This window comes from Streptomyces rugosispiralis (genome assembly GCF_024505145.1).
Taxonomy (GTDB): Bacteria; Actinomycetota; Actinomycetes; order Streptomycetales; family Streptomycetaceae; genus Streptomyces; species Streptomyces rugosispiralis.
The window spans coordinates 57672-113304 of the sequence record NZ_JANIAA010000033.1; the positions used below are offsets into that span (position 1 = coordinate 57672).

A 55633-nucleotide genomic window follows, 5' to 3' on the forward strand; every position below is an offset into this window, starting at 1 on the left:
GGTGAGGTACTTGCCGGCCGGGGTGTCGGCCTTGATCGCACCGGCCGGGGAGATGTGGTCGGTGGTGACCGAGTCGCCCAGCTTGGCCAGCACCCGGGCGCCGGCGATGTCCTCGACCGGGGCCGGGTCCATCGTCAGGCCCTCGAAGTACGGGGGCTTGCGGACGTAGGTGGACTCCGCGTCCCACTCGAAGGTGTTGCCGTTCGGCACGGGCAGCGCCTGCCACTGTGCGTCACCGGCGAAGACGTCCTGGTAGGACTTGTTGAACATGTCCTCGCCGATGGCGTTGGCCACGACGTCGTTGACCTCGGCCTCGGTCGGCCAGATGTCCGCGAGGAAGACCGGCTTGCCCTCCTGGTCGGTGCCCAGCGCGTCCGTGGTGATGTTCACCTTCATCGAACCGGCGATGGCGTACGCGACGACCAGCGGCGGGGACGCCAGGTAGTTCATCTTGACGTCGGGGTTGATCCGGCCCTCGAAGTTCCGGTTGCCGGAGAGCACCGAGGTGACGGCGAGGTCGGCCTCGTTGACGGCCTTGGAGACCTCCTCCGGCAGCGGGCCGGAGTTGCCGATGCAGGTGGTGCAGCCGTAGCCGACGAGGTTGAAGCCGACCTTGTCGAGGTAGGGGGTCAGGCCCGCCTTGTCGAAGTAGTCGGTGACGACCTTCGAGCCCGGGGCCAGGGTGGTCTTGACCCACGGCTTGCGGGTCAGGCCCTTCTCGACCGCCTTCTTGGCCACCAGGGCGGCGGCGACCATGACGTACGGGTTCGAGGTGTTGGTGCAGGAGGTGATCGCGGCGACGGTGACGGCGCCGTGGTCGATCTCGTACGTCGAACCGTCGGGGGCGGTGACCAGGGTCGGCTTGCTCGGCACGCCGTTGGAGACGGCCGGGGCGTCGGAGGCCGGGAAGGACTCCTTGCCCGCCTCGTCCTCCTCCGCCTCCGCGACGTAGTTACGGACGTCCTGCGCGAACTGCTGCGCCGCCTCGGCGAGCACGATGCGGTCCTGCGGGCGCTTCGGGCCGGCGATCGACGGGACGACCGTGGAGAGGTCCAGCTCCAGCTTCTCGGAGAAGTCCGGCTCGGCGGCCGGGTCCAGCCAGAGGCCCTGCTCCTTGGCGTACGCCTCGACCAGCGCGAGCTGCTGCTCGCTGCGGCCGGTGAGCTTCAGGTAGTTGATCGTCTCGTCGTCGATCGGGAAGATCGCGGCGGTGGAGCCGAACTCCGGCGACATGTTGCCGATGGTGGCGCGGTTGGCGAGGCTCGTGGCCGCCACACCCTCGCCGTAGAACTCGACGAACTTGCCGACGACACCGTGCTTGCGCAGCATCTCGGTGATGGTCAGCACGAGGTCGGTGGCGGTGGTGCCGGGCTTCAGCTCACCCGTCAGCTTGAAGCCGACGACACGCGGGATCAGCATGGAGACCGGCTGGCCCAGCATCGCGGCCTCGGCCTCGATGCCGCCGACGCCCCAGCCCAGCACACCGAGGCCGTTGACCATGGTGGTGTGCGAGTCGGTGCCGACCAGGGTGTCCGGGTACGCCTGGCCGCCGCGGACCATGACGGTGCGGGCCAGGTGCTCGATGTTCACCTGGTGGACGATGCCGGTGCCGGGCGGGACGACCTTGAACTCGTCGAACGCGGTCTGGCCCCAGCGCAGGAACTGGTAGCGCTCCTTGTTGCGGCCGTACTCCAGCTCCACGTTCTGGGCGAAGGCGTCGTTGGTGCCGAACTTGTCGGCGATCACGGAGTGGTCGATGACCAGCTCGGCCGGGGCCAGCGGGTTGATCTTCGCCGGGTCGCCGCCGAGCTCCTTGACGGCCTCACGCATGGTGGCGAGGTCGACCACGCAGGGCACACCCGTGAAGTCCTGCATGATCACGCGGGCCGGCGTGAACTGGATCTCCTGGCTGGGCTGGGCCTGCGAGTCCCAGCCGCCCAGCGCGCGGATGTGGTCGGCGGTGATGTTCGCGCCGTCCTCGGTGCGGAGCAGGTTCTCCAGCAGCACCTTGAGGCTGTAAGGGAGCCGGGCCGACCCCTCGACCTTGTCCAGCCTGAAGATCTCGTACGATTCGTCGCCCACCTGCAGGGTGCTGCGGGCGTCGAAGCTGTTCGCCGACACGACAGTCTCCTTCATGCATGATTTCGCGCGTACCACCGCAATGCTGCCGTCACATGCCCGCGCCGATCCGCTAAGGTATGGCTAAGTTAGGTAAGCCTTACCGACGCGGGGCGGCAGTGCGCCTTCCAGCAGATATCTCGATGTCGAGATAACTCTAGTACATCGCCCTCGCGCGGTCATGCCCTGCCCGGGTGCGGACGCGGTCGGAGCATCGAGGTTCACCCACGTTCACTCGTGTTCACCGGTAAGGGTGATCGCCGACTGAGCCGCCCCCGCCACCGCGATACTGCTGCCATGGACCCGCACCTGCTCCGCACGTTCGTCTCCGTGGCCCGCTGCGGATCCTTCTCCGACGCCGCCCATGAGCTGGGCTTCACCCCCTCGGCGGTCTCCGAGCACATCGCGTCCCTGGAAGCGGATCTGCGGACGTCGCTGCTGACCCGGCGGCCGGTCATGCTCACCAGCGCGGGCGCCCGGCTGCTGGAACACGCCGGTCCGCTGCTGCTCCGTCTGGACGCGGCGCGGGCCGACGTCGAGCGGCTGTCGGGGTCGGGCGCCGCCCGGCTGGTGGTGGGGGCTTCCTCGCTGGCGATGACCCCGAGAATCGCCACGGCCCTGGACCGGGTGCGGCAGGCGCATCCGGCCGCCAAAGCCGCCCTGCGGATCCTCGGCCGCCGGGAGATCCCGGCCGCGGTGGCGTCCGGGATCCTGGACCTGGGGCTGGTCGACGGCCCGGCCACCCCCGCCGACGCCCTGCCGCTGCCGGAGGTGGGCCCGCTCACCGCGGTCACGGTCGCGGAGGCCCCGCTGGTGGTGGCCCTGCCCACCGGCCATCCGCTGGCCCGCCGCCTCGGCCTGCGGCTGGCCGACCTCGCCGACGCGGAATGGCTGGACGCCCCGGACGCCGCCATGCCGCTGGAGCAGCTGCGCGCGGTCGGCCGGACCGACGGCTTCCGCACCTCGCTGACGTACGAGGGCACCGACGTCCGCGGCCTCCTCGCCCTCACCGCCGCCGGCCACGGCCTCGCCCTGCTCCCCCACGCCGCCACCAAGGGCACCCCCGGCATCGTCACCGCCCCCCTGATCGCCCCCCGCCTCCTCCACCGCACCGAACTCCTCCACGGCCCCGCGGTGGACGGCCCGGCGCGGACGCTGGCGGCGGTGGTGACGGGGGATCGTCACCGGTACGGGTGAACCCGGGGCCGGATCCCCGCACACCGCGTATCGGTCGCGATAGACCTCGCGTTCCGACACCCGGTGGCGGACCGATGAGCACACGACCACCCGCGTACCCGGCCGACGATCCCGAGACCGCCCTCAAGTACGCGGTCCAGCGCATCCGGGGGTTCGACCGCGTACAGGTCATCGAGGGGTTCATCGAACCGCTGTCGCCGGCTTGGGACCACGAGAGCACGATCGCGAAGGTCCGGGAGCGCATCGCGCCCAAGGTGAACGCCCTGGGCCGCATGGCGGGATCAGGCGACCTGGACCTCCCCGGCACCCCCAACTGGTTTGTGCCGGATCTCGCCGTCGTCCCCCGGGAGCTGGCCAAAGGCGCCGGGGCCCTGCTCCCCGACCAGACTCTCCTGGTCGTCGAGGTGACCTCCGACTCCAGCGGAGACACCGACCGGGTCGTCAAGCGGCGCCGCTACGCCGAGTACGGCGCCCCGCTGTACCTCCTGGTCGACCGGCAGCAGCGCGCCCGCACGCTCTACTCCGCGCCAGGAAACCTCGGCTACACCAAGGTGGACGGCCCCCACCCCTTCGGCACCCCGCTCCCGCTCCCGGAGCCGTTCGACCTGGAGCTGGACACCTCCGAGTTCTGATGGGCGTCAGCCGCCCGCGAGGCGGGTTCTGACCAGGGTCAGGACCTCCTCGTCGGAGAGGCCCAGGGCGCGGGCCTGGTCCACCAGGCCCTGGACGCCCTCCAGGAGCCGGGCGCGGGCCGTGGGCTGGTCGCCGGTGACGACCGCACCGCGGCCTCGGCGGAGTTCGATCAGGCCCTCCTCGCGGAGCCGTTGGTAACCGCGCAGGACCGTGTGGACGTTGACGCCGAGGGATTCGCCGAGCGCGCGGGCGGCGGGGAGGCGTTCGCCGGGGCGCACGGTGCCGTCGGCGATCGCGCCGCGCACGGAGGCCGCGAGCTGGTCGGCCAGCGGGACCGCGGAGCCGGGGTCTACGCGGAAGAGCATCTCAGCCGCGCTCCCCCGCCGCCGGGCGGTCGCGCTCGATCAGGGTGTTGAGCAGGGCGGCGGCGGTGGCGGCGTCGTCCACCGTCACCGCGAACTCCCGGCCCGTGGCGAGCGTCAGGAACAGCGCGTCGCCGGAGCGGAACACCAGCGCGCTGCCGCCGCCGCGGATCCGGTAGCCCCAGCCACCGAGGCTCAGCGCGGCGGCCTCGCGGCTGGTGGCGTGTTCGATCCGGTCCAGCGGTATCCGCATCCGGGGCCGCGGGGCGAACCATGAGGCGACGACGATGCCCCGGCGGTCGACGGTCACCCGGCAGCGGGCCAGTGCCGCGCAGATCAGCCCGACGAAGATCAGCGGCGCCCCCGTCCCCGAGCCCACGGCGACCAGCACGGCGCCCGGCAGCGTGGCCACCGCCCCCACGGTGAGCAGTACGGGCGATCCGACGGTCCGCGTCCAGGTGGCCATCTCACCCTCGGCCAGCGGGAGCCGGGGCGCGGCGGTCCGCTCGCCGGGTCCGGCCGCGGACTCCGCGTCCCGGCTCGCGAGCAGCCAGCCCAGCGCGCCCATCACGGCCGCGGCCGCGAGGGCGATGCCCAGTTGCCACAGGGGCTGGGAGGCCCGGGAGGCGCGGGCGGCGTCGGCGTTGGCGAGGAGCAGGGACGCGAAGGCGTAGCCCAGCAGGCCGGACATGCCGTAGCCGAGGGCGACCGCGAACCGCTGGGCGCGGAGGCCCTTGGTCAGGCGGAGGGTGGGTACGAGGATGAGGAGGCCGGAGCCGAGAAGGACGGCGGTGACCACCGAGAGGAACGCACCCGTACCGGTGAATCCGTCGGCCCTCCCGTCCGCGCCGAAATGCGTGGCGAGCGGATCCGGCAGCCGGTCGCGCAGCCCGGCGAAGGTCGCCACCACCACGGCCCACGCCAGCACAAAGGGCAGAGCGACGACGAGCGCACGCCGTCGGACAGGACGCATATCGACCCCCTCACTTCACCAATGCTTCCCCACTTGTTTGCATACTAATAGAACAATACCGAGTGGAGGAACATCACTCCTTCAGCCTCCCCCGTCGCGTGCGCATCTCATATGTGAGATAGCCTCTTCCCTATGACTGACGACTACCTCTCACGTATCGGCAAGCTCATCCGTGACGCCCGTCAACACCGGGGCTGGACCCAGTCCCAGCTCGCGGAGGCACTCGGCACCAGCCAGAGTGCGGTCAACCGCATTGAGCGGGGAAACCAGAACATCAGCCTTGAGATGATCGCCAGGATCGGCGAGGCCCTGGACAGCGAGATCGTCTCCCTCGGCTACGCGGGCCCGATGCACCTCCGGGTGGTCGGCGGCCGCCGTCTTTCCGGGGCCATCGACGTCAAGACGAGCAAGAACGCGTGTGTGGCGCTGCTGTGCGCCACGCTCCTCAACGCGGGCCGTACGACCCTGCGGAGGGTCGCCAGGATCGAGGAGGTCTACCGCATCCTCGAGGTCCTGGGCAGCATCGGCGTCCGCACCCGCTGGATCAACGACGGCGCCGATCTGGAGATCGTGCCGCCCGCCGAACTGGACCTCGAGGCCATGGACACCGAGGCCGCGCGCCGGACGCGCAGCGTCATCATGTTCCTCGGGCCGCTGCTGCACCGGATGGACCGCTTCCGGATTCCCTACGCGGGCGGTTGCGACCTCGGCACCCGCACCGTGCAGCCGCATATGACCGCCCTGCGCCACTTCGGCCTCGAAGTGACCGCCACCGACGGGATGTACCACTCCCACGTCGACCGCTCGGTCGCCCCCACCCGCGCCATCGTGCTGACCGAACGCGGCGACACCGTCACCGAGAACGCGCTGCTGGCGGCCGCCCGGCACGACGGCGTCACGGTGATCCGCAACGCCTCGTCCAACTACATGGTCCAGGACCTCTGCTTCTTCCTGGAGGAGTTGGGCGTCAAGGTCGAGGGCGTGGGCACCACGACGCTGACCGTCCACGGCGTGGCCCACATCGACCGCGATGTCGACTACTCCCCCTCCGAGGACCCGGTCGAGGCGATGAGCCTGCTGGCCGCCGCCGTCATCACCGAGTCGGAGCTGACGATCCGCCGGGTGCCGGTGGAGTTCCTGGAGATCGAGCTGGCCGTCCTGGAGGAGATGGGGCTGGACCACGAGCGCGGCCATGAGTACCCGGCGGACAACGGCCGCACCCGGCTGGTCGACCTCACCGTCCGCCCGTCCAAGCTGCAGGCCCCCATCGACAAGATCCACCCGATGCCGTTCCCCGGCGTCAACATCGACAACGTCCCCTTCTTCGCGGCGATCGCGGCCGTCGCCCAGGGCTCGACGCTGATCCACGACTGGGTCTACGACAACCGCGCGATCTACCTCACCGAACTCAACCGCCTCGGCGCCCACGTCAAACTCCTCGACCCGCACCGCGTCCTGGTCGAGGGCCCCACCCGCTGGCGCTCCGCCGAGATGATGTGCCCGCCCGCCCTGCGCCCCGCCGTGGTCGTCCTGCTGGCGATGATGGCCGCGCCGGGCACCTCCGTACTGCGTAACGTGTACGTCATCAACCGCGGTTACGAGGACCTCGCGGAGCGGCTGAACTCCATCGGCGCCCAGATCGAGACTTTCCGCGACATCTGATGAGCCGATACGGAGTTGACGGCATGACGGGCAGCCAGGTGCTGCGGGCGCACGACCGGTCGGTGTCGCGCTGGAAGAACGGCGGTGGTCTGACCCGGGAGGTCGCCGCCGACGCCTCCGGCGCGGGTATGGAGGACTTCGTCTGGCGGGTGAGTCTCGCCGACATCGCCCGGAGCGGACCGTTCTCCTCCTTCGCCGGCGTGGACAGGATCATCACCGTCGTGGACGGGGCGGGGATGGAATTGATCGTCGACGGTGTCCCGCACACCGTCGCCGACGCGTACGAGCCCTTTTCCTTTCGGGGTGACGCGGTCACCGACTGCCGGCTGCTCGCGGGTCCCACTGTCGATCTCAACGTGATGACGCGGCGCACCCGCGCGACGGCGCACGTCCGCATGGCGCGTGAGGGGTTCTCCGTCGTCCCGCGGACCGGGGTCCTGGTCCTCGTGATCGCCTTGACGGGCACGGTGGGCGTCAAGGAGTCCGGCGTCACCCTCGACCGGTTCGACGCCGTCCTGTTCTCGGACCACGACGCCGGCACCCTGCGCGTCGACGGGGTGGCGGCGGTCGTCACCGTCACCACCGCCTCCGGCTCGCCCGGGACGTGACCCGGGGCGTCAGCTCTTGCGCAGGTCGGGGGCGGGAACCCCGATGAGCAGGCCGCGCAGGGCGTTCCAGGCCGCACGCAGGGCGCGGGTGACCGCCGGCGGGTCGCTGCCCATGATCCGCGCCCATGCCCCGCAGTCGTCGGGCAGCACGCTCACACCGAAGGCCGGGCCGGTGGTCAGCAGGGCCTCGTGCAACGTGTCGGCGACCTGCGCCGCGGGGGCGAGAGGGGTGACCGCGTAGAGCGTGGCCATCAGGTCGTACCCGCCGAACACCGCCGGGCCGGTCACCGAGCCCGGCTCGCGCGGATCCAGGCGGACGGTGTCGACCACCACCGGCTCGCCGTCGGGACGCGTGATCTCCAGGTCGCTGTACAGCAGCCGGTAGGCGTGCCGTTCACCCCGGGCCAGTCGGCCGGCCGCGATGGTCTCGCCCAGCACCACGGTGGCCGTGGGGTCGGCGGTCACACGGGTCTGCTGGTAGAAGCGCGCGTCCCGGTACGGGATCAGCGGGTCGGGCAGGTACTCGACGTAGGCGTGCGCGGCGGCGGTGAGATGGACGACCTGGGTGGCGTGGTCGAACTCCATCCGGTGCAGCTTGGTGGCGGCCTGCGTCGTCAGGTGTACGGCGGTCCCGGGGCCGCACTCGATGTCGACGCGGTTGCGGTCGGCCTGGACGATGCCGCCGCCGGTGGACATCAGATAGGTCACCGGCATGTCCGGCCGCCGCGGGTCCACGTACAACGGCCGCATGATCTGCAGCGGGGACTTCTGGTAGCGGTCGACGAGTTCGCTGCGGTCGCCGACCCGCGCGTAGCGCAGTTCGAGCAGGCCGACCTTGCCGGGGCGCCCGGCGGCCAGGGTGTCCGGAGTGCCGGTCAGGTCGAGCATCCGGGCCGGTACCCGCCGGGGTTCGTAGTGTGCGGGGTCCAGCCGCGCGGGCGCCTCGGTCATGCGGAGGCCGCCTCCTGGCCGACCCGCCGGGCGGCTTCCTGGGACAGCAGGAAGTCGGCGATGACGTCCAGGCCCTCTCCGGTCAGGGAGTTGGTGAGCACCACTGGCCGGCCCTGCCGGACGTGCTCGGCGTCCGACTCCATCCGGGCCAGGTCGCACCGTACGTACTGGGCGATGTCGATCTTGTTGATGACGAGCAACTCGCACTCGGTGATGCCCGGCCCCCGCTTGCGGGGCATCTTGTCGCCCTCGGCGGTGTCCAGCACGAACAGGAAGAGGTCGACGAGTGCCGGGCTGAAGGTGAGCGTCAAGTTGTCGCCGCCGCTCTCGAAGAGCAGCGTGTCCACCTCGGGGAAGCGCTCCAGGATCTCATCGGCCGCGGCCTGGTTCATCGTCGGATCGTCCCGGACCGCGGTGTGCGGACAGGCTCCGGTCTCGACACCGACGATGCGGTCCGCGTCGAGGATCCCGTCCAGGGTGCGCCGCACGTGGGCGGCGTCCTCGGAGGTGTAGATGTCGTTGGTGATCACGGCGGGAGTCCGGCCGCGCCCGATCAGCACCGGGACGAGCGCCTCGATCAGCGCGGTCTTGCCGGAGCCGACCGGCCCGGCGATGCCGACGCGCAGCACGCCGTCCTTCGGGCGCCGCATGAACTCGTCGTGGTCGTGGTCGTGGTGGTGGTGGTCGTGGTCGTGGTGGCGGGAGCCTCGGACCTGAGTGGGGTCGTGCATGGTGATCCTTGTCCGGAGTGGGGATGGGGTGCGCCCCGAAGGGGCGCGGGGCTGTGTCGATGTGCGGCTCCGCCGCGGCTGTGTCGATATGCGGCTCCGCCGCGTGGGCGACCAGCCACCGGTCAGCCGCAGACGATCGACGGCACCTCGCGGCACTTCCCGCGGAGCGCTCAGCTCGCGAACAGCCGTGCCTCGGCACGCTCGTGACGGCCGGCCATGATGTCGGCCACGGGGACGCATCCGCCGAGGTCGGCCAGTTCCCGGTGCAGCGCCGCCGCCACGGTCTCCTCGATCACGGGGGCGGCGCCGTGCAGCACGACCTGGGCCCGGCGGTGGTCGGTGAGCCGCAGTCGCAGGGCGGCCCCCACGAAGCTGGCCGCGAAGGCGAACAGCTCACAGGTGACCGCCTGGCGCGTGGTGAGGCCGTTCGCCGCGTGGACCACGCCGGCCACGACCGGCTGGCAGCCACGCACCGCACCGTCCCGGTGCAGCGTGCGGTACCGCTCGATCTGCGGCGTCCCGTAGACCTCGCCGGCCAGGTCGAGCAGTTGCCGTCCGGTGCGGACGGCGGCCTGCCGGGCCTCCCGGCCCAGCTTGGTCGCGTACAGCCGCCGTTCCACGGCCACCACCCCGGCCCAGTCGTCCGCCGTCACCGCGCGGTGGGTGAGGGCGAGGGCGGTCGCGTCGGCCGGCCCCGCGCTGTGCCGGAGCAGGTCGTGGAGGAGGAGCGGCAGGCCGCGCGGGGTGACCGCACGGGCCTGCTGGAAACCCTCCAGTCCGTGGGAGAGGGTGTAGTAGCCGCTGGGGAAGGCCGAGTCGGTGAGTTGGAGCCCGGTCAGCAGCGCCGGGATCGGCATCGGTTCGTTCACGCCGGGTTTCCGTTGTGTCAGACGATGTAGAAGAGCTGGTTGAGCGGGAGGCGCTCGGCCGGCTCGATGGTGGCGGGCTCGCCGTCGACGGTGACCTTGTAGGTCTCCGGATCCACCTCGATGCGCGGCAGCGCGTCATTGCGGACCATGTGTTGCTTGCCGATGGTCCGGCAGTGCCGCACCGGCTCGATCCGCCGCCCCAGTCCCAGCTCGCCGGGGACGCCGGCGGCGATGGCCGCCTGGGACATGAAGGTGACCGAGGTGCGCTGCTTGGCGCGGCCGTAAGAGCCGAACATCGGCCGGTAGTAGACCGGCTGAGGGGTCGGCAGGGAGGCGTTGGGGTCACCCATCAGGGCCCAGTTCACCATGCCGCCCTTGATGATCAGCTTGGGCTTGGCGGCGAAGGAGTTGATCGGCCAGAGCACGATGTCGGCGAGCTTGCCGGGCTCCAGCGAGCCGATCACGTCGGCGGCGCCCACCGCGATCGCCGGGTTGATGGTGAGCTTCGCCAGGTAGCGCAGCACGCGTGCGTTGTCGTTGCGGGAGCTGTCCTCGGCCAGCGCACCGCGCATCGCCTTGCAGTGGTGCGCCGTCTGGAAGGCACGGGCGAAGGACTCGCCGACCCGGCCCATGGCCTGGGAGTCGGAGGAGAAGATGCTGATCACGCCGAGGTCGTGCAGCACTGTCTCGGCCGCGATGGTCTCGGCGCGCACCCGGCTGTCGGCGAACGACACGTCCTCGGGGATGTCGCGGGACAGATGGTGACAGACCATCACCATGTCCAGCAGCTCGTCCACCGAGTTGATGGTGTACGGCAGGGTGGGGTTGGTGGAGGACGGCAGGACGTTGGGCTCGCCGGAGACCCGCATGATGTCGGGGGCGTGACCGCCGCCCGCACCCTCGGTGTGGAAGGTGTGGATGGTCCGGCCGTCGATCGCGGACAGGGTGTCCTCGAAGAAGCCGCCCTCGTTGAGGGTGTCGGTGTGGATGGCGAGCTGCACGTCGTGCTCGTCGGCGACCCGCAGCGCGTTGTCGATGACGGCGGGGGTGGCGCCCCAGTCCTCGTGCACCTTCAGACCGGCCACGCCCGCCTCGACCTGCTCGCGCAAGCCCTCGGGCAGGCTGCCGTTGCCCTTGCCGAGCAGACCCACGTTGACCGGCAGATCCTCGACCGCCTCCAGCATCCGGTGGATGTTCCAGGGGCCGGGGGTGCAGGTGGTGCCGTTGCTGCCGTCGGTGGGACCGGTGCCGCCACCGAAGAAGGTGGTGATGCCGTTGGACAGGCCCTCCTGGGCCTGCTGCGGTGAGATGAAGTGGATATGGCTGTCGATGCCGCCGGGGGTGGCGATCAGGTGCTCTCCGGAGATCACCTCGGTGCCCGGACCGATGACCAGCTTGGGGTCCACGCCGTTCTGCGCGTGGGGGTTGCCGGCCTTGCCGACCCCGACGATGAGGCCGTCGCGGACACCGATGTCGCCCTTGACGACGCCCAGGACCGGATCGAGGACCACCACGTTGGTGATCACCAGGTCCAGAGCGCCCTCGCGACTCAGCGCCGCGGGGTCCTGGGCCATGCCGTCGCGGATGGCCTTGCCGCCGCCGTAGACGGCCTCTTCCCCGTAGGAACCGGCGTTGTGGTCGTACTCGACCTCGACCACCAGATTGGTGTCGGCGAGGTGGAACCGGTCACCCACGGTGGGGCCGAACAGGTCGGTGTACTGCTTGCGCGGGATGATCGCCATCAGTGATCGGCCCCCTCGTTCTCGGTGTCGGCGAATCCCAGCTGTGCGGCGCGGCGCAGCGCGGCGCGCCTGGTGTCGTCGGCGTTGAGTCCGCCGTCGACGAGTCCGGAGAAGCCGACGAGCCGCCGGGTTCCGCCGAAGGCGACCAGTTCGACCTCGCGGGTGTCGCCGGGTTCGAAGCGCACGGCGGTGCCCGACGGGATGTCCAGGCGCATGCCGTACGCGGCCTCGCGGTCGAACCGCAGCGCGCGGTTGACCTCGAAGAAGTGGTAGTGGGACCCGATCTGGACGGCGCGGTCACCGGTGTTGGCGACAGTGAGTCCGACCTTGGGCCTGCCGGAGTTGATCTCCACGGGGTCGTCCCCGTAGAGGTAGTGGGCTCCACCCGACATGGTTCTCTCCTCGTTTCAGGCGGCGTGTCAGACGGCGTTTCAGGCGGTGTTTCCGGCGGTGTTTCCGGTCGTGCTTCCGGCGGTGTTTCCGGGGCCGATGGGGTCGTGGCAGGTGACCAGCTTCGTCCCGTCCACGAACGCCGTCTCGACCTGGAGGACGGTGAGCATCTCGCGCACCCCGGGCATGACGTCGTCGGTCGTGACGACCTTGCGGCCCAGCTCCATGCACTCGGCCACGGTGTGGCCGTCGCGGGCGGCTTCCAGGACGGCCTCGGTGATCAGGGCGGCGGCCTCGGTGTAGTTGAGCTTGGTGCCCCGGGCCCTGCGGCGCCGGGCCAGGTCGGCCACCACATAGACATGGAGCTTGTCGATTTCACGCGGTGCGAGGTTCATGGCGTCACTTCGCTTTCTCGAACGAGAGGCCCGGCCGGTCCAGGGCTGGAACGGCGGCGAGGAAAAGCCAGGTCGTCACAACGAACGGCCAGGTGAAGGGAGATCCGCCGGAAGGCTGGGCGAATGCCTGCCAGGCGGCCGTGAAGGGGACCGAGGCCACGGCGGCGAGCGCGGTGTATCCCGCGGTCCACGGAGTGCGGGTCAGGAAGGTGGCGGCCAGTGCGATGGCGACGAGCACCGCGTTGTAGCCGTAGAGCCCCTCGCTGATCCGTTCGGCGGGCAGGCCCATGGCGCAAGCCGTGAGGATCGCGGCGAGGCTGCCGCAGGCGGCGGCGACGGCGGCGCCCCAGGACGCGACGAGCAGTCCGACGAGCAGGATGAGGCCCGCGTACCACTTGTCGAGGAAGAAGACCTGCCCGAAGTTGTCGCAGAACGCATGGCCGAGTTCCGAGGCCGACAAGGTGGTTGCCCCGTCGCCGGGGAGCGGTGGTGCGGCGGCGGCAGGCGCGGTCGGCAGGGCCGGCGCCAGCACCCCGGCGACCAGGCAGAACGGGGCCGTCAGCGCGGGCAGACCGATGCGGCCCAGCAGGTGGCCGACCGCCGCGCCCAGCACCGCGCAGACCGCCGCGGCGAGGACGGCGAGCAGTGCGGTCCGCCAGGACGCGCCGAGCCGGACGACGATGGCGATGCTGGTCAGGCAACCGCAGTAGCCCTCAAGGCCGTTGGCCAGACCGTCCCGGTCGGCGCCCAGCACGAACGCGGCCACGGTGGACGCCGCCACGCCGAGCAGACCGTACACGCCGATCCGCCAACCGCCCGCGAACAGCGCGACGGTGAACAATAAGCCGGTCCACGGGCTCGCGCTGAGTGCCACCTGTGCGACGCCCCGCAGCTGCATCCGTCCCACATCGGCCGGAGCCCAGCTCCTCGGCCGCGCCGCCTGCCCTGTTGTAGGCATGCCTTCCCCCTGACGGGAATACGTGGAATTCGCCAACACCCCTTGAACCGAAAGGGGGTGGCGCTTGATCAACAACTTTTCGGAGCCTACGCCCGGAATTGCGAAAAAGGTCGACAACAATTCGTGACCGACCGGATACGCAATGGAATAGTCGCTGATGGCGCGGGTATGCATGCGACCTCGGTTATCCAAGTCTTGACTTTCATTGGGGAGCCCTTGGAACTACCGGGGTGAAAATTCGACCAAGTGGAATCGGCAAAGTCCCCCCGTACTCACCGCTGTTCCGAGCGGCCGTTCCGAGCGGCCGTTCCGAGCGGCTGTTCCGAGCGGGCGTTCCGAGCGGCTGCTCCGAGCGGGCGCGAATCCCGCAGAACGGCCGTTTCGCGGGCGCGCCCGAGTCGACTGGTAGCGGCATCCGAAAGCGACGCACTCCGACTCGGCGCGCGGCCGACCGCGCCCCCGCTCGCCAGTGCGCACCGCGAACGGCACCGTCTCGTCCCGCACCGGCACCCGCGGCCCGTCCACCTCGGCGCGGCGGAGGGCTGTTTAAATAAATTAGGAATAATTCTTGACAGGGTTTCGGCCGCGGGCCACAGTCTTCGCCGTGACGCCGACGACGCCCTGTCCGAGGGCGGCCGCGTCATGTCTCCTTCCTGCTTCCCAACCCCCGGGAGAGGCACGTGACTTCACCCCCCGCCCGCGGAGACCCCACCACCGCACCCTCGCCCGTGGCGCCGTCGCGACCGCGATCGCCGTGGTGCCGGCGACGGCCGCGGGCCCCACGGCCACGGCCGCAGGGGGCGCCCGACTACTACGAGGAGGTGCGCGATGTCGTCCACCTCGGCGAGGCCCGGCTCCTGGGCAGCCCGCTGGACGCCACCTGCGGGGTGCAGTACGACGGTCCCGACGGACGCACCGTCGTCGCCGCGCTCGGCACCGGCCGCCTGGACGGCGCCCCGCTCGTCCCGGGACGTCCGGCCCGGCTCCGGCTGCGCGGCCTCGACCCGGCCGGCCCGCTACCGGGACGCCGCGTCGGCGACCACCTACAGCGGCGCCCATCTGCTGCACTACGGGCTGCCGTTCGCCTGGAGCGCCGAGTACGACGCGGAACTGGTGGTCCTGACCCGGCGGTAGCACCCCGCCCCCGCCCGAAGTCCAGCGAAGGAGCCCGACCCCCGATGGAACAGCCCCGCCGCCACGGTGACCGCTTCACCGACCGCACGGCCGTGGTCACCGGAGCCGCCTCCGGCATCGGCGCCGCCACCGCCGAACGCCTCGCCCAGGAGGGCGCCGCCGTCGTGCTCGCCGACATCGCCGAGGAGCGCGGCACGGCGGTCGCCGAGCGGATCGCCGAGGACGGCGGCCGCGCCCGCTTCGTGGCCGCCGACGTCTCCGCGGAGGAGGGCTGGCGGCGGATCGCGGCCGCCGCCCGCGCCTTCGGCCCCGTCGACGTGCTCGTCAGCAATGCCTACACCGTCGATGTCACCCCCGCCCACGAGATGTCCCTGGAGTCCTGGCAGCGGCAGCTCGCCGTCAACCTCACCGGCGCCTTCCTCGGCTTCCGGGCCGTCCTGGACGATCTGCGCGCCCGCCGCGGAGCCGTCGTCCTGACCTCGTCCGTCCACGCCCACAAGGGCATCCCCGGCCATCCGGCCTACGCGGCCTCCAAGGGGGCGCTGCTGTCCCTGTGCGGGCAGCTCGCCGTCGAGTACGGGCCCGAGGTGCGGGTCAACGCGGTCCGGCCCGGCCCGATCCTGACGGCGGCCTGGGACCGGGTCTCCCCCGAGGACCGGGCGCGCAGCGTCGCCGAGACCGCGGCCGGGCGGTTCGGCACCCCCGAGGAGGTGGCCGCGGCCATCGCCTTCCTCGGCTCCCACGAGTCCTCGTACATCACCGGTGCGAGTCTTCTCGTGGACGGCGGCTGGAGCGTCGTCAAGTCCTCCGCATGACCACCGCGATCAGCTCGCACCAGAAAGGCAGTACGACATGACGCCCTACGCCCGCCGCGGCGTGCACGGCCAGACCGTGGAGGCCCTCGCCCGCCGCGTCCTGAGCGGCGACCTCCCCGAGGGATCCACCCTGGACCTGGTCGCCCTGCAGAGCGAACTGGATGTCAGCCTCACCGCCCTGCGCGAGTCGCTGAAGGTGCTGGCCGCCAAGGGGATGGTCGACGCCCGTCAGAAGCGCGGCACCTTCGTGCGGAGCCGTTCGGACTGGAACCTGCTCGACGCCGACGTCCTGCGCTGGCAGTTCGAGAGCGACCGCACCACCGACGCGGACAGCGCGCTGCTGCGCAACCTCGCCGAGGTGCGCGGCATCATCGAACCGGCGGCGGTACGGCTGGCCGCCGAGCGGCGCACCGACGCCGACCTCGCCGCCCTGGACGCCGCCGTGGACGCGATGGGACAGGGCGGCTCCGACGCCGCCCACGCGGTGGAGGCCGACCTCGCCTTCCACCGCGCGCTGCTCGCCGCCACCCACAACGAACTCCTCGAACGCATGGAGATGGTGATCGAGTCGGGCCTCGCCCACCGCGATCGCATCGTGCACAGCTCCCCGCACAGCGAGGATCCGGTCCCCGCCCACCGCGCCGTCCTGGACGCCGTACGCGCCCGGGACCCGCGGGCCGCCGAGGCCGCCATGCGGGCCCTGCTCGACCAGGCCGGCCGCGACCTGGACCGGATCGGCGGCTCCCCCGGCACGGGCGGCTCCTCCGGCACCGGCGGCTCCCCCGGCACCGGCGAATCCCACGACATCAGCGGCTCCCCCGACGACATGGAAAGGCCCACCGGTCAGTGAAGATCACCCGTATCGAGACCTTCCTCGTGCCACCGCGCTGGCTGTTCTGCCGCGTCGAGACCGACGACGGCGTGGTCGGCTGGGGCGAGCCCGTGGTCGAGGGGCGCGCCGAGGTGGTGCGCGCGGCCGTCGACGTCCTCGCCGGCTATCTGATCGGCCAGGATCCGCTGCGCATCCAGGACCACTGGCAGGTGCTCACCAAGGGCGGCTTCTACCGCGGCGGACCCGTCCTGTCCAGCGCCGTCGCCGGTCTCGACCAGGCCCTGTGGGACATCGCGGGCAAGACCTACGGCGCCCCCGTGCACGCCCTGCTTGGCGGCCCGGTGCGCGATCGCGTCCGGGTGTACGCCTGGGTCGGCGGCGACGAGCCGACGGAGCTGTCCGAGCAGATAGCCGCGCAGGTCGAGGCGGGCTTCACGGCGGTGAAGATGAACGGCGCGGGGGCGACCTCCCCGATTCCCACCGCGGCCGAGACCGCCGCGGTCGTGGACCGCGTGGCCGCCGCCCGCGAGGCGCTCGGCCCGGACCGCGACGTGGCCGTCGACTTCCACGGCCGCTTCACCGCCGCCGGGGCCCGCCGCGTCCTGCCCGAACTGGCCGCCCTCCACCCGCTGTTCGTGGAGGAGCCCGTCGTCCCCGAGCACGGCCATCTGCTCCCCGGCCTGGTCGCCGCGAGCCCGGTGCCCCTGGCCACCGGTGAACGGCTGTACGGGCGTACGGAGTTCCTGCCGGTCCTCGCCGCGGGCATCGCCGTCGCACAGCCCGACCTGTCCCACGCGGGCGGTATCTCCGAGGTCCACCGCATCGCCTCGCTCGCCGAGACCTACGGCGCCCAACTCGCCCCGCACTGCCCGCTCGGCCCCATCGCGCTGGCGGCCAGCCTCCAGGTCGCGTTCGCGACGCCGAACTTCCTGATCCAGGAGCAGAGCCGGGGCATCCACTACAACAAGGACGCCGATCTGCTGTCCTACCTCGTCGACCCGGAGCCGTTCCGCTTCGTGGCCGGTCATGCGCCGCGCGGCGACGCGCCGGGCCTCGGCGTCACCATCGACGAGGCGGCCGTGCGCGCGGCCGACCGCACCGGGCACGCCTGGCGCAATCCGGTCTGGCGGCACCCCGACGGCTCCTTCGCGGAGTGGTGACGGCGTGCTGGAGATCGTCACCGACCCCGCGCACGGCGGCCGCTGGACCTCGCTCCGCGCGGACGGACACGAATGGCTGTGGCGCCGCCCGGCCCCCGAGCGGGAGCGGGTGTCGCCCGGGGACGCCTTCGTGGACGCGGGCGGCCTGGAGGAGTGCGTACCCACCGTCAAGCCTCGCTGAAGCCGTCATGCGCCGCGCGCCGAGCCTCCCGCCGGACGACCGGCGCCACCCATTTGCCTCGTATGGCGTGAATGCGCCTTTCGGTCCCTAGGTCCTGTCAAGAGTGGCCCACAGCCCCTTCCGGAACTATCGTCCGCTTCATACCGTCAAGGGCTGCGGTACTCCGCTGCACGCCGACCGACTGGACGCCCTCCGTGCCCGATCCCTCCCACGCCGCCACCTGGCGCTTCGCCCTCCCGCACACGACGGCCGCCGTACCGCTGGCGCGTGCGCTGATCCGGAACACCCTGGCCGATATCGGGGCGCCCGTGGACGGTGACACGGCGGAGCTGCTGACGGCCGAGCTGGTGGCGAACGCGGTGCGGCACACGAGCGGCGACGAGCCGATAGAGCTGGTGGTGGAGCTGGTGCCGACCGGGGGCTGGCAGGTCGAGGTGCACGACCAGGACCCGAATCCGCCCGGCGGGCTGGACTCGCTGGGGCGCCCCGAGGAGCCCAAAAGACCCGACGGCCTCGCCGAGGGCGGACGCGGTCTGCTGCTGATCCGGACCCTCAGCGCCGACGCGGGCTACCGGCCGACCCCCTACGGCAAGGCCGTCTGGTTCGTCCTCCCGCCCACGGAGGGCTGAGGGCCGCCCGCCGAAAGGGCTACCGGGCGCCGAGCGTCGCGACCAGCACCGCCTTGATCGTGTGCATCCGGTTCTCCGCCTCGTCGAAGACGACGGAGTGCTCGGACTCGAAGACCTCGTCGGTGACCTCGAGCTCGGTCAGCCCGTGCCGCTCGTGGATCTCCCGGCCGACGTCGGTGCCCAGGTCGTGGAAGGCCGGCAGGCAGTGCAGGAACCTCACGGCGTCGTTGCCCGTGGCGCGCAGCACGTCCATCGTCACCGCGTACGGCCCGAGCAGCGCTATCCGCTCGTCCCAGACCTCCTTGGGCTCACCCATGGACACCCATACGTCGGTGGCGACGAAGTCCGCGCCGCGCACACCCTCCTCGACGCTCTCGGTGAGCGAGATCCGGGCGCCGGAGGTGGTGGCGAGCTGCCGGGCCAGCTCCACGATGGTGTTGTCGGGCCACAGCAGGCTGGGCGCGACGATCCGGACGTCCATGCCCAGCAGGGCGCCGGTGACGAGGTAGGAGTTGCCCATGTTGTACCGGGCGTCGCCGAGGTAGGCGTAGGCGACCTGATCCAGCGGCTTGTCGCTGTGCTCGGTCATGGTCAGCACATCGGCGAGCATCTGGGTGGGGTGCCACTCGTCGGTGAGGCCGTTGTAGACGGGCACCCCGGCGTGCGCGGCGAGCTCCTCCACGACGCCCTGGCCGTGGCCCCGGTACTCGATCGCGTCGTACATCCGGCCGAGCACCCGCGCGGTGTCGCGCACCGACTCCTTGTGACCGATCTGGGAGCCGACCGGATCGAGGTAGGTCGTCGAGGCGCCCTGGTCGGCGGCCGCGACCTCGAAGGCGCAGCGGGTACGGGTGGAGGTCTTCTCGAAGATCAGGGCGATGTTCCGGCCCCGCAGCCGTCGCTCCTCTGTCCCCGCGCGCTTGGCCGCCTTCAGCTCGGCGGCCAGATCGATCAGGCGGCGGAACTCGTCGGCGGTGAAGTCCAGCTCCTTGAGGAAGTGGCGGCCGGTGAGGTCAATCGCCATAAGGGTGGCTCCTAGGTCACGGCGAACACGTGGCGGATCAGCGGCTACGGCGGGGTGCCGCGGCCCGGAACCATGGAAGCATATACGACGCTCTGCATATATGCGGAGACGGGTGGGTGAATCCTGGCCTTACGGCTCGATGGCGAATCTCGGCCCTACGGTTCGAGGGCGAATCCTGGCCTTACGGCTCGATGGCGAATCTCGGCCTACGGTTCGAGGGCGAAACTCCGGCCCTTACGGCTCCACCGGGTCCCGCTCGACCGGGCAGCTCATGCACCGCGGCCCGCCCCGGCCCCGGCCCAGCTCACTGCCCGGGATGTCGATGACCTCGATCCCGCGCTTGCGCAGAAAGGTGTTGGTCGTCGCGTTCCGCTCGTAGGCGACCACCACACCCGGCTCGACCGCGAGCACATTGCAGCCGTCGTCCCACTGCTCGCGCTCGGCCGCGTGGACGTCCTGGGTGGCGGTGAGCACGCGGATGGAGTCCAGGCCGAGGGCCGCGGCTATCGCGCGGTGCATATGCTCCGGCGGATGGTCGGTGACCTTGAGGTCCTCGCTGCCCGCGCCCGGCTCGATGGTGTACGAGCGGAGCATGCCCAGCCCCGCGTACTGGGTGAAGGTGTCCCCGTCCACCATGGTCATCACGGTGTCCAGGTGCATGAAGGCCCGCCCCTTGGGCATGTCGAGCGCCACGATCGTCCGGGCCGAACCGGCCTCGAAGAGCCGGTGGGCGATCATCTCCACCGCCTGCGGAGTGGTCCGCTCGCTCATCCCGATCAGCACCGCGCCCTTGCCGAGCACCAGCACATCGCCGCCCTCGATGGTGGAGGGGTACGCGGCCTGGCCCTCCGACCAGACGTGGAAGTCCTCCTTCGCGAAGAGCGGGTGATGGCGGTAGACGGCCTCGTAGTGCACCGTCTCGTGCCAGCGGGCGGGCCAGCGCATCGCGTTGATCGACACCCCGTCGTACACCCACGCGGAGGCGTCCCGGGTGAAGAGGTGGTTCGGCAGCGGATTGACCAGGAAGTCATCGGGTTCCATGGCGTGGAAGCGGACGGAGACCGGCTCCGGGTACCGCTCCAGGTACTCCCGCTTGGTCATGCCGCCGATCAGCGCCCCGGTCAGCTCCGGAGCGGTCAGCTCGTCGAAGGCGGCGCGCAGATGGTCGGTGGCCAGCGGCCCGTACTCCTTCTCGTCGAAGACCCGGTCCAGCACCAGCGCCCGCGCGTCCGGCAGGGTCAGGCTCTCGGTGAGCAGGTCCCCGAAGAGATGCACCTCGACCCCGCGGTCCCGCAGCACGTCGGCGAAGCCGTCGTGCTCCTGGCGGGCGCGGCGCACCCAGAGGACGTCGTCGAAGAGCAGGGCGTCCTTGTTGGTGGGGGTGAGCCGCTTGAGCTCCAGGTCGGGGCGGTGCAGTATGACGCGGCGCAGCCGCCCGGCCTCGGAGTCGACATGGAATCCCATGCCCCCATCTTCGCCGCTCGGCGCCCATTGTGAATGCTCCGGTCCCCGTTGATGCCCGTGTCGGTCCCGGCGGGGGCGGGGCCCGGGTCCGGGTCCGCGCCCCGAAGAGGCGCGGGGCCGTGCCGATCTGCGGCTCCGCCGCGGCTGTGTCGATATGCGGCTCCGCCGCGTGGGCGACCAGCCACGACGCAGCCGCAGATGAACGACGGCACCTCGCGGCCTTCCCGCCGAGCGCTCAGCCGGCCGCGATCACCACGATCAGCACCAGCGCCACCGCGATGAACCCCAGCAGGGCGGAGACCCACAGCTGGCCGGGCTTCAGATCGATACGGCTGCCGTCCTCGGCGCCGCCGCGCCACCGGCGCCGCCGGGCCGCGCGCCGGGCGGCGCGGGCCGCCGCCTCCTGGTGCTCCCGGGACTCCTCGGCCACGCCGCCGAACAGCGCCTTCCAGCCCTTCTCGCCGAACCCCGTGCTCTGCCGGGTGCCGACGATCCGGCGCACCACCTCGCGGCCCGCGCCGTCCCCGGCCGTCCACAGGCCGGGCAGGACGCAGGCCATCAGCTCCGGCACCGCGCCGCGCCGCGCGTACGGGCGGACCAGCCCCTCGTACAGCATCAGCGCGTTGCGCACCCGCAGCCTGCGGTCGGGGTCCGGGGCCGGTCCGCCCGCGCCGCCCGCGCCGCCCGGGGCGTGGTGCGGCGGGTCGAGATAGAGCTGGGCGAGCAGCACCTTCTCGCAGACCGCGTCCGCCAGCTCCGGGCCGCGCTCGGGCGCGCGGCGCACCAGCTCGACCACGACGCGGGTGGCCCGTTCGGCGGGCAGCCCCTCGTCGAGCGCGCTCAGCAGCAGGCCGTCGTCGGCCTCCCGCAGCGCCGCGGACAGGGCCTCCCCGCCCTGGCGCAGCGCCTCGCGCAACATCCGCGCTCCGGTGACCGAGATCCGGCGCGCCCCCGCGCTCGCCGGGCTCTCGTGGGCGTGAGCGTGGCCGTGGCCGTGTGTGGTCTCGTGGGTGATCTCCGTGCCCGTCTGGTCCGCTGTCTCTTTCACCATCGACGTTCTCCTCACAGTGCCTCCAGCACCTCCCGTATTCGCGTGGCCGCCCCGGCGTCGAGCGGTTCGTCGCCGTCCTGTGCCAGCCGGGGCAGGAAGTCGCACAACACGGCCAGCTGCCGCTCGTCCCCCGCCGCCCGCCGGATCCAGCCGACCAGCGCGTCCTCTGCCGCCCCCGCCGATCTGGCCCAGGTCAGCGCGGCCCGCAGCAGCTCGGCCAGCCGTGGCCCGCACTCCGGATGGGCCGCGAGCAGCGCCGTGGCCAGCGGCCAGGCGGCGTACGGCTCCAGCTCCGGCACCTCGCCAAGACCCCACAGATGCGAGGTGCGGGTGGTGACCGCGCGCAACGTCGCGAGCAGCGCCAGGTCGCGGCGGGCCCGCCGGGTGTCGCGCAGCCAGTGGGTGAGCGCGGTCAGTACGGTCCCGGGCTCGGCCCCGGCCAGCAGCCGCACCACGCTGTAGGAGGTGGTGCGGCCGTCGTCGGCGCGGGCGAGCCGGCCGAGTTCCTCCAGGGACGCCGCGACGGAGCCCGCCGCCAGGCCGTAGCCGTGGGCGAGCGCGGCGGTCTCGCGCTCCCGTTCGTCGTCGCCGCGCACCCAGTCGTGCAGCAGCCCGTGCACGGCGGGGCGCACCTCGTGGGCGCGGGACGCCTCGGCGAGCGCGGTGGCCGCGGCCATCCGCTGCACCGGGCTGTCGGTGCGGGCCAGCGGCAGCGCCAGCTCGACCAGGCCGTAGAGGTAGTCGCGGGCGCACAGCACGCCCGCCGCGACCGCCGCGCGCACCCACACCTGGGGGCGCGGGTCGTCGCACAGCCCGCGCAGCCAACGGGCCATCGGACCGCGGAGGTTGTGGTGGGCGTCCCAGGCCTCGTGGAGCACGGCGGGCGACAGCCGCCGCCCCTCGAACCACACCGCGCGCACGGGCACCGAGGCGTCCCCGAGGTCCTCCACCCCCTCGCCGTGGACCGCGCGTGCCGTGGCGAGGCAGGCCCCGGGGCGGGCGGAGAACAGCGGGCGGCCGGGCGCGTACTGCGGATCGAGCGTGACGGCCAGTTCCCAGGCCAGCAGCTCGGCGGCCTCCGTCATGACGCTGTGCGCCGAACCGTCGAAGACGGCGAGCGCGATCCGCAGCGCGGCGGCGCGCAGCGCGGGCAGCGCGGCGGGCAGGGTGCCGGGGTGCCCGGCCTCGATGAACCACTCCCGGGCCTGGTGGGGGGCGAACGACCGGCAGTGCTCCAGCAGCCGCTCGTCGGACAGCCGGCCCTCGGCGTGCGCGGCCAGTTGCCCGGCCAGCCGGGCGGCCTCGCCGGGCCGTGGCTCGTCCAGGCCGAGCGCCTCGGCCAGCTCGGGGCGGCGGGCGGTGGCCCGCGCCGTCTCCAGCAGTCCGGCGGGGCGGTCGGCGAGCAGTTCGGTGAGGTGGCGGTCGAGGACGTCGGCGGCGGCCGGGGGCCGGTACGCCACGGCGTGACGGCGGCCGCGCAGCAACCGGTCGGCGGCCGGGCCGCCCGCGACCAGCACCACGCAGAACGCCTCGTGCTCGGCGAAGTGGGCGCGCAGCCGGGCCAGCAGCGGCTCGGCCGTGGATTCGGCCTGGTCGGCGGGGAGTTCGAGGAGATAGCCGTGGCCGCGCTCGGTCTTCTCCACGCCGGACGCCCCGTCCGGGCCGGCGTATCCCAGCCGGGAGACCCCGCCGCCGGTGATTTCGGCCAATTCGGCGAGGAGGGCGAGCCCGGTCCAGGCGCGGCCGGTGCCGGGTTCGCCGCACAGCGCCAGCAGGTGGGTGCGGCGCAGGTGGTCGCGCATCGCGGCATGCCCGGGGACGGCAAGGTGGAGCCGGCGCAGCCGGGCCAGCTCCTCGCGCGGCACCGGGCCTTCGGCCAGGGGGTACGGCGCCGGATCGGCGCACATCCGGGCGGGCCCGTAGGCGATGTGCAGATGGGCGCGGGCCTCGCGGGCCGTACGGGCGCCGCCCGGCTGGCCCGCCCCGTCCAGCGGACCGCCCTGGGGGATGTCCAGCCGTCGTCCCCACGACGGTGCCGGGGCGCTCACGTCTTCCGGTGCGCCGAGGTCTTCCGGTGCGCTCATCGCCCGCCGTCCTTCATGCCGTGGCCCCCGTCTCGCGATGTGGTGGTGAGGGGGTGCCGGTGAATGCCGGAAGCGGGCGGCGGGGCTCGTCCCCCGGCCCACCCCGCCGCCCTTCTCCGGTGCGGGGCGCTCATGCCCTGCCCGGCAGGCCGTCACCGGACAGCGGCCGGGCCGTGCGCACCCCCGTCGCTCACGGTCCCGCGCCCTGTGCCAACTCCAGGGTCGCCGGGGAACGGCGGGACGGCTGTAGCCGTTTACACAGTCGCGTCAAAACGCCGGGGAGTGCGCGCCCGCGCTCAGACTCAGTCGCGAGGGCGCGCCGGGATCTGCTCCCCCGTCGCGCGGCCCTCGGCCAGCAGCCGCAGCAGTCCGATGTCCATCACCTCGAAGCGGCGCGAGGCGGTCCGGACCACGCCCTGGCCGCGCAGCAGCCGCAACGCCTTGGCGACCGCCTCCCGGGTCGAGCCCACCGCGGCCGCGATGTCGTGCTGGGGCATCTGGAGATCGATGGTGATGGTGCCGTCGGCGCCGGAGTGGCCGGTGCGCTCGGCGAGTTCCACGAGCCGGGCCGCCAGCCGCTGCAGCACCTTCTCGGAGGCGAGTGACCGCCGCTCCCCGTCGGAGCTGCGCAGCCGGGAGCTGAACTGACGCATGATCAGTACGGTCGCGACGGGACGCGCGGCCAGGTACGCCCGGAACCGGTCGCCGGAGACCACCACCGCCTCCATCCGGCCGAGCGCGGTGACGGTGGCGCTGCGCGAGCCGTGGTCCACCGCGGCCTGGTCGCCGACCACCTCGCCCGCGCCGCGCAGCGCCAGGATCAGCCGCACCCCGCGCTCGGTCTCCACCGAGACGGTGGCCCAGCCGGAGGTGATCGCCACGACGAAGGTCGTACGGTCGTGCTCGCGCAGCACGACCTCGCCGGGGGCGTAGGCGCGGGGGGTGCCGAGGGCGAGCAGCGCGCGGCGGTCCTCGGCGGGGAGCGCGTGCAGGAAGGGCCGTCCGTCCTCGAAGAGACTCATCCGCCCTCCCCGCTCAGCTCGTCGTCGTCATTGCCTGCGGAGAACCCAGGGACCGCTCAGCACGCTAGGCAGGTGGCACGGGCACGTCAATGGCGCCGCAGCGGGTCCGTGCCGGATCCACGGCCCTCGCCGGGGTCGGTACGCGTCTCCCCGGGATCGGTACGAACGGGTGTGCGCAGCGCGGCGCCCGCGACGGCCGCGAGCGCGGCCGTCACCGCCGTGCAGACCCACCCGGCGCGCAGCGCGTCAGGACCCGGCCGCGCGGCGCCGCCGGTGATCACGACCAGCGCCGCGACGCCCAGGGCCGAGCCGCCCTGCCGGGACATCATCAGCACCCCGGAGCCGAGGGAGAGCTGACGGGCCGGAAGCAGTCCGGCGGCCGCGAACATCACCGGCTGGTAGAGCCCCGCGCCGAGCCCGGTGAGCACCAGGCCGGGCATGAACTCCACGGCGTAGCGCCCACCGCCGCCGCCCGCGAGGAGCAGCCACCACGCCGGTCCCGCGGCGAAGCACAGCCCGCCCACGATCGCCGTGGTCCGCTCCCCCAGCGCCCGTACGATCCGCCCCGACAGCATCGACACCACCAGGACGGTGAGCGGCCAGGGCGTGACGGCGAGGCCCGCATCGGCCGGGGACCAGCCCCACACCCCGGTGAACAGCAGGGTCGCGGCGAGGAGTGCGGAGGAGTAGGCGAGGAAGTAGCTCAGCAGCCCGAGCGCGGCGGCGGTGAAGGCACGGGTACGGAACAGCGCGGGGTCCACCACCGGGTCCGGGTGGCGGCGCACGTGCGCCACCGCCAGCGCGCCCAGGACCAGGCCCGCGGCGAGGAAGCCGAGGGTGGCCGGGGCGCCGTAGCCCCAGTCGGCGGCCTCGACGCAGGCGGTGGTGAGGGCCCCGGTGCCGAGGAGGACCAGCAGCGTGCCCAGCGGATCGAGGCGGCGGCGCGCACCGCGGACGGGGGCGGTGCGCGGCAGCAGCCGCAGCCCGGCCGCCCAGGCCAGCAGCACCACGGGCGGATTGATGAGGAAGATCCAGCGCCAGTCGGAGGCGGCCAGCAGACCGCCCGCCACCGGCCCCGAACTCGCCGCGACCGCGCTCACCGCCGTCCAGACGCCGACCGCCGTGGCCCGTTCGCGCGGCGGGAAGGCGGGCAGGGCGAGCGAGAGGGAGGTGGGCACCAGGACGGCGGCCGCCACGCCCTGCACCACGCGCGCCGCGATCAGCGTGCCGAGGCCGGGGGCGGCCCCGCAGGCGAGGGAGGCGAGCCCGAACAGCGCGATGCCGGTCAGGAACGAGCGCCGCCCGCCGATCGCGTCCGCCAGCCGCCCGGCCGGGACCAGCAGCGCCGCGAGCACGATGGTGTAGGCGTTGAGCACCCAGGACAGCTCGGCGGTGGAGGCCGAGCGGAAGTCCGCGCCGATCGCGGGGAAGGCGATATTGACCGCGATCATGTCGAGCACGGCCAGGAACTGGGCCGCCGACGCGACGGCGAGGATCAGCCAGCGGCGGCCGCCGGGGGCCGCGTCGGGGGCGGGCGTACCAGGAGTGAGCGCGGGCACACCGCTCCCCTGGGCCTTCGAGGAAGGGGTCGTCATGCCTGTCCAGCATCGGCCCGGGGGCACGGCGGAACGAGTGGCAGGAGTGACAGCATGCGCTACATTTCTGCCATGCGGTCCATCGCCCTCGCCGTCACCCCGGGCATGCCGATCTTCGATCTGGCGGTGCCCTGCCATGTCTTCGGATCCGATCGCCCAGGACTCCCCGACCCCTGGTACGAGCTGCGGGTCTGTGCGATCGGGCCGGGCGGTGAGGGGGCCGGTGCGCCGGTCGCCGCCCGCTCGTGGTTCGCCGCCCACACCCCGTACGGCACCGAGGAGCTGATCGCGGCGGACACGGTGATCGTCCCGGCCTCGGCCGATGTGCGCGGCGATCCGCCCCAGGAGCTGATCGACGCGCTGCGCGCGGCCCATGGGCGCGGGGCCCGCATCGTGTCGCTGTGCTCGGGCGCGTTCACCCTGGCCGCGACCGGACTGCTCGACGGCCGTACGGCGGCCACCCACTGGATGTACGCGGCGCTGTTCGCCGAGCGCTATCCGGCCGTACGGCTCGATCCGTCCGTGCTCTACGTCGACCACGGCGATGTGCTGACGGGGGCCGGGTCCACGGCCTGCATCGACGTCTGTCTGCACCTGGTGCGCGAGGACTACGGCACCGAGGCGGCGAACACCCTGGCCCGGCAGCTCGTCGCGCCCGCCCACCGGCCGGGCGGCCAGGCCCAGTACATCGAGGCGCCGCTGCCGGAGCGCACCGACGACTCGCTCGCCCCGCTGCTGCACTGGGCCGCCGAGCGGCTGCACGAACCGCTGACCGTGGCCGACCTGGCCCGCCGCGCCCACACCAGCCCGCGCACCCTGGTCCGCCGCTTCCACGCCGCCACCGGCACGACGCCGCTGCGCTGGCTCCAGGGCCAGCGGATCGCCCGCGCCCGGGAACTGCTGGAGGGCGGCGACCTGCCGGTGGACCGGATCGCGGAGCTGTGCGGACTGGGCACGGCGGCCAACCTGCGCCGCCACTTCACCCGAGCGGTCGGGGTGCCCCCACACGACTACCGCCGCGCGTTCCGCGCCCGGGAAGCGGGGACGGCCTCGGCCGTCTGAGCCCGGGGGTCGGCGGATCGTTACGCCTGCGGCGGGCTGCTTTCCCCTACCCGCCCCTTCCCGCAGCATCGATATGCGGCTCCGCCGCGTGGCAGGGGCTCCGCCCCTGGCCCCCGGACGCCCTTCGGGCGTGTCCTCAATCTCCCCCAGCTACCGCTGGGAGGTGCCCCCTGACGGGCTGAAATCAGCCCCTCCGGCGTTTGAGGAGCGGGGTCCGGGGCGGAGCCCCAGTTACGGGAAGGGGCGGGGAGGGGAGCAGCCCGCCGCAGGCGCCAAGACCCGCCGAACGCCCCCGGACCGTCGCCCCTACAGCCGTGGGTCCACCGGCTCCGACTCCAGCGCGAGCACCGCGAAGACCGCCTCGTGGACGCGCCACAGGGGCTCGCCCTCCGCCAGCCGGTCGAGCGCCTCCAGACCGAGCGCGTACTCGCGCAGGGCGAGGGAGCGCTTATGGCCCAGGTGGCGCTCGCGCAGCCGGGCCAGGTTCTCCGGGCGGGTGTACTCCGGGCCGTAGATGATGCGCAGATACTCGCGGCCCCGGCACTTCACGCCCGGCTGGACCAGCCGCCCGTCGCCCTTGCGGACGAAGCCCTGGAGCGGCTTGACCACCATGCCCTCACCGCCCTCGGCCGTCAGGTCCAGCCACCAGCGGACCCCCTCCGCGACCGACGCCTCGTCCTCGGTGTCGACGATCAGCCGGCGGGTGGGGGCCAGCAGCCGGGCGCCGTCGGCGGCCGGCTTCTCCGCCTCGATCATCCGGTCGATCAGGGCGAGCTGCTGATCGTGCGGCAGCGCGGTGGCGAGGTTGCGGCCCTGGACGGCCAGGATCTGGAACGGCGCCATCCGGATGCCGTCCAGCCCGTCGACCGGCCAGCAGTAGCGCCGGTAGGCATCGGTGAACGCGGCCGCGTCCGAGGCCCGGTCACGCTGCTTGCCGAGCAGCGCGGACACCTCGACCCCGCGCGCCTCCGCGCCCTCCAGCGCCGCGAGGACACCGGGGAAGACGGCGCGCGAGGCGGCGCCCACCGCCGCGTACTGGTGGCGCAGCAGCCCCTCGGCCTTGAGCGACCACGGCATCAACTCGGCGTCCAGCAGCAGCCAGTCGGTGTCCAGCTCCTGCCACAGCCCGGCGCGGTCGAGGCAGTCGCTCAGCCCGCGCAGTAGAACACCCGTCCGAGTATCGCCCGGCGATCCGCCCTCACCTAATGGTTTCTCACCAGGGCGGCCAGCTCCGCGATCCGCTCCGGGCCCACCCGGCAGCAGCCGCCGATGAGCCGTGCCCCCGCGGCCCGCCATGCCTTCACCCGCCCCGGGTCGAAGGTCGCCCGGCCGCGCCAGCCCCGTGCCGTGGCATCCCACTCCTCTCCGCTGTTCGGATACACCACCACCGGCTTGCCGGTGGTCTCGGCCGCGATCTCCACGGCCCGGTCCGCGTCGCCCGGCTCACAGCAGTTGACGCCGACGGCGATCACCTGGTCGACCCCCGCGGCCAGGGCGAACGCGTCCCTCAGCGGCTGCCCGGCCCGGGTGGTCTCCCCCGCGATGCTGTAGGAGAGCCATACCGGCACCCCGCATCCCTCGACGGCGCTCAGCAGCGCCGCGGCCTCATCGGCGTCCGGTACCGTCTCCAGCGCCAGCGCGTCGGGCCCGGCCGCGGCCAGCGCCTCGATCCTCGGCCGGTGGAACCGCGCCAGCTCGGCCACGCTCAGCCCGTACCGCCCGCGGTACTCGCTGCCGTCCGCCAGCATCGCCCCGTACGGGCCCACGGAGGCGGCGACCCACACCGGCTCCGCGCCCCGCTCGCCCGCGCCCCCCTCACCGGCGCCCCGCTCGCCCGCGGCCGCCCGCTCGGCGGCCGCCCGCTCCGCCCCCGTGCGCGCCAGCTCGACGCTGCGCCGCAGCAGCGCCGTGGCCTCCTCGTGGCCCACGCCCCGGTGGGCGAAGCCCTCGTAGGTGGCCTGATAGCTGCCGGTGATGAGCACCCGTGCGCCCGCCCGTGCGTAGGCGGTGTGGGCCGTCTCGAGCTGCCCCGGGTCGTCGGCCAGCAGCCGGGCCGACCACAGCTCGTCGGAGAGATCGCAGCCCTGTGCCTCCAGCTGGTTGGAGAGACCGCCGTCGAGGACGAGCGGTCCGCGCTCCAGCGCGGCGGCCAGGGGGGTGGCGGGTACGGACATCACGGGTGCTCCTGGTGGTGCGCTCAGCCCAGCTGGGCCTGGACCTGCGAGGAAATCAGCTCCAGGTGGTCGAGGTCGCTCAGGTCCAGCATCTGGAGGTAGAGCCGGGAGGCGCCCGCCTCCGCATAGCGGCCGATCTTCTCGACGACCTCGGCCGGGGAGCCCGCCAGACCGTTCTCCTTCAGCTCCGCGACCTCCCGGCCGATCGCCGCGGCCCGCCGGGCGACCTCGGCGTCGTCCTTGCCCACGCACACCACCAGCGCGTTGGAGTACACCAGGTCGTCACCCTTGCGGCCGGCGGCCTCGGCCGCCTCCCGCACCCGGCCGAACTGGCGCTCGCTGTCCTCGGGCGAGGCGAACGGCATATTGAACTCGTCCGCGTACCGCGCGGCCAGCCGCGGGGTGCGGGTGGCACCCTGGCCGCCGATCAGCACCGGCACCTTGCTCTGCGCGGGCTTGGGCAGCCCCGGGGAGTCCACCAGCTGGTAGTGGGCACCGTCGTGGCCGAAGGTCTCGCCGACCGGGGTCTGCCACAGCCCGGTGACGATGGCCAGCTGCTCCTCCAGCCGGGCGAACTTCTCCTTGGGGAAGGGGATCCCGTAGGCCCGGTGCTCCTCCTCGAACCAGCCCGCGCCCAGGCCCAGCTCGACTCGTCCACCCGACATCTGGTCGACCTGCGCGACCTGGATCGCCAGCACACCGGGCAGCCGGAAGGTGGCGGCGGTCATCAGGGTGCCCAGCCGGATCCGCCGGGTCTCGCGGGCCAGCCCGGCCAGGGTGATCCAGGCGTCGGTGGGGCCGGGGAGGCCGTCCACATCGCCCATGTGGAGATAGTGGTCGGACCGGAAGAAGGCGTCGAACCCGAGGTCCTCGGTGGCCTTGGCGACGGTCAGCAGCGTGTCGTAGGTCGCCCCCTGCTGGGGCTCGGTGAAGATGCGAAGATCCATGCCACCCATCCTGCCTCGTCACGCCGCACCACCCCACTCCCCACCCCATTCGCGGAAGGTGAGGTGCCTGAGCATGCCGTGCACCCGGTCCCGGGCCTCGTCCGCCGCGTCGATCGCCTCCACGCACTGCCAGTACAGCGCCTCCTCCTCGGTATTGGAGGCGACCCCGACCAGCGCGAAGCCCGCCTCCGCCAACAGCTCCCCCAGCGCCAGCAGCACCGCCCTCGGATCGCGCACCTCCGAGAGCTGGGCGGCCCGTAAACCGCCGCCGCGCAGCGTGGGGTGGTGCAGCGCCGGGTGGAACAGGGCGCCGCGCGCCCGCCCGCCCGCCTCGCACAGACCGCGCGCCTCCGCTCGCGCGGCCGCCGGACCGCTCACCACGAAATAACCGCCGACCGCTTCGGCCAGCGCTTGCACCTGCCAGGCTTCGGCCACGATGTCGTGCACGCTCCCGGCCTTCGCCAGGGCGTGCCGGGTGACACCGATCAGCCGCATCGCGTCCATTCCCCGCACCCCTCTCAACGGACTTCCGAGCCCGTCACTCCTCCACTACCCAGAGTGATAACTAACAGGCCGAAAAGCTAGGGGAATTCAGGAATCTGTTGACAACAGTTGCGGTGTGGATAACTTCTTCACTACGGAGAGTGACGGATCAAGGGGTTGGAGCCCCGCGCACCACCGGAGATCACGGTTCACCGCCACAGCCCCCGTTCACCGCCATAGCCCCCCGTTCACCGCGAGATCACCCATTCACCGCCAAGGCCCCCGTTCGCGGCAGGCCCCCGCCGACGCGCCCAGCTCCCGTCAGCGCCCGTACGCCGTCAGCACCCGTACTCCGTCAGCACCCGTACGCCGTCAGCACCCGTACTCCGTCAGCACCCGTACGCCGTCAGCACCCGTACTCCGTCAGCGCGCCCCGTTCACCGGAAACCGCACCTCGTTCCGGTCGATCTTCGCCGAGAGCGCCCCGAGGGCGTCGATCCCCAGCACCTCGCAGAACTGGAGCAGATACGCCAGCACATCGGCGACCTCGTCCTCGACCCGGGCCGCCTTCCCCTCCTCCTCCATCACCCGCACGGACTGCTCGGGCGTCAGCCACTGGAAGATCTCCACCAGCTCCGACGCCTCGACGCTCAGCGCCGCCGCGAGGTTCTTGGGGGTGTGGTACTGCTGCCAGTCGCGCGCCGCCGCGAAGGCGGCCAGCCTGCGCTGCAGGGCCGCCACATCCAGGCCGTCAGTTCGTCGTTCGCTCTCTCGGGACTCGCTCACGCCCCAGGTTTACCACCGTGACGGGGGCGTCCCCGACCGCCCCCGTCACGTCCCCCACCGTCCCCACGAGCCGGATGTGCCCCCGTGCGCACATCCGGGCCGCCACCCCCAGGAGCTCCCGCGCCTGCCGCCGGTCCAGACACCGGTCGAAACCGTCGGCCAGCACGGTCAGCACCTGCCGCGCGGGGAGCACATCGGCCGCCGTGTCCACGGCCAGCACACCGGGCCCGGTCAGCAGCACCAGCGCGAGCGCGAGGTACCGCAGCTCGCCGTCGCCGAGGCGCTCCACGGGCATCGCGCCGAACTCCCCCTGCTCCACCAGGGCCCGCACCACCCCGTCCGCGCGCCCCTCCGTGACCAGCCCCTCGACCGGTCCGGCGCACCCCGCCCGGACCGCCGCGACCAGCGCCGCGTGCCGCGTACCGCACTCCCGGCTGGTCCGCCGCAGCACCGCCGCCAGGTTCTCGCAGCCGCCGCGCAGCCGCCCGTCCCTCGGTGGCGCCGGCGCCCGCATCCGGTCCGGCCGCGGATCGCAGGGGAAGACCGAGCGCAGCGCGATGACCACCTGCTCGGCGGCGGCGAGCGCGAGCCGCTGCCCCTCCGTCGTGCCCGCGACCCGCAGCGGCAGCAGCGAGGTCGCCAGCCGGTCGTCGGGCAGCGGGGCGCGGGTCACCGCGACCGCGCCCGCCGTGTGCCAGGCGGCCTGCACACAGCGCCGCCCCGGGTCGCGCAGCGCCGTCTCCAGCAGGGTCTCCCCGGCCCCCGTCATCCGCTCGCCCACGATGCGCAGTTCGGGCTCGGCCTGTACGGCGACATCGACCCGTACGGGCCCGACCGGGCCGTCCACGGTGCAGCCGATGCGGAAACCGCGCCGCCCCTGCCGGTCCGGCCGCGCCCGGCGCGGGATGTACGCGGCCGGATCGCGGAACACCTCCGCGAGCCGGGCGCCGGCCGCGAGCCGCGCGAGCGCCGCGTACGCCTCCAGCACCCCGGACTTGCCACTGCCGCTCGGACCGGAGATCAGGGTCAGCGGTCCCAGCCGAAACGCGGCACGGCGGTGGCTCTTGAAGGCCGACAGCCTCAACTCGGAGACGATGGGCCGCAGTTCGGTCCTTGCGGGCAGCAGCCCGGATGCGCTCATGCTCCGGAACATATCTCTGGCACATACCGCCGAACCGTTACTCCTTCCGTATCTTCCTACCATCGGGGGATAGCCGCCGTGGCCGATGATGACCAAGGGACAGCGGATGTTCAGCGCTCGAGGAATTGAGGACGGTACGGGGGCCCATGGCTGACAGCACGTTCTGGATCGCGGCCCTCACCGGCGGCACCGCCGTCCTGGCCAGTTGGGTCACCAGCCGCGGCAACACCCGGGCCGCCCGGATCCAGGCGGACACCGCGGCGCTCGCCCAGCGCGCGGAGCGGCTGCGCGACAGCAGGCGCACCGCGTATCTCGACCTGATCGAACAGACCCACAGCATCGGCGAGTTGTACTGGGAGGTCGCCGCCGTCGAGCGCACCGGCGCGGCGGAACGCCGCCGCGCCCTCCTGGACGAGCTGGCCGAGCGGGAGCGTGACGAGTACGGCAAGATGCGCCGCTGTGTGCGCGTGGTCGAGCTGGAGGGCCCGGCCGCCGCGGCCACCGCCGCGAACGCGCTGCAGAAGGCCACCGGGCCGTTCCACCGCGCCCTGGGCGCGATGCGCTCGGACGAGCCGGAGGCGGGGCAGCGCTTTCACGCCGCGTTCAGACCGTTCTGGCAGGCCCTCACGGACTTCGTGGACGCCGCGAAGGCGGCCCTCCAGGAGGTCTAGCAAGGCGTCCCGGCGGGGCGCGGGGAGACGTCCCGACGAGGCGTGGCGGGAAGCCCTGACCAGGCGTATGGGGTGTGTTGTCAGGAAGCGGACGAGAGGGGAGGGAACGCGTCCGCGAGCAGCCGCCGGACAGGGCCATTTTGTCAACTACATGTCATTCCGGCCCACTTCGCGGCCCGTCCGCACCCCGGCCCCCGAAACTCGGACGGTGGCCGTCGGCCCGGGGCTCGAGGGGCACCATCAGCACGGATGCTGAGACACGGATCGCTTCCCTAAACCCTTTGGCGGAGTCGCCCTCACCCCCCAGGCCGATTTCCACGAGGACACGTGGTGCCGCCCGAACGGCTGTCCTAGCGTGCCCTCTTACTGGAACCTTAACTCCCCCCTAAAGGAGCGTCATGTTCGGGCGAATAGGACGGTTCTCCGTCAACCGTCCATGGCTGGTCGTCGCGATGTGGGTCATCGCGGCGGTCGGCCTGGCCATCCTTGCCCCACCGTTGAAGTCCAGCACCGACCAAGCCGACTTCCTGCCCTCGCACTACGAATCGGTGCGGGTGACCAAGCTCCAGGAGCAGGCGTTCCCGCAGCAGGAGAGCGCGGCCGCCATCCTGGTCTACCAGCGGCCGGACGGCGGAAAGCTCTCCGAGGCCGACAAGGCCGCCGTCATCAAGGCGACCAAGGGGTTCCAGGACAAGAAGTACGAGACCTTCAAGTCCGTGCTGACCACGCCCGAGGCCGTCTCCAAGGACGGCAAGATGGCGCTGGCCAACATCTACTCGACCAAGAAGGACCTCTACGACGAGGACACCCAGCAGTCGATCAAGGATCTGCGCGAGGACCGCGACAAGCTGCTGAAGGGCACCTCGCTGAAGGTCGATGTGACCGGTCCCGCGGCCTCGGGGCTCGATTCCGTCGAGTCCGAGGGTGACACCGACGCCATGATCATGATGGCCACCCTGGTCCTGATCATCGTGCTGCTCGGCGCCATCTTCCGCAGTCCGCTCATCGCGCTGATGCCGGTACTGATGATCATGGTCATGTTCATCATGGCCCAGGGCCTGATCGGCACCGCCAGCGACTGGTTCGGGCTCGAGGCCGACAGCGGAGTGTCCGCGATCCTGATCGTGGTGCTGTTCGGCGTCGGCACGGACTACATGCTGTTCCTGCTGTTCCGCTACCGCGAACACCTCCGCCAGGGCCAGGAGCCCAAGGAGGCCCTGATCAACGCGGCCTCCCGGGTCGGCGAGACCATCGCGTCGGCGGCCGGCGCGGTCATCGTGGCGTTCCTCGCCCTGACGCTGTCGACGATGGGCAGCATGCGCGCCATGGGGCCCTCGCTGGCGATCTCCGTCGCGGTGACCCTGGTGGCGGCCCTCACCCTGGTGCCCGCGGTGTTCTCACTGCTGGGAACGAAGGCGTTCTGGCCGTCCAAGGCGTGGAAGCAGGCACCCCGCAACCGGCTCGCCAACGGCACCGGCTCCCTGATCTCGCGCCGTCCCGGCCTGATCGCCACGGTGTCCGCCTGTGTGCTGGCGGCCCTCGCGGTGGGCGCGTTCGGCTTCAAGGCCGAGTTCGACACCGACAGCTCGCTGCCGAAGGACCTGGAGTCCGTCAAGGCCATGGCGGAGCTGCAGAAGAGCTTCTCGGCCGGTGAGTCCGACCCGAGCCTGGTGTACGTCAAGTCCGACGGCGGCGCCAAGCTGGACGCCGCGGCGCTGACCGGGTTCCGGAAGAAGCTGGAGGGGGTGGAGGGCGTCGGCGAGGTCTCGCCCGCCGTGCCCAACCCCAAGGGTGACGTGGCCCAGTTCAGCGTCGTGCTGAAGTACCGGCCCGCCTCCGAGAAGGCCATCGAGCTGGTGGCCGGGGAGCTGCGGGACACCGCACACGCATCCGCGCCAAAGGGCAGCGAGGCCCTGGTGGGCGGGACGACGGCGGTGCTGGGCGACATCGAGGACGCGGTCAACCACGACTACCGGCTGGTGTTCCCGGTCGCGGGCGTGGCCATCATGCTGATCCTCGGCCTGCTGCTGCGCAGCGTGGTGGCGCCGCTGTATCTGATGCTCGCCGTGGGCCTCGGCTTCGCCGCGACCCTGGGCTCGACGGTCTGGCTGTTCCAGGACATCAGGGGTGAGCACGGCCTGCTCTTCATGCTGCCGATCGTGGTCTATCTGTTCGTGGTGGCGATCGGCACGGACTACAACATCCTGATGGTGGCCCGATTGCGGGAGGAGGTCGGGAGGGGCAAGTCCCCGGCCGAGGCGGCCCGGCTCGCGGTGGCCCACTCGGCGCCGACGATCGGTTCGGCCGCCATCATCCTGGCGGGCACCTTCGGTGTGCTGATGCTGGCCAGCAACACCATGCTCCAGCAGATGGGCTTCGCCGTCGCCTTCGGCATCCTGCTCACCGCGTTCATCATGGCGCTGCTGCTGGTGCCGACGGTGACCGCGATGCTCGGCTCCAAGGCGTGGTGGCCCAACCACCGCTTCGACTCCCCCCAGGCGTCCGGTGGATCCGGCCCGGGGCGGGCCGAGGAGCCCGACACCGCGGCGACCGTACGGGTCTGATCCGCGGCCTACACGGCCCCCGAAACGCCGCGGTGGCCCTTCGCGACATGGTCGCGGAGGGCCACCGGTGGGGGGCTAGTGTCTGTCGTCAAAGGGGGCGCCCTGCTCCCGACGCCTGGCACGGCGCCCCCAGCTACCGCTGGGAGGTGCCCCCGGCTGCGTTGTCGCATCGCCCAAGTACGCCCAGTACGAGGGCGACGCTCCGCCTTGCGAGGCACCGCACCAGACTCCCCCAGCCACCGCTGGGAGGTGCCCCCTGCTCGCGGCCGGACGCCCCCTTTGCCGACAGACCCCAGGGCGGATCAGGGGCCGACCGGCCGGAACAGCTCGGCCGGGGTCCCGCCGCCATGGCCCGTCGCATGGGCGTCGAACAGGTCCCGGAAGTCCGCGTCCGGCGGCCAGAGCATGGAGTGCTGTGAGCGGTAGCACTCGATCGCCTCGTACTTGGCGGACCAGGAGGCTTCCCCGGCGGTCTCGGCCACCGGGTCCAGCAGGGTGTGCCCCTCGGGAAGCGGGGGGATGTCACTGCCCCGCAGCCCGTACGGCAGGTCCTCCCAGCACCGCACCGGGACCTTCCCGGCCAGCGCGGTGACCACCGCGTCACGGGTGCGCCGGTGGTCGATGTGGTTCCCGACCGCCGCGCTGGTCAGCACCTCCTCGGGCCGGATCCGCTCGGCCAGTTCGGCCACCGCGGCCGCCAGCAGGTCGCAGAGCTGGGGTTCGGCGGCCTCGCTGCCCTGCACCATCGGCCCGTCGACGTCGATGAGCCAGGTGCCGTCGGGCCGCCGCCGGTAGACCGCGTCGAGGAACTCGCCGTGCAGCGGGGTGGCGCCCAGCCGGGCCAGGGCCTTCCGGTCCTCCTCCCGCCGGTGCTCCATCGGCTCGGTCTCCAGGCCCCAGGTGTAGTGGAAGTACTCGGCGATGGGTGAGTACGGCAGCGGCGGGATGCCCGCGAACAGGGTGAGGACCGTGACCTCGGCGCCTTCGGCGGCCAGGTGGTGGATCCGGCTGCCGGCGGACAGCACGGCGTCGTCCAGGTGCGGGGAGACGACGAGGATGTGGGAGGGCATCAGGACCGGGACCGTTCGTCAGCGGTGGTGGACGGTTCGTATCCGGCGGTGGGCTCCGGCGCCGCCGTGGTGCGGGGGACCTGCTGACGGGCGCCGTCGGCGGCCTCCATCTCCCCGGTCTCGCCCTGGGCCATGGCGGCGGCGATGGCCGACGCGGAGCCGGGGCGGTTCTGCTGCACCCAGCCGGGGATGTTGCGCTGTTTGAGGGACCCCTCGGAGATGACCAGCGCGCCCGGGGGCACGTCCTCGGCGATCAGCGCGCGGGCGCCCGAGTAGACCCCGTCGCCGACGGTGACCGGTGCGATGAGCCCGTTCTGGCCGCCGATGCGGACGTTGCGGCCCACGACGGAGCGGTACTTCTTGCGGCCGTCGTAGTTGGCGAAGCCCGACAGGCCGCCGATGTTGCTCCCCTCGCCGATGTCCGCGTCACCGATGTACGACAGATGCGGGACCTTGGCCCCGGCGCCGAGCGTGGAGTTCTTGATCTCCACGAACGTGCCCACCTTGGCGCCCTTGTCGAGCCGGGTGTCGGGGCGCACATACGCGTACGGACCGACCTGCGCCGACGGGCCCAGGGCCGCCTGGTCCAGCACCGAGCTGGTGACCTCGGCACCGGCGCCGAGCTCGGACGTGGACACGGTCGAGTAGGCCCGCACCCGGGCGCCCGCGCCGAGCCGCGAGGCGGTCACGGTGGACCGCTCCACCAGCGCCCGCTCGCCCACGGCGGTGTCCCGCAGCTCGGTGTCCGGACCGATCACCGCGCCGGTCGCCACCGAACTGGAGCCGAGGACACGGGTGTTGGACAGCACCATCGCCCCGGCGGCCAGCCTGGCGCCGACGTCGATCCAGGCCGTCCCCGGGTCGGCGATGTCGACCCCGGCCGCCAGCCACCGGCGATTGATCCGGTCGCGCAGCACGGCCCGCACCCGGGCCAGCTGGATCTGGTCGTTGGCGCCCAGGATGTCGTCCGGGTCCTCCGCGACCGTGATGCCGACGCGCAGATCGTGCGCGGCGAAGTGGTCCAGCACGGTGGCCAGGTACTCGCCGGTGGTGCGCCCGTTCGCCAGCAGGTCGTCGAAGGCGGCGCGCAGGGCGGTGGCGTCGAACGCGTAGACCCCGGCGCCCACTTCGCGCGGCCGGCCGCCGGCCGGGCCGTCGCCGGGCTCGCGGCGGTCGCCCCGGTCCGGCGGCAGCAGGGCCTGGTACTCGCCCACCTCGGACCGCAGCACCAGGCTGTAGCCGGTGGTGTCCGGCAGATGGCCGGACAGCAGGGTCATGGCGTTGCCCGCCTTCTCGTGCTCGGCCACCAGCCGGGCCAGCGTGTCGCCGGTGAGCAGCGGCGCGTCCCCGCAGCTCACCAGGATGGTCCCGGTGAAGTCCGGGAGTCGCCGCACGGCGGTGAGCAGGGCGTGCCCGTAGCCGCCCTGGTGCTCCTGGACGACGGTCTCCGGCGCGGGCACGGGCGCGGGCACGGCATCGGCGCGGTGGGCGGCGAGGTACGCCTCGACGTCCGCCCGCTGGTGTCCGGTGACCACGACCGTGCGCCGCGGCGCGAGTTCGGCGACGGCGTCGAGGACATGGCCGAGCATGGCCCGGCCGCCGACCTCGCGCAGCACCTTCTGGGGGCCGGGGCCCATGCGCTCCCCGTTCCCCGCGGCGAGCACCACGGCGGCCAGTTCCCGGGCGTGCTCCTCCCGGGCCCGCTGTTCCGGGTCGCCCCCCGGCCCGGAACGCCATTCGCTCTTACTATCGAGTATCTTCTGGGAAATCATCTCAATCAGCCCCTCCTGAAGTGGATCAGGCCGCCCGGACTGCATTTCGGACAGCGTGCCGCAGGTCTCAGACAAGGGCGAAGCAGACAGGCCCGCAAGGGATGTCCAGAACCCTTGGCAGGAAGCTGACTGTGCGCTCGACCGCTCTGCCCGGCCTTCCTAGCATCGAATTCACCACATGACGTCAACCGGCCATCTGAGGCGTCCGGATGGCGGAAGAGGAGTTATCCGTGAGCGTCTCTCGTCCGGGCCGTCCAGGGGGAATTCCGGAGAATGCGCGACCGCTGCACATCGCGATGTTCAACATCCCGGCGGACGGTCATGTGAATCCGAATCTCGCGCTCTGCGCGGAATTGGTCGAGCGGGGCCACCGGGTCAGCTTCTCCATCGACGAGGGACATGCCGAGGCGGTCCGGGCCGCCGGGGCCGAGCCGGTCCTCTACCGGACGACCTTCCCGGACGCGGGCCGCGGTGAGCGGTTCCCCATCACCGATGTGATCGCGATGTCCTCGCTCTTCCTGCGGGAGGCGGTCGCGGTGCTGCCGCAGCAGCTCGCCGCGTTCGAGGACGACCGCCCCGACCTGGTCCTCTACGACTACGCCGCGCTGTCGGCCCAGATCCTGGCCAAGCGCTGGGGCGTCCCGGCGGTGCGACTCTCCCCGACCAGGGTGTCCAGCAACACCTACGAGCGGGATCTGGCGCCGTTCTACGCCTCGGTGGCGGACGACCCGGCGTGGCTGGCCTACCGGAAGGAGTTCCAGCACTTCCTGGACGAGGGCGGGATGGACCTGACCATCGAGGAGTTCCTCTACGTCGGCCGGGCCGACCACTATGTGGTCACCATCCCGCGGGCGTTCCAGGCCGACGCGGACGAACTGGGCGACGCCTACACCTTCGTCGGCCCCGTGGTGCGCGACCAGGGCCTCCAGGCCCCCTGGAAACCGCCCGCCGACGGCCGCCCGGTGCTGCTGATCGCCTTCGGCTCGATCGCGCCCGAGGTGCCCGAGGTGCAGCGGATCTTCTTCGAGTGCGCGGAGGCGTTCGCCGACGGGCCGTGGCATGTGGTGATGTCGATCGGCAGGCATCTGGACCCGGCGGACTTCGGGCCGCCGCCCCCGCACATGGAGCTCATCCCCGAGGCGCCGCAGCTCCGGGTGCTGGCCGAGGCGGCGGTGTTCATCACCCACGCGGGTATGGGTTCCACCATGGAGGCGATCCAGTACGGGGTTCCCATGGTGGCCGTGCCCATGGGGTTCGACCAGATGGAGAACGCCCGGTTGATCGACGAGCTGGGCATCGGCGTACGGACGCCCTTCGAAGGCGTCACCGGCGAGGAGCTGCGGGAGGCCGTGGAGCGGGTGTCCGCCGACCCCGGGGTGGCCCGGCGGCTGGCGGAGCTGCGCGCCGAGATCCTCGCGGAGGGCGGCGCCCCCGCGGCGGCCGACGCGATCGAGGGCGCGGCGCGGCGCGCACGGGCCTGACGCGTGTCCGCGTCGGGGACGGCCGCCGGGGCGGGACCGGCGCGGGAGTCGCGCCGGGCCGCCCTGGCCGCCTTCGTCTGGGCGGTGGTCTTCACCGCGATGCATGTGTACTGGTTCGCCGGGGGCCGGTTCGGGCTCGGCGACGCGCCCGAGGTGGTGCCGGAGGCCACCACCACCAGCGACCGGATCCAGGGCGCCGTCATCACCGGAATGTTCGCGGTGGGCATCGTGCTGCCGCTGGCGCTGACCCGGCCGTGGGGGCGGCGGATCCCCCGGTGGGCGGCGCTGTTCTGCCTGTGGACCGGCGCCGCGCTGGTGGCGGTGCGCGGGGGCGCCGGGCTGCTGGACACGGCGCTGCGCGGCACCGGCCTGGCGCGGAACGGCCTGACCGGCCTGACGTACGAGCAGATCACCGGCGACGCCCACCCGTCCGCGTACACCATCTGGTCCGGGGTCTGCGTCGACGCCTACTTCGTGCTCGGCGGGATCCTGTACGGCCTGACCGCCCTGCGGCTGGGCCGGAGGGCCCGCCCCGGGCGGCCCGTCACGGCAGAGTGACCACCAGCGCGGCGTGCGCCAGCCCCGCGCCGAACCCCGCCAGCAGGGCCAGTCCCCCCGAGGGCAGCGCCCCGCGGTCTCTGAGGGCCTCCATGGCGAGCGGGACGGACGCGGCGGAGGTGTTGCCCGCGGAGGTGATGTCGTCGGCGACCACGACATGCGGCGGCAGGTCCAGGGCCTTGGCCACCGCCTCGGTGATGCGCAGATTCGCCTGGTGCGGAACGAAGGCGGACAGCTGGTCCGCCGTGACACCCGCCTGTTCGAGTGCGGCGGCCGCCGTGCGCGGCACCTCCCTGATCGCCCAGCGGAACACCTCGGACCCGGCCATCCGCATGTACGGCCAGGGGCGGTCCGCGTCCCGGGCGGCGGTCCAGGGCTCCTGATGGGCGATGAGGCCGTGCCGCTCCCCGTCGGAGCCCCAGGCCACGGAGTGGATCCCGGGTTCGGCGGCGGGGCCGACCAGCACCGCGCCCGCGCCGTCCGCGAAGAGGAAGGCGGCTCCCCGGTCGTCCGGGTCGACGATGTCGGTCATCCGCTCGGAGCCGATCACCAGCACCCGGCGGGAGGTGCCCGCGCGGATGAGCCCGTCCGCCACGGCGAGGGCGTAGCAGAAGCCCGCGCACGCGACGTGCACATCGAAGGCGGCGGCGGTCCGCGCGCCCAGGGCCGCGGCCACCTGCGGCGCCGCCGCCGGGGACTGGTACAGGTAGGACATCGAGGCGAGCAGCACGGTGTCCACGTCGGCGGGGGCCACGCCCGCGTCGGCCAGGGCCTTGCCCCCGGCGTGCGCGGCCATGGTGATCACCGTCTCGTCCGGCCCGGCGTAGCGCCGGCTGACGATGCCCGACCGGCGCCGGATCCAGGTGTCGGAGGAGTCCAGACGCGCGCACAGCTCCTCGTTGGGCACGGTACGGGCGGGGCGGTAGCCGCCGAGGCCCAGGATGCGCGCCCCCGCCCCGCCCTGACGTCCGGTCATGACGGGCCTCCGCCGACCCGTACCAGGGTGCCGTCCACGTAACTCTGGCGGCAGGTGCCCCGGCGCACCTTGCCGCTGGTCGTCTTGGGCAGGGTGCCGCGGCGGATGACGACGACGTCCTCGGCCTCGAGCCGGTGGTCGCTGCGCACCCGCTCACGCACGGCGCTGACCAGCGCGTCGTGACCGGCCGCGCGCAGCGCCCGGCCGTCCGCCTCGATCACCACGACCAGGGCCTCCCGGTCGCCCCGGTCCACCGCGAAGGCGGCCGCCGAGGCGGGGCGCAGCGCGGGGTGGCTGCGCTCGGCGGAGTACTCCAGGTCCTGCGGGTAGTGGTTGCGGCCCTTGACCACGAGGAGGTCCTTGAGCCGTCCGGTGACATACAGCTCGCCGTCGCGGACGAAGCCGATGTCGCCGGTGCGCAGGAACGCCCCGGCGTCGGCGTCGTCGGCGATCCGGGCCCGGAAGGTCTCCTCGCTCTCCCGCTCACGGCCCGCGTAACCGGCCGCCACGCAGGGGCCGGTGGCCCAGATCTCGCCCACCCGGTCGGGGCCGGCCGCGCGGCGGGTGGCGGGGTCCACGATGCGCACGCGGGTGTCGCCGATGGTGCGGCCGCAGCTCACCACGGGGATCGCGGCGGCGTCCGTGGTCTCCGTGACCCGTCCCTGGCCGAGGTCGGTGGGCGACAGGGTGAGGGCGCGCGGCGGTTCGCCGGGGCCACTGCCGCTGATCTTGAGGGTGTGTTCGGCGAGTCCGTAGCCCGGCGAGACCGCCTGGGGGTCCAGGCCGTACGGGGCGAACGCCTCGGTGAACGCCCGGACGGTGTGGAGCCGGACGGGCTCGGCGCCGTTGACGGCCGCCCGCCAAGCGGACAGGTCGGTGCCCGGCGCCGGGCGTGCCTCCCGTACGCACAGGTCGTAGGCGAAGTTGGGGGCGGCGGCGTGGGTGCCGCCGAACCGGGAGAGGGCCTCCAGCCAGCGGGCCGGGCGGCGTACGAACGCCTCGGGGCCCATGAGGTAGGAGGGGATCCCGGCCCACAGCGGCAGGACCACGCCGAACAGCAGCCCCATGTCGTGGAAGAGCGGGAGCCAGGAGACCACGGTGCCGCCCTCGGCCGGCCACAGGGCGTCGGTCTCGGCGGCGTTGTGCCAGAAGTTGCGGTGGGTGACCATCACGCCCTTGGGCGTGCCGGTGGAGCCGGAGGTGTACTGGAGCAGCGCCACGTCGTCGAGTCCGGCGGCGGGCAGGGGCTCCCCGGCCGTCGCCGTCCCGGGCCATTCGTCGGTGGCCAGCAGTTCCAGGCCGCGCAGCTCGGGGGCCCGGGGGAAGTCGGCCAGCAGCCGGTCGCGGGTCTCGGCGGTGGTGAGGACCAGGGTGGTGCCCGAGTCGTCGGCCACGGAGCGCAGCCGGCGCAGCGCCTGGCCGTTCCTGGGCACCTGCACGGGCGCCCCCATGACCCCGGCGGCGGCGCATCCGAGCCAGGCGCGGACGAATTCGAGGCCGGTGGGGTACAGCAGTACGGCGCTGCGGCCGTGCGTGTCCCGGCGGCGGAGTTCGGCCGCGCGGCCCAGGGCCTGGCGCAGGAGTTCCGCGTAGGTGACCCGGTCGTCCGGGTCCTCGCCGTTGCGGAGATAGCAGTAGGCGAGGTCGTCCGGATTCTCGGCGGCGCGCCGGGCGAGCAGGGCCGGCAGGGACATCAGCTTTTCGGGGTCATGGCCGACAGAAGTCATGTCCATCCTTTTCAGCGGTGGATGGCTCCTGTATAGCCGGGGGCACCGGGCCCCTCAAGGCCGATATCACCATGCTGCCAATATCACGGAATACCGCTCGGTAACAATTCCTGACGGTCATTCCACGGCCATTCCGTGGCCCTTCAATGCCGTATCAGTTCCGCCCGCTTCCCCGTGAGATGAGGAAAAGCACTTTCAGGCCGATCACTCCGGAGATCACCAGCAGGTGATAGCCGAGCAATTGGAAGAGCCCTATTCCGGGAACGACCACCGGGCCACCGTCGATACTGAGCAGGATCACCGACATGACCCCGCTGGTGGCGGCGATGAAGGTCAGCAGGATCTCATGCACCAGCGACCTGATGTACGTACGGTCGCGGGCGTTGGCGAAGAGCCGCACCCCGACGCCGAGGCGGCCCTGTTCGAGCGCGCTGGTGACCCGGTCCAGCCGCCGCGGCAGTCTGCGCAGCAGTTCCCAGGCCGCCATCACATCGGTCGGGCTGATCAGCTGGCCCAGCGGTTCGCCGCCGGTCCGGGCGAAGCCCCCGTCGGCGAAGGTCCGGGCCTCCTCCACCATGACGAAGCCCGGGGCGATGAGCATCAGGGTGCCCTCGAGGGTGCCCAGCGCCCGGAAGACGGCCGCGACCTCGGGCGGGATGGTCAGCCCGTGCCGCTGGACCAGCCGGAAGAGGTCGGTGAAGATCTGCACGCTGGGGGTGGAGCCGGGGGCGAAGTAGCGGGACAGGAAGCGGCCGAGCTCCCGCTGCAGCCGCTGCTCGTCGATCTCCTCGGGCCGGGTGACCACTTCCAGCAGCGCGTCGCACAGGGCCGCCGGATCCTGGCTGTTGAGCGCGAAGAGCAGGGACCGCAGACCGGAGCGGACCTGGGCGTCGACCCGGCCGACCGAGCCGAAGTCGATCACGCCGACGGCGCCGTCGTCCAGCAGCAGGATGTTCCCCGGGTGGGGGTCGGCGTGGAAGGTGCCGTCGGTCATCACCTGGTGGAACATGTTGACCATCACCTTCCTGGCCAGCGCCAGGCGTTCCTCCGCGGTGCCCTTCAGGACCGCGGCGGCCGAGCCGATGGGGGTGCCGGAGAGCCGCTCCATGACCAGCACCTGCTCGCCCGACCACTCCTCGTACACCCTCGGCAGCCGGATCCCGGTGCCCTCCGAGCGCCGGCTCCAGGCCGCGCTCACGGTGGCCAGGTTGGCCGCCTCGATACGGAAGTCCAGCTCCTCGCGGACCGAGGTGGCGAATCCGTCGGCCAGGTCCACCACCCCCAGCGCGCGGGCCCAGCCGGCCCGCCGCTCCAGCGTCCTGGCGAACCGCAGGATGATCTGGAGGTCGCATTCGGCGACCTCCCGGACCCCCGGGCGGCGCACCTTGACCACGACCTCCTCGCCCGAGTGCAGCCGGGCCGCGTGGACCTGCGCGATGGACGCCGCCGCCAGCGGCTCGTGGTCGAAGTGGGCGAACGCCTCCTCCAGCGCCACGCCCAGCTCCCGCTCCAGGGCCTCCCCCACCACCGGCCAGGGCTCCGGGGAGACCTGGTGGTGCAGCCGCCCCAGCTCGGCGATGAACGCGGGCGGGAGCAGGTCCCGGCGGGTGGACAGCACCTGGCCCAGCTTCACGAAGGTCGCGCCGCCCTCCTCCAGCGCCAGCCGCAGCGGTCTGGCCATCCGGCTGGACCCCGGCCCCCGGCCCACGGTGGGCACCGCGCCGTACCGGCCGGGGCGCAGCCCGTGCCGCATCGCGATGGACACGATGTGCCAGTAGCGGCGGGTGCGGGCCACCCGGGACCGCACCGACCGCACCCAGCCGCGCGGTCCGCCCAGCGTGCCACTGGGCGCGACCACTTCGAGGACGGCCAGGAAGCCGGTGGTCACCACCAGCGTGGAGCCGAACTGCACCCCGGTGAGGATGCCGCGCTGCTCGGGGCGCTGCATCAGCAGGCTGAAGACGGCCAGGCCGACCACGCTGACCAGCCCGGCCAGCAGGGACCGTACGATCCCGATGCGCAGGCCCAGCAGCCTCCGGGCGCTGAACACGAACGCCATGATGAACGCGCTCATCACCAGGAGGGCCAGGAGGAACTGGGCCAGCTTCATCACTGTGTGGGGTCCTTGGAGTCCTTCGGGCTCAGCGTGCGGCGGCCCGGTGGTAGGCGCGGGCGGCCATCGGGGCCACCACGATCAGCAGGCAGCACAGGATCAGGCAGCCCGCGGCCAGCGGATGCTGGGCCGGCAGGGCGTCGCTCACCACCGTGGAGGGGTTGCCCCACAGGTCCCGGCAGGCGCTCACCACGGAGCTGATGGGGTTCCACTCACCGATGATCTGCATCCAGCGCGGCAGCCCGTCGAGCGGTACGAAGGAGTTGGACAGCAGCGCGAACGGCAGGACCATCAGCGAGGAGATGGTGTTCACCGCCTCCGGGCTGCGCACCACCAGACCGATCAGCGCGCCGATCCAGCACATGGTGAAGCCGAGGAGGAGCAGCAGGCCGAACCCGGCGGCGGTCTTCACCACGCCGTGGTGCGCCTTCCAGCCGATGAGCAGGCCGACCACCGCCATCACCAGGCAGCTGAGCGCCGTCATCGCCATGTCCGAGACGGTCCGGCCGAGCAGCACCGCGTAGCGGGACATCGGCAGCGACCGGAAGCGGTCCACCAGCCCGTTCTTGAGGTCGTCCGCGACACCGGCGGCGCTGGTGCCCACGGCGGAGAACATCACCTGGGTGAAGATGCCCGCCATGATGTACTCGCGGTAGTTGCCGCCGGGCACCGACATCGCGCTGCCGAAGAGATAGCCGAAGATCAGCACCATCACGACGGGCGCGATGGTCACCCCGATCAGCTTCTCCGGCACGCGGGCGATGTGCTTCATATGACGCCCGGCCAGGATCCAGGTGTCGGTTGCCAGTTCCTTCATGCTGCCGTCCTCCCCTCGTCCTCGTCGGACTCCCCGGCGCTGCTGCGCCCGGTCAGCGCGAGGAACACGTCGTCCATGGACGGCCTGCGCATGGCGAAGTCCGTCACCTCGATTCCCTTGCCGCGCAGCGCGGTCGCCGCGTCGGCGATGGAGTCGATACCGGAGCCCACCGGCACCGACACGCTGCGGCCCTGGTCCCCGACCACGGGCTCGCCGACCGCGACGCGCTCCAGCAGCCCGGTGACCTCCGGGACCGTGGCCGGGTCGGCGAGGCTGACCTCGAGGCGCTCCCCGCCGACCTTGCGCTTGAGCTCGTCGGGGGTGCCGTCGGCGATGAGCATCCCCTTGTCGATGACCGCGACGCGGTCGGCGAGCTGGTCCGCCTCCTCCAGGTACTGGGTGGTGAGCAGGACGGTGACGCCCGCGTCGACCTGCTCGCGGACCATGGACCACAGGGTCATCCGGCTGGTGAGGTCCAGGCCGGTGGTCGGCTCGTCCAGGAACAGCACGCCCGGGTCGGCCAGCAGGCTCGCGGCCAGGTCCAGCCGGCGCCGCATACCGCCCGAGTAGGTCTTGGTCTCGCGGTCGGCGGCGCCGGTGAGGTCGAAGCGCTCCAGCAGTTCCTCCGCCCGCCGCTTGGCGTTGGCGCGGCCGAGGCGGTAGAGCCTGCCGATGAGGACGAGGTTCTCCCGGCCGGTCAGCCGCTCGTCCACGGCCGCGTACTGTCCCGCCAGGCCGATGCGCCGACGGACGTCCAGGGGCGCCTTGACGATGTCGTGGCCCGCCACCGTCGCCCGGCCGCCGTCGGGCGGCAGCAGCGTCGCCAGGATCCGTACGGTGGTGGTCTTCCCGGCTCCGTTCGGTCCGAGGAGGCCGAGCACGGACCCGGCGGGCACCGTGAGGTCGACGCCCTTCAGCACCTCGTTGTCGCCGTACCGTTTGCTCAGGCCCTCGGCCTCGATCGCCACGTCCATGTTCTCTCCTGGAAAAGTCGCCGGTGTGTGCGTGGTCGGGGCGGCGCCGTCATCGGTCGATGCCCGCGAGACCGCGGGCGCCGCGGCGGCCGGTTCCCCGGGAGACGGCGAGCGGATCCCAGCGCTCGTCGCGGTCGGGCAGCAGGTCCGTGTCGCCCAGCACGGCACCGTCGTGCACCTCGTGGATCAGCCGGCGGCCGACGATGGCGGAGGCGCAGGCGATGCCGCCGACGGCGACACCGGTGATACCGCTGCCGTAGCGGGTGTTGGCGCCCACCACGTGCAACCCCTCGACCTGGGTGCGGGTGTCGGGCCGGACGCCGACGCCACCCCAGTCCGCCAGGCCGAAGGGGGTGCCCCCGGTGGACAGGGTGTAGCGCTCATGGGTCAGCGGGGTGGCCGCCTCGAGGTGGGTGATGTGGTCCCGGAAGGGGCCGATCGCCCGCTCGGCGGCGGTCAGCATGGCCTCGGTGAACTCTTCCTTGCTCTTCCGGTAGGCGCCGTTACGGCGGTAACGGGTGCCGTCGGCGGGCCCGGTGGTCACGCCCCAGCGGTCGTACTCGGGCGGGCAGAGCGTCATCACCTGGAAGTTGCTGTGGCCCGGCGGGCACACGGCGCGCCCCTCGGGGTCCTTCCGGGAGGCGAAGGACAGGAAGAGGAAGGAGACCGGGTCGATGTCGCCCTCGGCGAGCCGCCGGTAGTAGGTGTCGATGTCGTCGTCCGCGTACCACCACAGATTGGCGTTGCGGCGCTCGGGCAGCGGCCGGTCCAGGGCGACGTACAGCGTGGCGAACGGCAGCCCCATGGCCGCCTCGCGGGTCTTGGTCACCAGCTTGGCGGGGAAGTGCTCGGCGCCCACCAGGTCGAGCACGGTGCGGCGGTAGTCGGCGTTGGAGACCACCAGCGGGGCGGAGAAGCTACGCCCGTCGGCCAGCCCCACCCCGGTGACCTTGCCGCCGTCGACGAGGATGCGGGTCACATGGGCCCGGGTGAGCAGGGCCCCGCCGTGCGCCTCCAGGGACTCCACCAGGCCCGCGGCCAGCATCTGGCCGCCGCCCTCGGGGTAGTAGGCGCCGCGCACGTAGTGGTCGGTGACGGTCGCGTGCATCGAGACGGTCGCCTGGTCCGGCCCCATGCCGTAGTTGGGCGACTGGGCGGCCAGCACGGTCCTGGCCCGCGCGGAGAGACCGCAGTGGTCGAAGAGCCTGGACAGCGGATGGCGGCCCCACTTGAGGGTGACCGGCGTGCGCGCGACGAGGTCGGCGACGGTCAGCTCCTCCCCGGACAACAGGGCCGAGCGCATCTCGGCGCCCAGGGCCTCGCAGATGTCCAGGAAGGTGTCCAGGCCCGCGGCGTCCTCGGGCAGCGTCTCCTTCAGGCGCTTCCGGTAGCGGTCCCAGCCGGCGGGCATGAACATCGAGGTGCTCGGCAGCACGATCTCGTCGAAGCCGTCCTGGTCCATCTCGCGGTAGGTGATCCGCTTGTCCAGGCCGAGGCCGCCGAGGATCGCGGGCAGCACCCCGCCGGGTCCGCAGTCGCCGAGGTAGTGGACGCCGACGTCGAACTCGTAGGCGCGGCGGCGCCGGAACACATGGCTGTTGCCGCCCGCGACGTCATGCTGCTCGAGCACCAGGACCCGCCGTCCGGTCACCGCCAGATAGGCGGCGCAGACCAGGCCGCCGATGCCGGAGCCGACGACTATCGCATCCCAATCATCCCGGTTCGTCATGCTGGGGATCCCATCTCTGTCTCAATCGCCGTAACCGTCGCAGCAATCGGGGCCGCGGTCCCGGGCCGTGACCGGAAGCTGCCACCCACACCTTTCGCCCGTACGGCGCCGTGCGGCCGGTGGGTCCGCTTCCGTTCGCTCACCTTCGCCGTCGCCTTCATCGCAGCCGCAGCAGTGCGCAGGCGACGGCCCCGTCGCGGTCCACCGAGGTGATGACCGCGACCTTGCCGGAGGCGTCCGTGGCGTCCTCGGCGGTGGCGAGGACCGCGACCACCTGGAAGGCCGCCGCGGCGGCCGAGGTGTCCCCGATCGGCTCGGGATGCGGCACCCAGCGGGGCTCCACCGCGCCGAACAGCGCCTCCAGCACGCCCCGTTCGGCCACTCCGGCGGTCCCGGCGGGGGCGGACGGCGAGACGGCCCACACCTCGGCCGGGGTCACCCCGGAACGCCGCAGCGCCCGCTCCACGCACCGGGTCAGCGCGGACGCCGGCCCGTCCGGACCGGCCACCCCGGACTCCACCAGCACCACTTCGGCCAGGCCCGCCGCCGCGTCCGGCGCGTCGGCCGGAACCAGCCGCAGCACGGCGCAGCCCTCGCCGAGCACCACGGCGTCGGCCCGCTCGTCCTCGCCCCGGGTGTGGTGCTCCAGCCAGGCGCGGGCGGCCGAGTGCTCCTCCACCGCGCCGACCAGCACACTGCCCGCCCGGCCCGAGGTCAGCAGCCGCCGTCCGTAGTGCAGCGCCTGGAGCCCGGAGGCGCGGCCCGCGGCCACGGTGGCGTTGGGCCCGCGCAGCCCGTACCGGATGGCGCACTGCCCCGAGGCGCAGTTCATCACCGTGTTGGGGAACTGCGAGGGGTCGACGTAGAAGGGCTTCTCCTGCAGGAAGGTGTCGCGGGTGTGGTCCATGATGGACTGCGCGCTGCCGGTGTTGGTGCCCAGCACCAGCGCCACGTCGTCCCCGCCCGAGGCGGGTCCCGGGTCGCCGTCCGTGACCTCCCGCAGCAGCCGGTCCACGGCCGTGACGGCCAGTCCGGTCACCCGGTCCATGGACCGCGTCCCCTTGCGTCCCAGCACCTCGCGGATGACGAAGCCCGGCACCAGACAGGCTCGTTCGCCGGGGCCCGACCACTCGGCCGGGTCGAGTTCCACCGCCGTGCTCCGCCCGGACCGCAGCCCCTCGACGAAGGCGTGGCGCCCGATCCCGTACGGCGACACCGCCGACCAGCCCGAGATCACGGGACCGCGCACCGCGGCAACCATGGCCGTCACAACCGATCCACTCCTTGGGGAATCCACGCGGGTCCCGGCGGCCGCGCCCCGGGAGCCCGCTCACAGATAGAAGACCGCGCGGTAGCCGGGCCAGCGGGCCGCCATGGCCCCGGCCGGTACCGTGCGTACACCGGGCAGCAGGCCGGACGTGGCGTCCGGGCCGTACGCCCGCAGGTCCTGCTCCTCGATCCACACGCCGACCCCGGCCGCCAGCAGCACGTCCAGGCCCTCGCCCGGGTTGTTGACCTGGGTCAGCTCCCGCTTTCCCAGGCGCGGTACGGGCGTCCGGGCGGCCCGGACGGCGTAGCCGACCGCCGGGCCGCGCAGCAGGACGTCCAGGCCGCCCAGGTGGCGGTGGAACAGATAGGCGCAGTAGAGGCCGTCGGAGAACTGGGTCTCCACCGCGCCCCGGTAGGCGCGCTCCACGATGGCCAGTGCGCGCCGCTCCTCCTCCGCCACGGTCACATCACTCCCAGGTAGAGCGTCTTGTCCGCGGCTGCCACATGCTCGGCGAACCGCGCCGGGGCCCGTACCGGGACCTCCGGGATGTGGTCCACCGCGCCGCGGTCGTCGCTGCAGAACCGGCAGGCGTACCAGCGCAGCCGGCCGGGGAAGGCGGTGAGCATCTCCCGCGCCAGCAGGCTCGTGGACGGGTAGTCCACGGACCATGCGGCGAGGTTGCGGGGCTTGCTGTCGCCCAGCCCCCGCTGGGTGAGCATGGTGGCGTAGCCGCACGCCCAGATCTGCACCGTGGCCCCGTCCTCCAGCATGGCCTGCGCCAGCCGCAGCACGCTGGTGAGCAGGTCGTTCTCGTACGGCGCGCCCATGACCGTCAGCAGCACGTCCGAGCGGGGAACCGTCGTGGTCCTGGCCATCTCAGTGCCACACCACCCGGACGCCGGGGGCGAGCACGCGGGCGGAGACCTCCGGCATGCCCACCACCCGGGCCTCGGGGATCAGCCGGTCCGCGGGCAGACCGCGCTGGGCGAGGGAGAAGTCGTCCACCCACACCTCGCCGCCGGCCTCCATCAGGGCCCGCACCTCCGCCGAGTCCTCCGCCGGCTCGCGCACGGCGGCGGTGACGGCGTCCTGCACCAGCACCAGCTGCACCGGGTGGCCGGAGAGGGCCAGGGTGCGGGCGTCCCGGACGAACGCGCCACAGGCGGCGCCCGCCCAGGGGCCACGGCTCTCGATGAGCAGATGAGGGGGGTTGGGGACCGGTGGGTCTTCTCGCGTCATGATGTCCATGCCTTCAGCCGACCGTCGTGCCGTTCACGGCGTGGCCAGCATCGCCAGGGCCGGGGCGGTGTTCCAGGCGGGCGACATGATCCTGCCAGTGCTCCCGCCGCCCATGGAGCACGAACTCGATCAGATCGGCCGAGGTCACCGCGCCGTTGAGCTGCCGCATCCGGTTCCGTGTGGCGGCCGTACGGGCCGCGATCCGGGGGTCGGAGGCGACGAAGGACACGGCGTCCCGCAGCCGCGCCGCGGTCGCCCTGTCCAGCGGAACGTGCCGCCCGAGCCCCAGGTCCACCACGCGCTCGGCGTTGATGTGCTGGTCGTTGACCTGCGGGACGGCGACCATGGGGACCCCGTGGTGCATGGCCTCGAGCACCGAGCCCATGCCACCGTGGGTGATGAAGGCCGAGGCCCGCTCCAGCACCGCCAACTGGGGTACGGAGCGGTGCCGTTCGACATTGGGCGGCAGCGGGCCGAGCAGCGCGGGGTCGAGGGTGCCGGTGGCCAGCACCACATGCCAGGGCGTGCCGGTGAAGGCGGCCACCACCTCCCGGTAGAAGGCCGGCCGACCGCTGCCCGCGGACCCGAGGGCCACCAGCAGCACCGGCCGGTCGTCCTCGGGGGCCCGCCACTCGCCCTGGTGCCCCCGGTCCCCGATGCAGGGGCCGACGAAGGCGTAGCGCCGGTCCACCGCGTCCCCGTCGATCTGGAACTCCCGGGGCATCGGCACCAGACAGCGTTCGGGCAGTCCGGTGTAGTCGTCGATGGACAGGTCGATACCGGCCTCGTCCAGGAACGCGCGGAATTCCCGGCGGTACTCCGGCCAGCGCGGATCGTCCGCGAAGAACTCGTCGAACATCTCCTGGCGGGCCCGGCGCTCCTCCGGGCCCGCCGCGGACACATGGGTGGAGGCCAGGCAGATGACCGGGACCTGCCAGCGGTGGGCCAGCAGCCGGCCGGTGAGCGCGCCGAAGTCGTGCAGCACCAGCTCGGGCCGGTCCGCCTCGAAGGCCCGGAGCTGCCCGGGGAGGATGGCGATCGCCTCGTCGAGCGCGAGGCGGGACATGGCGACCGGGTCGTCCGAGGGCCAGTCCTCGACCCGGTCGGAGGCGGGCAGCGTCGTCTCGTACGGCACCAGGGTGGCGCCGGCGGCCCGCACCTGCGGGCCGAACTCGGCGGGTGCGGCATAGCTCACCCGGTGCCCGCGGCGCACCAGTTCGGCCACCGTGCCGAGCGTGGGGTTCACATGGCCGTGGGCCGGGATGTTGAAGAACGCGATATGGGCTGTACGTCTGTCACTCGGGTCCATGGGTGCTCCGGGTCAGTCTCTGGTGACGACGACGGGGAGCCGGGAGGCGCCGATCATGTCCGAGGTGTCGAGGAACTCGATGTCCGCGTCCGGCACCACCCGGATGGAGCGGTAGCGGTCCAGCAGCAGATTGAAGGCGATCCTGCTCTCCAGGCGGGCGAGCGGGGCGCCGATGCAGTAGTGGATGCCCTGGCCGAAGCCGACGTGCCGGTTGTTCTCCCGGTGGATGTCGAACCGGTCGGGGTCCGCGAAGGCGTTCGCGTCGCGGTTGGCGGAGGAGATCCACACATGGACCAGCTCCCCGGCCGGGATGATCTCCCCGCCGATCTCCACGTCCTCGGCCGTCATCCGGACGAAGTTGCTGAACGAGGGCCGGGTGCGGACGACCTCCTCGATCGCCTGGGGCACCAGGGAGCGGTCGGCGCGCACCTCGCCGTACAGCTCGGGGAAACGGTCGAAGGTCAGGACGATGTTGCTGATCAGGGCCGCGGTGGTGGTGATCCCGCCCATCAGCAGGACGCCCGCGAAGCCCACGATCTCCTCGTCGTCCAGCGTCCGGCCGTCCATCTCGGCCTGCACCAGCGTGGTGATCAGGTCATCGCGCGGCTCGGCGCGGCGCCTGCGGATCTGCTCGAACATATAGGTGTTGAGGGACTTCAGCCGCATCGCGGTCGCCCGGTGCCCCTCGACGCCCTGATTGCTGGCGTGCAGCAGATTGGCCCATTCCGCGAACAGGTGGGCGTCCTCGCGGGGGGCGCCGAGGATGTCGGCGATGACGGCCACGGGGAACGGGAAGGCGAAGTCCGCCGCGATGTCGAAGTGCTCCTTGTCGCCCACCGCGTCCAGCAGCCCGGTGGCGATCTTGACCAGCTTGGGCTCGAGACCGGCTATGTAGCGGGCGCTGAACGCCTTGCTGACCAGCATCCGGAACTTCCGGTGCCGGGGCTCGTCCATCGCGGCGATGTTCCCCTTGAAGAAGACGTCGTAGTCCTCCTGGGGCGGCGTGATGTCGGACATGTCGTTAACGAAGACATCGGTGTTGGACATGATGTGCGTGACATCCTCATGCCGGAACACCGACCACTGGAAGGTCTGCTCGTTGTAGCTGACCGGCTCTTCTCGCCGCATCCTCGCCAGCCAGTCGAAGAAGTGGGCGTTCGCTTCGGCGGCCTGCGGGGGACGCACGGCGTCACTGGTCGTCATCGCGTGTCTGCTCCTTATGAAGTTTGGTTACGGGTCTACTGGGCCGCCGCACCGTGAGCGTCCGGTCCGGGGCCGTCCATTTCCTCGAGTTTCGCGGCCAGGATGCGGCCGATTTCCGCCAGCGGACCGGGCTTCATCAGGTCCGTGTGCTGCCGGTCGACTTCGCGCGTCTCGATCCGCCCGCCGACATAGGGGCCCCAGGTGGCCGGGGTCGGGGAGATGTCGATCTTGTCGAGCGTGGCCACGACCAGCAGGATGTCTCCGCTGAACTTGTCCGGCAGATGGGTGTTGAACAGCTCGCTGTTGTTGGCGTAGATCCTGGTGATGGCCTCGATATGGCGGCCCTCGAGGGTGGCCATGGCGCTGCCGAGACGCTGTAGCACCTCGGTCACCCGCTCATGGGTGAGCGGTCCGCTTCCGAGGTAGCGGCGGTCGTAGCCGACCCACCGCAACAGGTCGGCCAGCACGTCCTGTTCGTCGATGGGCGGCATCTTCTGGTTCGGGTAGGTGTCCAGCACGCCCAGCAGGTCGGTCTCCTCGCCCAGCGCCTCCAGACGGGCGGCCATGGCGTGGGCGATGACCCCGCCCGCCGAGTAGCCGACCAGCCGGTAGGGGCCGGTGGGCTGGACGGTGCGGATCTGCCGCACATAGTCGTCGGCCATCTCGGCGATGGTCGAGGGCAGTCGCTCGCCGTCGTCGTCCAGGCCGCGCGCTTGCAGACCGTAGACGGGGTACTCCTGGCCCAGGTGCTTGATCAGCCCGGAGTAGCACCAGCTGAGGCCGCCCGCCGGGTGGACGCAGAAGACCGGGGGACGGGTGCCGTGCGGGCGCAGCGGCAACAGCACGTCCAGCGGCTGTCCCCGGTCGTCGTCGTCCAGGTGGACGGCGAGTTCGGCGGGGGTCGGGGCCTCGAAGAGGCTGCGGATGGTGAGTTCGACGCCGAACGTGGCGTGGATGCGCTTGAGCAGCCGGGTGGCCAGCAGCGAC

The 55633-nt window shown here is 72.4% G+C and carries 49 protein-coding genes and 3 pseudogenes (1 of these 52 running past the window's edge); 15 read left to right on the forward strand and 37 right to left on the reverse strand.

From position 1 onward, the window contains the following. Window positions 1-2121, reverse strand: the 5' portion of a protein-coding gene (gene acnA / locus NP777_RS34505; RefSeq protein WP_308405304.1) for an aconitate hydratase AcnA. Its footprint begins 597 nt before the window's first position; only the first 2121 of its 2718 coding nucleotides appear in the window; it begins with the start codon at window positions 2119-2121; the stop codon falls past the left edge of the window. A 294-nt stretch (window positions 2122-2415) separates the two neighbouring features. On the opposite strand from acnA, the gene NP777_RS34510 reads away from it, so the two are divergent. Then, window positions 2416-3315 carry a LysR family transcriptional regulator gene (locus NP777_RS34510; protein WP_256654123.1) on the forward strand — a complete coding sequence of 300 codons (900 nt, stop codon included), beginning with the start codon at window positions 2416-2418 and terminating at the stop codon, window positions 3313-3315. Between the two features lie 74 nt (window positions 3316-3389). Beyond that, window positions 3390-3947 carry a Uma2 family endonuclease gene (locus tag NP777_RS34515; RefSeq protein WP_256654124.1) on the forward strand — a complete coding sequence of 186 codons (558 nt, stop codon included), beginning with the start codon at window positions 3390-3392 and terminating at the stop codon, window positions 3945-3947. A 6-nt stretch (window positions 3948-3953) separates the two neighbouring features. Here the strand turns inward: NP777_RS34515 and NP777_RS34520 are convergent, their stop codons facing one another. Together NP777_RS34520 and NP777_RS34525 are read right to left on the reverse strand one after the other, a co-directional pair. Then, window positions 3954-4313: a GntR family transcriptional regulator gene (locus NP777_RS34520; protein ID WP_256654125.1), complete on the reverse strand. Its 360-nt coding sequence runs from the start codon at window positions 4311-4313 to the stop codon at window positions 3954-3956. Between the two features lies 1 nt (window position 4314). Continuing rightward, window positions 4315-5283 (reverse strand): DUF1648 domain-containing protein, encoded by a 969-nt coding sequence (locus NP777_RS34525; RefSeq protein WP_256654126.1) that lies wholly within the window; start codon window positions 5281-5283, stop codon window positions 4315-4317. Between the two features lie 132 nt (window positions 5284-5415). Here NP777_RS34525 and NP777_RS34530 point away from each other — a divergent pair, with 132 nt between their 5' ends. Together NP777_RS34530 and NP777_RS34535 are read left to right on the forward strand one after the other, a co-directional pair. Beyond that, on the forward strand, window positions 5416-6945 hold the full coding sequence (locus NP777_RS34530) for a helix-turn-helix domain-containing protein (RefSeq protein ID WP_256654127.1): 1530 nt from the start codon (window positions 5416-5418) through the stop codon (window positions 6943-6945). Between the two features lie 23 nt (window positions 6946-6968). Beyond that, on the forward strand, window positions 6969-7553 hold the full coding sequence (locus tag NP777_RS34535) for a HutD/Ves family protein (RefSeq protein WP_256654128.1): 585 nt from the start codon (window positions 6969-6971) through the stop codon (window positions 7551-7553). A 9-nt stretch (window positions 7554-7562) separates the two neighbouring features. Here NP777_RS34535 and NP777_RS34540 read toward each other — a convergent pair whose 3' ends face one another. The 7 genes from NP777_RS34540 to NP777_RS34570 form a co-directional block, all read right to left on the reverse strand. Continuing rightward, the gene (locus NP777_RS34540) at window positions 7563-8504 is read right to left on the reverse strand and encodes an urease accessory protein UreD (RefSeq protein WP_391858636.1); all 942 of its coding nucleotides are present in this window, start codon (window positions 8502-8504) and stop codon (window positions 7563-7565) included. Further along, on the reverse strand, window positions 8501-9154 hold the full coding sequence (ureG, locus tag NP777_RS34545; protein WP_256654168.1) for an urease accessory protein UreG: 654 nt from the start codon (window positions 9152-9154) through the stop codon (window positions 8501-8503). Before ureG ends, NP777_RS34540 begins: the two co-directional genes overlap by 4 nt. Before the next feature lie 251 nt (window positions 9155-9405). Continuing rightward, window positions 9406-10092 (reverse strand): urease accessory protein UreF, encoded by a 687-nt coding sequence (locus tag NP777_RS34550; RefSeq protein WP_256654169.1) that lies wholly within the window; start codon window positions 10090-10092, stop codon window positions 9406-9408. Between the two features lie 29 nt (window positions 10093-10121). After that, the gene (gene ureC, locus NP777_RS34555; RefSeq protein ID WP_256654129.1) at window positions 10122-11846 is read right to left on the reverse strand and encodes an urease subunit alpha; all 1725 of its coding nucleotides are present in this window, start codon (window positions 11844-11846) and stop codon (window positions 10122-10124) included. After that, the gene (locus NP777_RS34560) at window positions 11846-12238 is read right to left on the reverse strand and encodes an urease subunit beta (protein WP_256654130.1); all 393 of its coding nucleotides are present in this window, start codon (window positions 12236-12238) and stop codon (window positions 11846-11848) included. Before NP777_RS34560 ends, ureC begins: the two co-directional genes overlap by 1 nt. A 39-nt stretch (window positions 12239-12277) precedes the next feature. Further along, window positions 12278-12631, reverse strand: a complete 354-nt coding sequence (locus NP777_RS34565) for an urease subunit gamma (protein WP_256654131.1) — start codon at window positions 12629-12631, stop codon at window positions 12278-12280. Between the two features lie 4 nt (window positions 12632-12635). Then, window positions 12636-13589 (reverse strand): urea transporter, encoded by a 954-nt coding sequence (locus NP777_RS34570; protein WP_256654132.1) that lies wholly within the window; start codon window positions 13587-13589, stop codon window positions 12636-12638. Between the two features lie 812 nt (window positions 13590-14401). Between NP777_RS34570 and NP777_RS34575 the strand changes: the two are divergent. The 6 genes and pseudogenes from NP777_RS34575 to NP777_RS34600 all read left to right on the forward strand — a co-directional run. Then, window positions 14402-14723: pseudogene (locus NP777_RS34575) on the forward strand (GH36 C-terminal domain-containing protein); the annotation flags it as partial. Between the two features lie 44 nt (window positions 14724-14767). Next, entirely contained in the window at window positions 14768-15538 is a 771-nt protein-coding gene (locus NP777_RS34580) for an SDR family NAD(P)-dependent oxidoreductase (RefSeq protein WP_256654134.1), read from the forward strand. 37 nt (window positions 15539-15575) lie between these two features. Further along, on the forward strand, window positions 15576-16388 hold the full coding sequence (locus NP777_RS34585) for a FadR/GntR family transcriptional regulator (protein WP_256654135.1): 813 nt from the start codon (window positions 15576-15578) through the stop codon (window positions 16386-16388). Beyond that, entirely contained in the window at window positions 16385-17530 is a 1146-nt protein-coding gene (gene dgoD, locus NP777_RS34590; RefSeq protein WP_256654136.1) for a galactonate dehydratase, read from the forward strand. Before NP777_RS34585 ends, dgoD begins: the two co-directional genes overlap by 4 nt. Window positions 17531-17534: 4 nt before the next feature. Further along, window positions 17535-17711 (forward strand): hypothetical protein, encoded by a 177-nt coding sequence (locus NP777_RS34595; RefSeq protein ID WP_256654171.1) that lies wholly within the window; start codon window positions 17535-17537, stop codon window positions 17709-17711. Between the two features lie 194 nt (window positions 17712-17905). Continuing rightward, the gene (locus tag NP777_RS34600; protein WP_256654137.1) at window positions 17906-18340 is read left to right on the forward strand and encodes an ATP-binding protein; all 435 of its coding nucleotides are present in this window, start codon (window positions 17906-17908) and stop codon (window positions 18338-18340) included. Window positions 18341-18359: 19 nt separating this feature from the next. Here the strand turns inward: NP777_RS34600 and argF are convergent, their stop codons facing one another. The 6 genes from argF to NP777_RS34630 form a co-directional block, all read right to left on the reverse strand. Beyond that, entirely contained in the window at window positions 18360-19364 is a 1005-nt protein-coding gene (gene argF, locus NP777_RS34605; RefSeq protein ID WP_256654138.1) for an ornithine carbamoyltransferase, read from the reverse strand. A gap of 234 nt (window positions 19365-19598) precedes the next feature. Continuing rightward, on the reverse strand, window positions 19599-20828 hold the full coding sequence (locus tag NP777_RS34610) for an arginine deiminase (protein ID WP_256654139.1): 1230 nt from the start codon (window positions 20826-20828) through the stop codon (window positions 19599-19601). A 235-nt stretch (window positions 20829-21063) separates the two neighbouring features. Further along, entirely contained in the window at window positions 21064-21879 is an 816-nt protein-coding gene (locus NP777_RS34615) for a hypothetical protein (protein WP_256654140.1), read from the reverse strand. Between the two features lie 11 nt (window positions 21880-21890). Continuing rightward, window positions 21891-23963 carry a hypothetical protein gene (locus NP777_RS34620; protein ID WP_256654141.1) on the reverse strand — a complete coding sequence of 691 codons (2073 nt, stop codon included), beginning with the start codon at window positions 23961-23963 and terminating at the stop codon, window positions 21891-21893. Window positions 23964-24265: 302 nt separating this feature from the next. Then, entirely contained in the window at window positions 24266-24985 is a 720-nt protein-coding gene (locus NP777_RS34625; protein WP_182471449.1) for a Crp/Fnr family transcriptional regulator, read from the reverse strand. 86 nt (window positions 24986-25071) lie between these two features. Next, window positions 25072-26580: an MFS transporter gene (locus tag NP777_RS34630; RefSeq protein WP_256654142.1), complete on the reverse strand. Its 1509-nt coding sequence runs from the start codon at window positions 26578-26580 to the stop codon at window positions 25072-25074. Between the two features lie 54 nt (window positions 26581-26634). Between NP777_RS34630 and NP777_RS34635 the strand changes: the two genes are divergently transcribed. Continuing rightward, complete coding sequence (locus NP777_RS34635; protein WP_256654143.1) at window positions 26635-27642, forward strand: GlxA family transcriptional regulator; 1008 nt, start codon at window positions 26635-26637, stop codon at window positions 27640-27642. A 306-nt stretch (window positions 27643-27948) separates the two neighbouring features. On the opposite strand, the pseudogene NP777_RS34640 reads toward NP777_RS34635, so the two are convergent. From NP777_RS34640 to NP777_RS34665, 6 genes and pseudogenes are all read right to left on the reverse strand, one after another. Beyond that, window positions 27949-28815 (reverse strand): annotated as a pseudogene (locus NP777_RS34640) (polynucleotide kinase-phosphatase); the annotation flags it as partial. A gap of 29 nt (window positions 28816-28844) precedes the next feature. Then, entirely contained in the window at window positions 28845-29816 is a 972-nt protein-coding gene (mmuM, locus tag NP777_RS34645; RefSeq protein WP_256654144.1) for a homocysteine S-methyltransferase, read from the reverse strand. A 23-nt stretch (window positions 29817-29839) separates the two neighbouring features. After that, a complete protein-coding gene (locus NP777_RS34650; protein ID WP_256654145.1) occupies window positions 29840-30763 on the reverse strand; it encodes an LLM class F420-dependent oxidoreductase in 924 nt (307 codons plus the stop codon). Between the two features lie 18 nt (window positions 30764-30781). After that, complete coding sequence (locus NP777_RS34655) at window positions 30782-31267, reverse strand: DUF6099 family protein (protein ID WP_210950020.1); 486 nt, start codon at window positions 31265-31267, stop codon at window positions 30782-30784. Between the two features lie 402 nt (window positions 31268-31669). After that, window positions 31670-32032 carry a nucleotide pyrophosphohydrolase gene (locus NP777_RS34660; RefSeq protein ID WP_256654146.1) on the reverse strand — a complete coding sequence of 121 codons (363 nt, stop codon included), beginning with the start codon at window positions 32030-32032 and terminating at the stop codon, window positions 31670-31672. After that, window positions 31998-33173 carry an ATP-binding protein gene (locus NP777_RS34665; RefSeq protein WP_256654147.1) on the reverse strand — a complete coding sequence of 392 codons (1176 nt, stop codon included), beginning with the start codon at window positions 33171-33173 and terminating at the stop codon, window positions 31998-32000. Before NP777_RS34665 ends, NP777_RS34660 begins: the two co-directional genes overlap by 35 nt. Before the next feature lie 146 nt (window positions 33174-33319). Here NP777_RS34665 and NP777_RS34670 point away from each other — a divergent pair, with 146 nt between their 5' ends. Together NP777_RS34670 and NP777_RS34675 are read left to right on the forward strand one after the other, a co-directional pair. Beyond that, the gene (locus tag NP777_RS34670; RefSeq protein ID WP_256654148.1) at window positions 33320-33844 is read left to right on the forward strand and encodes a hypothetical protein; all 525 of its coding nucleotides are present in this window, start codon (window positions 33320-33322) and stop codon (window positions 33842-33844) included. Window positions 33845-34242: 398 nt separating this feature from the next. Further along, a complete protein-coding gene (locus NP777_RS34675; protein ID WP_256654149.1) occupies window positions 34243-36408 on the forward strand; it encodes an MMPL family transporter in 2166 nt (721 codons plus the stop codon). Window positions 36409-36710: 302 nt separating this feature from the next. Here the strand turns inward: NP777_RS34675 and NP777_RS34680 are convergent, their stop codons facing one another. Together NP777_RS34680 and NP777_RS34685 are read right to left on the reverse strand one after the other, a co-directional pair. Continuing rightward, on the reverse strand, window positions 36711-37478 hold the full coding sequence (locus NP777_RS34680; protein ID WP_256654150.1) for a PIG-L deacetylase family protein: 768 nt from the start codon (window positions 37476-37478) through the stop codon (window positions 36711-36713). Continuing rightward, the gene (locus NP777_RS34685) at window positions 37478-39250 is read right to left on the reverse strand and encodes a bifunctional UDP-N-acetylglucosamine diphosphorylase/glucosamine-1-phosphate N-acetyltransferase GlmU (RefSeq protein WP_256654151.1); all 1773 of its coding nucleotides are present in this window, start codon (window positions 39248-39250) and stop codon (window positions 37478-37480) included. The genes NP777_RS34680 and NP777_RS34685 overlap by 1 nt, the downstream gene beginning before the upstream one ends. Before the next feature lie 230 nt (window positions 39251-39480). Here NP777_RS34685 and NP777_RS34690 point away from each other — a divergent pair, with 230 nt between their 5' ends. Beyond that, complete coding sequence (locus NP777_RS34690; RefSeq protein ID WP_256654152.1) at window positions 39481-40731, forward strand: macrolide family glycosyltransferase; 1251 nt, start codon at window positions 39481-39483, stop codon at window positions 40729-40731. A gap of 3 nt (window positions 40732-40734) precedes the next feature. Continuing rightward, window positions 40735-41289, forward strand: a complete 555-nt coding sequence (locus NP777_RS34695) for a DUF3995 domain-containing protein (RefSeq protein ID WP_256654153.1) — start codon at window positions 40735-40737, stop codon at window positions 41287-41289. Here NP777_RS34695 and NP777_RS34700 read toward each other — a convergent pair. The 13 genes and pseudogenes from NP777_RS34700 to NP777_RS34760 all read right to left on the reverse strand — a co-directional run. Further along, the gene (locus tag NP777_RS34700) at window positions 41276-42265 is read right to left on the reverse strand and encodes a beta-ketoacyl-ACP synthase 3 (protein WP_256654154.1); all 990 of its coding nucleotides are present in this window, start codon (window positions 42263-42265) and stop codon (window positions 41276-41278) included. The two genes, NP777_RS34695 and NP777_RS34700, sit on opposite strands and share 14 nt — an antisense overlap. Continuing rightward, window positions 42262-43992: a fatty acyl-AMP ligase gene (locus tag NP777_RS34705; RefSeq protein ID WP_256654155.1), complete on the reverse strand. Its 1731-nt coding sequence runs from the start codon at window positions 43990-43992 to the stop codon at window positions 42262-42264. The genes NP777_RS34700 and NP777_RS34705 overlap by 4 nt, the downstream gene beginning before the upstream one ends. Before the next feature lie 154 nt (window positions 43993-44146). Further along, a complete protein-coding gene (locus tag NP777_RS34710; protein WP_256654156.1) occupies window positions 44147-46102 on the reverse strand; it encodes an ABC1 kinase family protein in 1956 nt (651 codons plus the stop codon). 31 nt (window positions 46103-46133) lie between these two features. After that, window positions 46134-46922, reverse strand: coding sequence for an ABC transporter permease (locus tag NP777_RS34715; RefSeq protein ID WP_256654157.1), 789 nt, complete (start codon window positions 46920-46922; stop codon window positions 46134-46136). Further along, a complete protein-coding gene (locus NP777_RS34720) occupies window positions 46919-47896 on the reverse strand; it encodes an ATP-binding cassette domain-containing protein (protein WP_256654158.1) in 978 nt (325 codons plus the stop codon). The genes NP777_RS34715 and NP777_RS34720 overlap by 4 nt, the downstream gene beginning before the upstream one ends. A gap of 49 nt (window positions 47897-47945) precedes the next feature. After that, the gene (locus NP777_RS34725; RefSeq protein WP_256654159.1) at window positions 47946-49625 is read right to left on the reverse strand and encodes a phytoene desaturase family protein; all 1680 of its coding nucleotides are present in this window, start codon (window positions 49623-49625) and stop codon (window positions 47946-47948) included. A 157-nt stretch (window positions 49626-49782) separates the two neighbouring features. Next, window positions 49783-50886, reverse strand: coding sequence for a beta-ketoacyl synthase N-terminal-like domain-containing protein (locus tag NP777_RS34730; RefSeq protein WP_256654170.1), 1104 nt, complete (start codon window positions 50884-50886; stop codon window positions 49783-49785). A 69-nt stretch (window positions 50887-50955) separates the two neighbouring features. After that, window positions 50956-51360, reverse strand: coding sequence for a hypothetical protein (locus tag NP777_RS34735; RefSeq protein WP_256654160.1), 405 nt, complete (start codon window positions 51358-51360; stop codon window positions 50956-50958). Next, window positions 51357-51770: a hypothetical protein gene (locus NP777_RS34740; RefSeq protein ID WP_256654161.1), complete on the reverse strand. Its 414-nt coding sequence runs from the start codon at window positions 51768-51770 to the stop codon at window positions 51357-51359. The genes NP777_RS34735 and NP777_RS34740 overlap by 4 nt, the downstream gene beginning before the upstream one ends. 1 nt (window position 51771) lies before the next feature. Then, window positions 51772-52134: a DsrE family protein gene (locus NP777_RS34745; protein WP_256654162.1), complete on the reverse strand. Its 363-nt coding sequence runs from the start codon at window positions 52132-52134 to the stop codon at window positions 51772-51774. A gap of 115 nt (window positions 52135-52249) precedes the next feature. Beyond that, window positions 52250-53443, reverse strand: a pseudogene (locus tag NP777_RS34750) (macrolide family glycosyltransferase); the annotation flags it as partial. 12 nt (window positions 53444-53455) lie between these two features. Continuing rightward, window positions 53456-54646, reverse strand: a complete 1191-nt coding sequence (locus NP777_RS34755; RefSeq protein WP_256654163.1) for a cytochrome P450 — start codon at window positions 54644-54646, stop codon at window positions 53456-53458. 35 nt (window positions 54647-54681) lie between these two features. Next, a partial coding sequence (locus NP777_RS34760; protein WP_256654164.1) for an alpha/beta fold hydrolase occupies window positions 54682-55633 on the reverse strand: 952 nt, incomplete at its 5' end.

What these genes read in the sequence shown, in the direction of transcription:
- NP777_RS34710 (WP_256654156.1), bottom strand. Translation starts at nt 46,102, where the DNA reads ATGAAGCTGGCCCAGTTCCTCCTGGCCCTCCTGGTGATGAGCGCGTTC.
- NP777_RS34625 (WP_182471449.1), bottom strand. Translation starts at nt 24,985, where the DNA reads ATGAGTCTCTTCGAGGACGGACGGCCCTTCCTGCACGCGCTCCCCGCC.
- NP777_RS34515 (WP_256654124.1), top strand. Translation starts at nt 3,390, where the DNA reads ATGAGCACACGACCACCCGCGTACCCGGCCGACGATCCCGAGACCGCC.
- NP777_RS34520 (WP_256654125.1), bottom strand. Translation starts at nt 4,313, where the DNA reads ATGCTCTTCCGCGTAGACCCCGGCTCCGCGGTCCCGCTGGCCGACCAG.
- NP777_RS34755 (WP_256654163.1), bottom strand. Translation starts at nt 54,646, where the DNA reads ATGACGACCAGTGACGCCGTGCGTCCCCCGCAGGCCGCCGAAGCGAAC.
- NP777_RS34725 (WP_256654159.1), bottom strand. Translation starts at nt 49,625, where the DNA reads ATGACGAACCGGGATGATTGGGATGCGATAGTCGTCGGCTCCGGCATC.
- NP777_RS34665 (WP_256654147.1), bottom strand. Translation starts at nt 33,173, where the DNA reads ATGAGCGCATCCGGGCTGCTGCCCGCAAGGACCGAACTGCGGCCCATC.
- NP777_RS34535 (WP_256654128.1), top strand. Translation starts at nt 6,969, where the DNA reads ATGACGGGCAGCCAGGTGCTGCGGGCGCACGACCGGTCGGTGTCGCGC.
- NP777_RS34635 (WP_256654143.1), top strand. Translation starts at nt 26,635, where the DNA reads ATGCGCTACATTTCTGCCATGCGGTCCATCGCCCTCGCCGTCACCCCG.
- NP777_RS34565 (WP_256654131.1), bottom strand. Translation starts at nt 12,631, where the DNA reads ATGAACCTCGCACCGCGTGAAATCGACAAGCTCCATGTCTATGTGGTG.
- NP777_RS34525 (WP_256654126.1), bottom strand. Translation starts at nt 5,283, where the DNA reads ATGCGTCCTGTCCGACGGCGTGCGCTCGTCGTCGCTCTGCCCTTTGTG.
- NP777_RS34740 (WP_256654161.1), bottom strand. Translation starts at nt 51,770, where the DNA reads ATGGCCAGGACCACGACGGTTCCCCGCTCGGACGTGCTGCTGACGGTC.
- mmuM (WP_256654144.1), bottom strand. Translation starts at nt 29,816, where the DNA reads ATGTCCGTACCCGCCACCCCCCTGGCCGCCGCGCTGGAGCGCGGACCG.
- NP777_RS34570 (WP_256654132.1), bottom strand. Translation starts at nt 13,589, where the DNA reads ATGCCTACAACAGGGCAGGCGGCGCGGCCGAGGAGCTGGGCTCCGGCC.
- NP777_RS34680 (WP_256654150.1), bottom strand. Translation starts at nt 37,478, where the DNA reads ATGCCCTCCCACATCCTCGTCGTCTCCCCGCACCTGGACGACGCCGTG.
- NP777_RS34580 (WP_256654134.1), top strand. Translation starts at nt 14,768, where the DNA reads ATGGAACAGCCCCGCCGCCACGGTGACCGCTTCACCGACCGCACGGCC.
- NP777_RS34610 (WP_256654139.1), bottom strand. Translation starts at nt 20,828, where the DNA reads ATGGGATTCCATGTCGACTCCGAGGCCGGGCGGCTGCGCCGCGTCATA.
- NP777_RS34715 (WP_256654157.1), bottom strand. Translation starts at nt 46,922, where the DNA reads ATGAAGGAACTGGCAACCGACACCTGGATCCTGGCCGGGCGTCATATG.
- NP777_RS34705 (WP_256654155.1), bottom strand. Translation starts at nt 43,992, where the DNA reads ATGACTTCTGTCGGCCATGACCCCGAAAAGCTGATGTCCCTGCCGGCC.
- NP777_RS34675 (WP_256654149.1), top strand. Translation starts at nt 34,243, where the DNA reads ATGTTCGGGCGAATAGGACGGTTCTCCGTCAACCGTCCATGGCTGGTC.
- argF (WP_256654138.1), bottom strand. Translation starts at nt 19,364, where the DNA reads ATGGCGATTGACCTCACCGGCCGCCACTTCCTCAAGGAGCTGGACTTC.
- NP777_RS34745 (WP_256654162.1), bottom strand. Translation starts at nt 52,134, where the DNA reads ATGACGCGAGAAGACCCACCGGTCCCCAACCCCCCTCATCTGCTCATC.
- ureG (WP_256654168.1), bottom strand. Translation starts at nt 9,154, where the DNA reads ATGCGGCGCCCGAAGGACGGCGTGCTGCGCGTCGGCATCGCCGGGCCG.
- NP777_RS34670 (WP_256654148.1), top strand. Translation starts at nt 33,320, where the DNA reads ATGGCTGACAGCACGTTCTGGATCGCGGCCCTCACCGGCGGCACCGCC.
- NP777_RS34550 (WP_256654169.1), bottom strand. Translation starts at nt 10,092, where the DNA reads ATGCCGATCCCGGCGCTGCTGACCGGGCTCCAACTCACCGACTCGGCC.
- NP777_RS34560 (WP_256654130.1), bottom strand. Translation starts at nt 12,238, where the DNA reads ATGTCGGGTGGAGCCCACTACCTCTACGGGGACGACCCCGTGGAGATC.
- NP777_RS34540 (WP_391858636.1), bottom strand. Translation starts at nt 8,504, where the DNA reads ATGACCGAGGCGCCCGCGCGGCTGGACCCCGCACACTACGAACCCCGG.
- NP777_RS34730 (WP_256654170.1), bottom strand. Translation starts at nt 50,886, where the DNA reads ATGGTTGCCGCGGTGCGCGGTCCCGTGATCTCGGGCTGGTCGGCGGTG.
- NP777_RS34530 (WP_256654127.1), top strand. Translation starts at nt 5,416, where the DNA reads ATGACTGACGACTACCTCTCACGTATCGGCAAGCTCATCCGTGACGCC.
- NP777_RS34585 (WP_256654135.1), top strand. Translation starts at nt 15,576, where the DNA reads ATGACGCCCTACGCCCGCCGCGGCGTGCACGGCCAGACCGTGGAGGCC.
- NP777_RS34630 (WP_256654142.1), bottom strand. Translation starts at nt 26,580, where the DNA reads ATGACGACCCCTTCCTCGAAGGCCCAGGGGAGCGGTGTGCCCGCGCTC.
- NP777_RS34510 (WP_256654123.1), top strand. Translation starts at nt 2,416, where the DNA reads ATGGACCCGCACCTGCTCCGCACGTTCGTCTCCGTGGCCCGCTGCGGA.
- NP777_RS34685 (WP_256654151.1), bottom strand. Translation starts at nt 39,250, where the DNA reads ATGATTTCCCAGAAGATACTCGATAGTAAGAGCGAATGGCGTTCCGGG.
- NP777_RS34620 (WP_256654141.1), bottom strand. Translation starts at nt 23,963, where the DNA reads ATGAGCGCACCGGAAGACCTCGGCGCACCGGAAGACGTGAGCGCCCCG.
- NP777_RS34615 (WP_256654140.1), bottom strand. Translation starts at nt 21,879, where the DNA reads ATGGTGAAAGAGACAGCGGACCAGACGGGCACGGAGATCACCCACGAG.
- NP777_RS34655 (WP_210950020.1), bottom strand. Translation starts at nt 31,267, where the DNA reads ATGGACGCGATGCGGCTGATCGGTGTCACCCGGCACGCCCTGGCGAAG.
- ureC (WP_256654129.1), bottom strand. Translation starts at nt 11,846, where the DNA reads ATGGCGATCATCCCGCGCAAGCAGTACACCGACCTGTTCGGCCCCACC.
- NP777_RS34720 (WP_256654158.1), bottom strand. Translation starts at nt 47,896, where the DNA reads ATGGACGTGGCGATCGAGGCCGAGGGCCTGAGCAAACGGTACGGCGAC.
- NP777_RS34700 (WP_256654154.1), bottom strand. Translation starts at nt 42,265, where the DNA reads ATGACCGGACGTCAGGGCGGGGCGGGGGCGCGCATCCTGGGCCTCGGC.
- NP777_RS34650 (WP_256654145.1), bottom strand. Translation starts at nt 30,763, where the DNA reads ATGGATCTTCGCATCTTCACCGAGCCCCAGCAGGGGGCGACCTACGAC.